Annotated in this window: 49 protein-coding genes, 1 tRNA gene and 3 pseudogenes (2 of these 53 only partly in view); 31 read left to right on the top strand and 22 right to left on the bottom strand. The window is 59.6% G+C overall.

The annotated features are described in order from the left end of the window. From CS390_RS10400 to CS390_RS10425, 6 genes are all read left to right on the top strand, one after another. A protein-coding gene (locus tag CS390_RS10400; protein ID WP_099774284.1) for an ABC transporter substrate-binding protein crosses the window boundary here: on the top strand, positions 1-1047 show its 3' portion. It extends 294 nt beyond the left edge of the window; 1047 of the gene's 1341 nt are visible here — the last part of the coding sequence; the start codon falls outside the window, past its left edge; the stop codon is at positions 1045-1047. 82 nt (positions 1048-1129) lie between these two features. Continuing rightward, positions 1130-2470: an ABC transporter substrate-binding protein gene (locus CS390_RS10405; RefSeq protein WP_099776622.1), complete on the top strand. Its 1341-nt coding sequence runs from the start codon at positions 1130-1132 to the stop codon at positions 2468-2470. A 66-nt stretch (positions 2471-2536) separates the two neighbouring features. After that, positions 2537-3313 (top strand): ABC transporter ATP-binding protein, encoded by a 777-nt coding sequence (locus CS390_RS10410; RefSeq protein ID WP_099774285.1) that lies wholly within the window; start codon positions 2537-2539, stop codon positions 3311-3313. Between the two features lie 369 nt (positions 3314-3682). Continuing rightward, on the top strand, positions 3683-5035 hold the full coding sequence (locus CS390_RS10415) for an OprD family porin (protein WP_099774286.1): 1353 nt from the start codon (positions 3683-3685) through the stop codon (positions 5033-5035). Positions 5036-5083: 48 nt separating this feature from the next. Next, the gene (locus CS390_RS10420) at positions 5084-6316 is read left to right on the top strand and encodes an SfnB family sulfur acquisition oxidoreductase (protein ID WP_099774287.1); all 1233 of its coding nucleotides are present in this window, start codon (positions 5084-5086) and stop codon (positions 6314-6316) included. A gap of 10 nt (positions 6317-6326) precedes the next feature. Beyond that, the gene (locus CS390_RS10425; protein ID WP_099774288.1) at positions 6327-6686 is read left to right on the top strand and encodes a hypothetical protein; all 360 of its coding nucleotides are present in this window, start codon (positions 6327-6329) and stop codon (positions 6684-6686) included. 380 nt (positions 6687-7066) lie between these two features. On the opposite strand, the gene CS390_RS10430 is transcribed toward CS390_RS10425, so the two are convergent. From CS390_RS10430 to CS390_RS10460, 7 genes are all read right to left on the bottom strand, one after another. Beyond that, on the bottom strand, positions 7067-8056 hold the full coding sequence (locus CS390_RS10430) for an ABC transporter permease (RefSeq protein WP_099774289.1): 990 nt from the start codon (positions 8054-8056) through the stop codon (positions 7067-7069). A gap of 1 nt (position 8057) precedes the next feature. Then, entirely contained in the window at positions 8058-9056 is a 999-nt protein-coding gene (locus CS390_RS10435; protein ID WP_099774290.1) for an ABC transporter permease, read from the bottom strand. Beyond that, the gene (locus tag CS390_RS10440) at positions 9046-10557 is read right to left on the bottom strand and encodes a sugar ABC transporter ATP-binding protein (RefSeq protein WP_099776624.1); all 1512 of its coding nucleotides are present in this window, start codon (positions 10555-10557) and stop codon (positions 9046-9048) included. Before CS390_RS10440 ends, CS390_RS10435 begins: the two co-directional genes overlap by 11 nt. 5 nt (positions 10558-10562) lie before the next feature. Next, entirely contained in the window at positions 10563-11585 is a 1023-nt protein-coding gene (locus CS390_RS10445; RefSeq protein WP_099774291.1) for a sugar ABC transporter substrate-binding protein, read from the bottom strand. Continuing rightward, positions 11582-12538, bottom strand: a complete 957-nt coding sequence (locus CS390_RS10450; RefSeq protein ID WP_099774292.1) for a sugar ABC transporter substrate-binding protein — start codon at positions 12536-12538, stop codon at positions 11582-11584. The genes CS390_RS10445 and CS390_RS10450 overlap by 4 nt, the downstream gene beginning before the upstream one ends. A gap of 314 nt (positions 12539-12852) precedes the next feature. Then, positions 12853-14349, bottom strand: a complete 1497-nt coding sequence (locus tag CS390_RS10455; protein WP_099774293.1) for an acetyl-CoA hydrolase/transferase family protein — start codon at positions 14347-14349, stop codon at positions 12853-12855. A gap of 269 nt (positions 14350-14618) precedes the next feature. After that, positions 14619-16397, bottom strand: a complete 1779-nt coding sequence (locus tag CS390_RS10460) for an acyl-CoA dehydrogenase (protein WP_099774294.1) — start codon at positions 16395-16397, stop codon at positions 14619-14621. Positions 16398-17007: 610 nt separating this feature from the next. On the opposite strand from CS390_RS10460, the gene CS390_RS10465 reads away from it, so the two are divergent. The 8 genes from CS390_RS10465 (at position 17008) to CS390_RS10500 (ending at position 25757) form a co-directional block, all read left to right on the top strand. Next, positions 17008-18027: an AraC family transcriptional regulator gene (locus CS390_RS10465; RefSeq protein ID WP_065757713.1), complete on the top strand. Its 1020-nt coding sequence runs from the start codon at positions 17008-17010 to the stop codon at positions 18025-18027. Between the two features lie 80 nt (positions 18028-18107). Next, the gene (locus CS390_RS10470) at positions 18108-18491 is read left to right on the top strand and encodes a DUF2946 domain-containing protein (RefSeq protein ID WP_099774295.1); all 384 of its coding nucleotides are present in this window, start codon (positions 18108-18110) and stop codon (positions 18489-18491) included. Between the two features lie 140 nt (positions 18492-18631). Further along, positions 18632-19015 (top strand): DUF2946 family protein, encoded by a 384-nt coding sequence (locus CS390_RS10475; RefSeq protein WP_245704287.1) that lies wholly within the window; start codon positions 18632-18634, stop codon positions 19013-19015. 114 nt (positions 19016-19129) lie between these two features. Next, positions 19130-19711, top strand: a complete 582-nt coding sequence (locus CS390_RS10480) for a putative natural product biosynthesis protein (protein ID WP_099774296.1) — start codon at positions 19130-19132, stop codon at positions 19709-19711. Positions 19712-19981: 270 nt separating this feature from the next. Further along, complete coding sequence (locus CS390_RS10485; protein ID WP_099776626.1) at positions 19982-20851, top strand: MbnP family copper-binding protein; 870 nt, start codon at positions 19982-19984, stop codon at positions 20849-20851. Then, positions 20848-21984 (top strand): methanobactin export MATE transporter MbnM, encoded by a 1137-nt coding sequence (locus tag CS390_RS10490; protein WP_256587596.1) that lies wholly within the window; start codon positions 20848-20850, stop codon positions 21982-21984. The genes CS390_RS10485 and CS390_RS10490 overlap by 4 nt, the downstream gene beginning before the upstream one ends. 302 nt (positions 21985-22286) lie before the next feature. Further along, positions 22287-24419 carry a TonB-dependent siderophore receptor gene (locus tag CS390_RS10495; protein WP_099774297.1) on the top strand — a complete coding sequence of 711 codons (2133 nt, stop codon included), beginning with the start codon at positions 22287-22289 and terminating at the stop codon, positions 24417-24419. Positions 24420-24530: 111 nt separating this feature from the next. Continuing rightward, on the top strand, positions 24531-25757 hold the full coding sequence (locus CS390_RS10500; protein ID WP_099774298.1) for an MFS transporter: 1227 nt from the start codon (positions 24531-24533) through the stop codon (positions 25755-25757). Positions 25758-25876: 119 nt separating this feature from the next. On the opposite strand, the gene CS390_RS10505 is transcribed toward CS390_RS10500, so the two are convergent. Continuing rightward, positions 25877-26776, bottom strand: coding sequence for a LysR substrate-binding domain-containing protein (locus CS390_RS10505; RefSeq protein ID WP_099774299.1), 900 nt, complete (start codon positions 26774-26776; stop codon positions 25877-25879). Positions 26777-26882: 106 nt separating this feature from the next. Between CS390_RS10505 and CS390_RS10510 the strand changes: the two genes are divergently transcribed. The 3 genes from CS390_RS10510 (at position 26883) to istB (ending at position 29428) form a co-directional block, all read left to right on the top strand. Then, entirely contained in the window at positions 26883-27029 is a 147-nt protein-coding gene (locus CS390_RS10510) for a hypothetical protein (RefSeq protein WP_177442398.1), read from the top strand. Between the two features lie 103 nt (positions 27030-27132). Further along, the gene (gene istA, locus CS390_RS10515) at positions 27133-28632 is read left to right on the top strand and encodes an IS21-like element ISPst3 family transposase (RefSeq protein ID WP_157767171.1); all 1500 of its coding nucleotides are present in this window, start codon (positions 27133-27135) and stop codon (positions 28630-28632) included. Next, positions 28625-29428, top strand: coding sequence for an IS21-like element ISPst3 family helper ATPase IstB (gene istB / locus CS390_RS10520; protein ID WP_099773209.1), 804 nt, complete (start codon positions 28625-28627; stop codon positions 29426-29428). Before istA ends, istB begins: the two co-directional genes overlap by 8 nt. A gap of 190 nt (positions 29429-29618) precedes the next feature. Here the strand turns inward: istB and CS390_RS10525 are convergent. From CS390_RS10525 to CS390_RS10535, 3 genes and pseudogenes are all read right to left on the bottom strand, one after another. Beyond that, a pseudogene (locus CS390_RS10525) lies at positions 29619-30020 on the bottom strand (transposase); the annotation flags it as partial. Positions 30021-30349: 329 nt separating this feature from the next. After that, entirely contained in the window at positions 30350-31843 is a 1494-nt protein-coding gene (locus CS390_RS10530; RefSeq protein WP_099774300.1) for a VWA domain-containing protein, read from the bottom strand. Then, on the bottom strand, positions 31831-33375 hold the full coding sequence (locus CS390_RS10535) for an AAA family ATPase (RefSeq protein WP_099774301.1): 1545 nt from the start codon (positions 33373-33375) through the stop codon (positions 31831-31833). Before CS390_RS10535 ends, CS390_RS10530 begins: the two co-directional genes overlap by 13 nt. Before the next feature lie 479 nt (positions 33376-33854). On the opposite strand from CS390_RS10535, the gene CS390_RS10540 reads away from it, so the two are divergent. Further along, a complete protein-coding gene (locus CS390_RS10540; RefSeq protein WP_099774302.1) occupies positions 33855-34616 on the top strand; it encodes a DUF2262 domain-containing protein in 762 nt (253 codons plus the stop codon). Positions 34617-34630: 14 nt separating this feature from the next. Here CS390_RS10540 and CS390_RS10545 read toward each other — a convergent pair whose 3' ends face one another. Further along, positions 34631-35344, bottom strand: coding sequence for a murein L,D-transpeptidase catalytic domain family protein (locus CS390_RS10545; protein WP_099774303.1), 714 nt, complete (start codon positions 35342-35344; stop codon positions 34631-34633). Positions 35345-35490: 146 nt separating this feature from the next. Here CS390_RS10545 and CS390_RS10550 point away from each other — a divergent pair, with 146 nt between their 5' ends. From CS390_RS10550 to folK, 4 genes are all read left to right on the top strand, one after another. Continuing rightward, complete coding sequence (locus CS390_RS10550) at positions 35491-37062, top strand: murein L,D-transpeptidase (protein WP_099774304.1); 1572 nt, start codon at positions 35491-35493, stop codon at positions 37060-37062. A 310-nt stretch (positions 37063-37372) separates the two neighbouring features. Beyond that, positions 37373-38692 carry an ammonium transporter gene (locus tag CS390_RS10555; protein ID WP_083199718.1) on the top strand — a complete coding sequence of 440 codons (1320 nt, stop codon included), beginning with the start codon at positions 37373-37375 and terminating at the stop codon, positions 38690-38692. Positions 38693-38703: 11 nt separating this feature from the next. Continuing rightward, positions 38704-39042 carry a P-II family nitrogen regulator gene (locus CS390_RS10560; protein ID WP_065757735.1) on the top strand — a complete coding sequence of 113 codons (339 nt, stop codon included), beginning with the start codon at positions 38704-38706 and terminating at the stop codon, positions 39040-39042. An 89-nt stretch (positions 39043-39131) separates the two neighbouring features. Beyond that, the gene (gene folK / locus CS390_RS10565) at positions 39132-39668 is read left to right on the top strand and encodes a 2-amino-4-hydroxy-6-hydroxymethyldihydropteridine diphosphokinase (RefSeq protein ID WP_256587597.1); all 537 of its coding nucleotides are present in this window, start codon (positions 39132-39134) and stop codon (positions 39666-39668) included. 102 nt (positions 39669-39770) lie between these two features. Here the strand turns inward: folK and purU are convergent, their stop codons facing one another. The 5 genes from purU to CS390_RS10590 form a co-directional block, all read right to left on the bottom strand. Then, a complete protein-coding gene (purU, locus tag CS390_RS10570; RefSeq protein WP_065757737.1) occupies positions 39771-40625 on the bottom strand; it encodes a formyltetrahydrofolate deformylase in 855 nt (284 codons plus the stop codon). Positions 40626-40695: 70 nt separating this feature from the next. Next, on the bottom strand, positions 40696-41826 hold the full coding sequence (locus tag CS390_RS10575) for an aminomethyltransferase family protein (RefSeq protein WP_065757738.1): 1131 nt from the start codon (positions 41824-41826) through the stop codon (positions 40696-40698). 33 nt (positions 41827-41859) lie between these two features. Further along, positions 41860-42876, bottom strand: a complete 1017-nt coding sequence (locus tag CS390_RS10580; RefSeq protein ID WP_099774305.1) for a DUF3445 domain-containing protein — start codon at positions 42874-42876, stop codon at positions 41860-41862. 20 nt (positions 42877-42896) lie between these two features. Next, positions 42897-43835 (bottom strand): PDR/VanB family oxidoreductase, encoded by a 939-nt coding sequence (locus CS390_RS10585; RefSeq protein ID WP_099774306.1) that lies wholly within the window; start codon positions 43833-43835, stop codon positions 42897-42899. Then, positions 43832-44380, bottom strand: a complete 549-nt coding sequence (locus CS390_RS10590) for a dimethylamine monooxygenase subunit DmmA family protein (protein ID WP_099774307.1) — start codon at positions 44378-44380, stop codon at positions 43832-43834. The genes CS390_RS10585 and CS390_RS10590 overlap by 4 nt, the downstream gene beginning before the upstream one ends. 362 nt (positions 44381-44742) lie before the next feature. Between CS390_RS10590 and CS390_RS10595 the strand changes: the two genes are divergently transcribed. The 3 genes from CS390_RS10595 to CS390_RS10605 are packed head-to-tail and all read left to right on the top strand — an operon-like array spanning position 44743 to position 47133. Further along, positions 44743-45723: an ATP-binding protein gene (locus tag CS390_RS10595; RefSeq protein ID WP_099774308.1), complete on the top strand. Its 981-nt coding sequence runs from the start codon at positions 44743-44745 to the stop codon at positions 45721-45723. Next, positions 45720-46406 (top strand): response regulator, encoded by a 687-nt coding sequence (locus CS390_RS10600; protein ID WP_099774309.1) that lies wholly within the window; start codon positions 45720-45722, stop codon positions 46404-46406. Before CS390_RS10595 ends, CS390_RS10600 begins: the two co-directional genes overlap by 4 nt. Further along, the gene (locus CS390_RS10605) at positions 46393-47133 is read left to right on the top strand and encodes a PAS domain-containing protein (RefSeq protein ID WP_099774310.1); all 741 of its coding nucleotides are present in this window, start codon (positions 46393-46395) and stop codon (positions 47131-47133) included. Before CS390_RS10600 ends, CS390_RS10605 begins: the two co-directional genes overlap by 14 nt. 53 nt (positions 47134-47186) lie before the next feature. Here the strand turns inward: CS390_RS10605 and CS390_RS10610 are convergent, their stop codons facing one another. After that, on the bottom strand, positions 47187-49529 hold the full coding sequence (locus CS390_RS10610; protein ID WP_099774311.1) for a DUF1989 domain-containing protein: 2343 nt from the start codon (positions 49527-49529) through the stop codon (positions 47187-47189). Between the two features lie 34 nt (positions 49530-49563). Continuing rightward, positions 49564-50931, bottom strand: a complete 1368-nt coding sequence (locus tag CS390_RS10615; protein ID WP_065757745.1) for an NAD(P)-binding domain-containing protein — start codon at positions 50929-50931, stop codon at positions 49564-49566. A 466-nt stretch (positions 50932-51397) separates the two neighbouring features. Between CS390_RS10615 and CS390_RS10620 the strand changes: the two are divergent. The 6 genes and pseudogenes from CS390_RS10620 to CS390_RS10640 form a co-directional block, all read left to right on the top strand. Next, positions 51398-51925: pseudogene (locus CS390_RS10620) on the top strand (PAS domain-containing protein); the annotation flags it as partial. 90 nt (positions 51926-52015) lie between these two features. Further along, positions 52016-52186 (top strand): annotated as a pseudogene (locus CS390_RS25650) (methyl-accepting chemotaxis protein); the annotation flags it as partial. 128 nt (positions 52187-52314) lie between these two features. Beyond that, positions 52315-52728, top strand: coding sequence for a phosphoribosyl-AMP cyclohydrolase (gene hisI / locus CS390_RS10625; protein ID WP_099774313.1), 414 nt, complete (start codon positions 52315-52317; stop codon positions 52726-52728). After that, positions 52725-54068, top strand: coding sequence for a dihydroorotase (locus CS390_RS10630; RefSeq protein WP_099774314.1), 1344 nt, complete (start codon positions 52725-52727; stop codon positions 54066-54068). The genes hisI and CS390_RS10630 overlap by 4 nt, the downstream gene beginning before the upstream one ends. A gap of 165 nt (positions 54069-54233) precedes the next feature. Beyond that, the gene (locus tag CS390_RS10635; RefSeq protein WP_099774315.1) at positions 54234-55433 is read left to right on the top strand and encodes a GGDEF domain-containing protein; all 1200 of its coding nucleotides are present in this window, start codon (positions 54234-54236) and stop codon (positions 55431-55433) included. 152 nt (positions 55434-55585) lie between these two features. Next, positions 55586-55659, top strand: a tRNA-Cys gene (locus CS390_RS10640). Positions 55660-55759: 100 nt separating this feature from the next. On the opposite strand, the gene CS390_RS10645 is transcribed toward CS390_RS10640, so the two are convergent. The 3 genes in view from CS390_RS10645 to CS390_RS10655 are tightly spaced (at most 51 nt apart) and all read right to left on the bottom strand, a layout consistent with a single transcriptional unit that may run on beyond the window. After that, complete coding sequence (locus CS390_RS10645; RefSeq protein WP_099774316.1) at positions 55760-56824, bottom strand: tyrosine-type recombinase/integrase; 1065 nt, start codon at positions 56822-56824, stop codon at positions 55760-55762. 3 nt (positions 56825-56827) lie between these two features. After that, positions 56828-57082, bottom strand: coding sequence for a DUF4224 domain-containing protein (locus CS390_RS10650; RefSeq protein WP_099774317.1), 255 nt, complete (start codon positions 57080-57082; stop codon positions 56828-56830). 51 nt (positions 57083-57133) lie between these two features. After that, positions 57134-57546, bottom strand: the 3' portion of a protein-coding gene (locus tag CS390_RS10655) for a hypothetical protein (RefSeq protein ID WP_256587598.1). 109 nt of this gene lie beyond the right edge of the window; 413 of the gene's 522 nt are visible here — the last part of the coding sequence; its start codon lies off the right edge, out of view; it ends in the stop codon at positions 57134-57136.

The following is a 57546-nucleotide window of genomic DNA, read 5'->3' on the forward strand; positions in this document are numbered from 1 at the left end:
GGCTTGAACGGCGCACCGACTGCGTTCTTCTTCACCCACAGTACGCCGGGCTCGTATGCGTTGATGGAGAAGGGCGCAGCTGACCGGATCCCGCTGATCGATGGTGCGGGCGGGCGTACCGAGTCCACCGACGGCAGCGTGTTCCCCTATGCGTTCCCGCTGTTGCTCAATTACTACGGTCAGGCATCGGTGGGTATCAACTACATTGCCCAGCGCGAAGGCGGGTTCGACAAACTCAAAGGCAAGAAGATCGTGACCGTGTACCACGACTCTGCCTATGGCCGCGAGACCCAGGCGCCGATGGCGTTGCTGGCGCAGAAGTACGGCTTTGAAAACATCCAGATCCCGGTGGCCGATCCGGGTAACGAGCAGTCCGCGCAGTGGCGCCAGGTGCGCCAGATCAAGCCGGATTGGGTGTTTCTGCGTACCTGGGGCGTATCCACTCCGGTCGGCATCAAGACCGCAGCACGCTTCGGCATTGCGGTCGATCGCATCATCGGTGACGTCTGGGCCGGTTCCGAGGCTGACGTGATTCCGGCCGGCACCGCGGCCAAGGGCTACCAGGCGCTGGCACCGTTCCCCGGTGGCGCAGAGTTCGAGATTCACAAACGCCTCAAGCAGTACATCCTCGACACCGGCAAGAGCGATCTCAAGGACCCAGCCTACTTCGGCAAGGTGTACTACAACGTCGGCTTGATCAACGCGGCCATCGCGGTCGAGGCATTGCGCACTGCGCAAACCAAGTTCGGCCATCGCCCGTTGAATGGCGAGGAAGCTCGCTGGGGCTTTGAACACTTGAACATCGATGCGGCGCGCCTCAAGGCCAGCGGCTTCGAGGGCTTGCTCCCGCCTTTGAAACTGTCGTGTGCTGATCACGAGGGCGGTGGTGCCGCCCGCGTGCAGCAATGGGACGGGGAGAAGTGGCAGTTGGTGACGGGCTGGCTGCAAGCCGACCGCGATACGCTGCGGCCGCTGATCGAGGCCAAATCCGCCGCCTACGCCAAGGAAAAGGGCATCACCCCACGTGATTGCGCGGCCGAACAGTAAGCCTGCCTGCCTCATGAAAGCACCTGCCCGCGGCACCCCTTGGGTTGCCGCGCGGCGAAAGGACGAGAGAGAACCCATGATCCTGAATGCAACCCTCAAATACAGCGCCACCGCGCTCGCCCTGGCGCTAGGCCTCTACTCGGCATTGCCACAGCCAGCACAGGCCGCCGCCACAGAACAATTCTTTCCCCTGGCCACCTACCGCGTCGGCGCTTATGCCTCCAGTGGTATTCCGGTGTGGGCCGGGATGATCGACTACCTGCGTTACATCAATGAAGTGGAAGGCGGCATCAACGGCGTCAAGTTGGTGTGGCAGGAATGCGAGACCGAATGGACGGCGGAGAAGGGCATCGAGTGCTATGAGCGCTTCAAGAACGGCCTCAATGGTGCCCCCGTGGCTCTCTATCAGCCCAACGGAGCACCCGCTGCGTACGCCCTGGCCGACAAGGCTGCCGCTGACAGGATTGCGCTGATCACACTCGGCTATGGCCGCACCGAGGCCACCGACGGTAGTGTGTTCCCGTACAACTTCCCGGCCATGTTGACCTTCTACAGCGAGGCGTCGGCATTCATCAACTACGTAGCAGCGCGCGAGGGTGGCCTGGACAAGCTCAAGGGCAAGAAGATTGCCACCGTCTATCACGACTCCGCCTACGGCCGTGAAACCCAGGGGCCGCTGCAGCTGCTGGCGGAAAAATATGGTTTCGAGAACATCCAGATCCCGGTGGCCGATCCTGGGAACGAGCAGGCTTCGCAGTGGCGTAAGGTGCGCCAACTCCAGCCGGACTGGGTATTCCTGCGTACCTGGGGCGTGTCCACGCCGGTGGCGATCAAGACGGCGGCGCGCTTCGGTTATCCGGTAGACCACATTGTCGGCGACATTTGGGCCAGCTCGAATGAGGACGTACTGCCCGCGGGCGAGGCGGGCAAAGGCTATCTGGCGCTGACACCCTACCCAGGCGGTGCCACTTTCGATATTCACCAGCGCATCAAGCAGCACATTCTCGACAAGGGCAAAAGTGACCTCAAGGACCCCAAGAGTTTTGGCAGCGTGTACTACAACTCCGGTCTGGTGAACGCGGCCATCGCGGTAGAGGCGATACGCGCCGGGCAGAAAAAATTCGGCAACTGCCCACTCAATGGTGAAGAGGGGCGCTGGGGCCTGGAGCACCTGAACCTCGACGATGCACGCCTCAAGGAGATCGGGTTTCTGGGCCTCATGCAGCCGCTCAAACTGTCGTGTGATGACCATGAGGGCGGCGGTGCAGCCAAGGTACAGCAGTGGGACGGCAAGCAGTGGAACCTGATCACCGACTGGGTTCAGGCCGACCGAACGACCTTGCGCCCGCTGATCGATGCCAAGTCTGCCGAGTACGCCAAAGAAAAAGGTGTTCAAGCACGCGATTGCGCGGCTGAGCAGTAAGTGATGCCTGCCTGCGTGCCGCGATCCTGAACGGTGCGCCCTGAACTTAGTAGAAGGTGCGTATAGATGAATACAGTAACCCGTCCTGATGTCGAGCGTGCCGAACTGCTCGCCGTCGAGGACATCGAAGTGGTCTATGACGGCGCCATCCTCGCGGTTGTCGGCGTTTCCCTGCGGATCGAGGAGGGCGGTATTGTCGCCCTGCTGGGGGCCAACGGTGCAGGTAAAAGCACCACGCTCAAGGCTATCTCCGGCCTGGTCCAGGCCGACCGGGCGCGGGTTACCCGCGGCCAGATCCACTTTCGCGGGCAGGACACCGCCGGCGTCGCGGCCAATGTGCTGGCACGCCAGGGCATTGTCCATGTGCTGGAGGGGCGTCATGTGTTTGCCCATCTCACCATCGAGGAAAACCTGCGCAGTGGCGGCTTTTTGCGCAACCCCTCCAGGCGAGAGCTGGAGCAGGACCTGGAGCGGATCTACACTTGGTTTCCGCGGTTGAAGACCAAGCGCAAGACCCAGGCGGGGCTGACCTCGGGCGGCGAACAGCAGATGCTGGCCATTGGGCGTGCGCTGATGACCCGGCCCTCCCTGGTGTTGCTTGATGAACCGTCCATGGGCCTGGCACCGATCATCGTCGAGGAAATTTTCGATATCGTTGCCCAGCTCAATGCTCAGGAAGGCGTGAGCTTTCTGGTGGCCGAACAGAACATCAATGTTGCGCTGCGTCACGCCAGTTATGCCTACATTCTGGAGAACGGCCGGGTGGTGGGTGAGGGCGCCGCCAGTGAGTTGGCCGCCCGCGAAGACATCCAGCATTTCTACCTCGGTGGCAAGGCCGACTGAGGCACGCCACGCACTCGTTTTCCTCTTCTCCCGATGGGTGCCTGTGCGCCCATCGGTGCGGTTTTCTACCGTACCCCGCAACTGATCTCTCCTTTTCCAGCCCGCATACAACATGACTTTCCGCGTGCGAATCCGCCTGCGGTGGATGGCGTTCGGCTGTGCCTGACGGTATTCGGGTGTCGACCTTCGAACGTGCTGTGTGGCACGCAACACTGATCGGTCAGTTTGCCCGTTGGTAAAATTCACGTTTCTCAGGTTTGTATTTTAAGTTATTGATATATAACGATTAATTAATTGGCATGGTTGTTGAAATAGTTGAGTGAACAGCGCCTGCACGGGCGTTACATACGCAACTACTAGGACCTTGCCATGCGTTTTGGAAACAACCATCGAACAGCTCTTTCATTGACCCTTGCCCTGGCCAGCCCGGCCTTTGCCGCCAGCGAAGAAAGCGAAGGCTTCCTTGAGGGCACTCAGGTACATGTGCTCAACCGCAACTACTTCTTCAGCCAGGACTACCGCAACGGCGATTTCGCCCGCAACCCCAATACCGGTGAACGGCAGAGCCAGCACCGCGAATGGGGGCACGGTGTGATCGCCGATTTGCAATCCGGTTTCACTCAGGGCACGGTTGGCTTTGGCCTGGATGTGCAGGGTGTATTGGGCCTCAAGCTCGATGGCGGTAATGGTGTGGTCGGCAACGGTGTGGGTGTACCTGGCATCGTTTCGCGCTCCGGTGCCAACTTCGATGGCGAGCCCAAGGATGAGTACAGCAAGGTCGGCGCGGCGCTGAAGGTGCGGGCCTTCGACACCGAAGTGCGCTACGGCGATGTGCGCCCAACCAGCCCGGTACTCTATGCCAGCGATATCCGCCTGTTGCCCCAGACCTTGCGTGGCCTGGTGTTTCGTAACACCTCCGTGGAGGGCCTGACCCTGCAGGGCGGCAAGCTTGAGTCGAGCAGCGATCGCAACGCCAGCAACCACCGTGGCGACCTCGGCACGGTGTACGCAGGGCGCTTCAAGGGCGCCAACGATGTGATCTACCTGGGCGGTGACTATGTGTTCAACGACCAACTGAGCTTCAAGTTGCACACCAGCCGACTTGACGACATCTGGAACCAGTCATTTGCCCGCTTCGATTTTGTGCAGCCGATCAACGAGGCCCTGAGCGTCAACACCGGCCTGAACTACTACCGCACCCGCGACAGCGGCAAGGCGTTGGCCGGCAAGATCGACAACGACTCCTGGAGCGCCCATGCCGGGCTGGGTTATGGCGCCCATGCCTTCAAGTTGAGCTACACGCGGATCGACGGTGACACGCCGTTCGACTATGTCTGGAACACCTACGACCTTGAGTTGGATGCCGCATCCCAGATATCGGACTTCAACAACCCCAACGAGCGTGCCTGGGAGGCGCGTTATGACTACAACTTCGTTGGCCTCGGTGTGCCGGGCCTCACCCTGACCACGCGTTACGTGCGCGGTACCGACATCGATGGCAGCCGCGCCGGGGGTGCCTACAGCTACTACAGCGGCATCAAGGATGGCAGCCACTGGGAGCGCAACGTCTGGATCAAGTATGTGGTGCAGAGCGGGCCGGCCAAGGACCTCTCATTCAACCTGATGCAGGCCACGCACCGTGTCGGCGGCGATCACGTGGCCGAGTCCAACATTGACGAAGTGCGTTTCATCGTCGAGTACCCGCTGGATTTCCGCTTGTAAGCCTGTGCTGTAGCCCTTTCTTACCTGTACCGCATGGAGTAGTCACGCATGACCGATAGACTGCATACCCGCCTGCCCGAGCAGGCCGTTTCAGCGCCTCGGCGTCCGGCTCATATTATTCGTAGTGATGCCGAAGCCATTGAGGTGGCCCAGCGCCTGGCCCAGGATTTTGCCCAAGAAGCCGTTGCGCGTGATCGCGAGCGACGTTTGCCGTGGGCGGAGCTGGACCGCTTTTCCGAGAGTGGCCTGTGGGCCATTACCGTTCCCAAGGCCTATGGTGGTGCTGGCGTGTCCTACGCCACGCTGACCGAGGTCGTGGCAACCGTTTCAGCGGCGGACTCCTCGCTGGGGCAGTTGCCGCAGAATCACTACGGTGTGATCAACAACCTGCTGTTGACCGGGAGCGAGGCACAGCAACATCACTACTTTGCCAAGGTGCTTGCCGGCTATCGGTTCGGCAATGCGTTCTCCGAAGCCAAGAGCAAAACCGTCACTGCGTTTGAAACACGCATTCATTTTGAGGGCGACACCGCGGTGCTGGAGGGCGAGAAGTTCTACTGCACCGGCGCGCTGTTCGCTCACATTGTCCCGACGGCGGCGGTGGATGAGCAGAACCGGCCGTTCATTGCGTTTGTGCCACGGGATGCGCAAGGGCTGAGCATTGTCGATAACTGGGATGGCTTTGGGCAGCGCACCACCGCCAGTGGCAAGGCATTGATCGACCGCGTACGCGTGCCGCTCAGCGCCGTGATTCCGGCCTGGAAAGCCTATGACCGACCCACCGCCGATGGGCCGGTGTCGCAGATCATTCAGGCTGCAGTGGACACCGGCATTGCCCGAGGCGCGTTTGCCGAAACCCTGCGTGTGGCGCGAGAGGCGCGCCCGTGGGTCGACAGTGGTTTGCAGCACGGATGGCAAGACCCGCTGAGCCAGGCTGCGATTGGCGACCTGGCCTGGCGCCTGCACGCTGCCGAAGCGATCCTCCAGGCGTCCGCCCAGGCCGTGGACCTTGCGCTTGCGGAGCCTACCGAAGCAAGCGTCGCCCACGCCTCGGTGGTTGTCGGCCAGGCCAAAGTCCTGTCTACCGAGATCGCCTTGTTGGCGTCGACCCGGCTGCTGGAACTGGGAGGCACGCGCAGTGTGTCTGCCAGCCAGGGGCTGGACCGTTTCTGGCGTAACGCGCGCACGCATACGCTGCACGATCCGGTGCGCTGGAAATACCACCTGATCGGCAACCAGCGCCTGAACGGCGTCAATCCACAACGTCATTCCTGGAACTGAGGACCTGCTTATGTCTCACGCTCATACACTGGCCGACCTGGGGTTCGCGCAAAATGTTCAACGTGCGCTGGTCGAACACTTGCAAGGCAGCCCGTTGAAGGACGATACCCTGACCATCGCAAGTATTGGTGACCTGGAGGTGCGTATTGCTGCCGCCGATGCGTTGCTGGCGCAGGCCGGGCGCTCGTCGGTCGAGGCCGCCACCGCACGCTTGGCTGCCGCAGAAGCGGCACAACGGGCGAGTGAACTGCAGGTCGAACTGACCGGAAGGCAAACGCCGCGCCCGTCGATTGAGGGCGATGCCGTACCGTTGTCGCAACTGCGCCGTCGCTTGGGCGACCACTACCTTAACGGTGTGGCACTGACCTGAGCAAAACACACCTGCCATCCCGAGGGATCGGCATGGCAGGTGTGTCATTCGCCTTGTGAACATATCCATTCCCTGCAGCGGCACCACCGGCTGGTTTCACCTGAGCAGGCTTGCCTGCGATGGTATCGGTGGGGTGCCCGTGAGTTCGCGGCGCCTGCATCGCGGGCAAGCCCGGCTCCTACAGGGATGGACTGTGCGATTGCTTCAGCGCAGTGTCAGCAAGTCCGAGGCGTCTGCATCGTTGACAAGCCAACGCCCACAACGATCCACACAGAACACTGCATTTCCTGTAGGAGCTGGCTTGCCTGCGATGGCGTCGGCGAAGTGCCAGCGAGACCGTGGCGTCTGCATCGTTGGCAAGCCAACTGCTACAGGGGTGGTCAGGACGGGTCCTTGAATACGCGGCGACCAAGGTAGCTGAACGACAGCACCAGCAGAATCAGTGCGCCCGTGGCCACCTGTTGCCAGTAGAAGTTCCAGCCGATCAGCAGCAGGCCATTGGCGGTGATGTTCAGGAACAGTACGCCCAGCAGTGTACCCGGTACGTTGGCCCGCCCATGGCGGTTGAGGGTGGTGCCGATAAATACGGCGCCGATTGCATTGATCAGAAAGGCGTTACCCGACATCGGTACGTAGGCATTCACTGTGCTGCTCAGCAAAATACCCGCGACTGAGCAGGCCAGGGCGCACGCGATGAACACCCGGGCGGTGATGCGCTGCACCGGCACACCGCTGTAGCGCGCGACCTCCGGTTGTTCGCCGATGGCCAGCACCTGACGGCCGAAGCGGCCTTTGGCGAGCGCTACACCGTAACCCGCCGCCAAAATCGCAACGATCAGTAGCGGCAGCGGAATGCCGAGCACGACGATGCTGGCCAGGGCAGGGCGTGCCTGTGCAGCCAGGTAGATCGGCTGGCCGCCGTCGGAGAGCAACTGCTGCACGCTGGTGCCGATAAAGAGCATACCGAGCGTCGCCAGAAATGGCGAAATACGCAGCCCGCTGATCAACACTGCGTTGAACATGCCGGTCAGGCCGCCCACCAGTATCGCGGACACGATTGCCGGCAGCAGCCCAAAGCCGGCATTGAGCGATACGACGAACGTCAGTGCAGCCAGATCCACCGCTACGCTCACCGAAAGGTCGATACCGCCAGCGCTGATTGCCAGCGTCATGCCGATGGCGACGATGGCCAGGAGGGCGAAGTTGTTGAGCAATACACTGCTGAGGTTGCCCACACTGAGAAAACCGGGTGCATTCACCGCGAAAAATACCAGCAGCACCAGGAACAAGACGGGCAAGACCAGGCGCAGCCATTGACGACTGATTGATACCGAGGCGGTGCTGGGTAGCACTGTGGTTGATTGGTTCATGTCACGACCTCCCACGCAGCAGGCTTGAACTGGCGACGACCAGCAGAATCAACACACCCTGTACACCGTTGACCCAGAAGCTGGAGATGTTCAGCAGTTGGAAACCATTGACCAGAAAACCCACCAGCAACGTGGCCAGCAATGTACCGCTGATGCTCGGGCGCAGGCGTCGGGAGAACACGCTGCCTAGAAAGGCGATGGCAACAACCGACAGCAGCATCTCCCCAGAGCCGGTGGTGCTGCCACTGAACCAGGCGGCCGAACAAAACGACGCCAGGCTCCCGCACAGACCACTGAGCAGGTAGCTGGAGAACTGATAGACCGCCACAGGCAGGCCTGCTGCGGTCGCTGCTTCCGGGTACTCGCCAACGGCATACAGGCGCAGGCCGTAACGACTGAACTGGATCAGCAGCGTCAACAGCAGCGCGGCCATGAGGAACACCCAGGCCAATGCCGGCTGCCCCAGCCAATGACCAAAACTGAGCAGCTCCAGTAGCGCTGACTCGGTTGGCAGCACGGTATTTTCCGTCAGTACCAGCTCCAGGCCGGCAATCAGGTTCATGCTGGCCAGCGTCGCCAGCAGTGGCGGCAGGCGCAGGCCGACCACCACCAGGCCGTTCAGCGCACCGATGGCCAGGCCACATGCCAAGGTCAGGGCGATGCTGCTGGCCGCACTGGCGCCCGCGTTGTTCAGCGTGGCATAGACGGCGGCCGACAGCCCGAGATTGGCCGCCAGCGACAGGTCAAGGCCGCCAGATACCACGTTGGAGCCGCCACCGATGATCACGATGGTCAGCCCGAAAGCGAGGAGGCCGAGGATTGCAGACTGCGCGAAGACATTCGAGAGGTTGGTGGGTGAAAGGAAGTTTTGCGCTGTACTGGCAAATACCAGCAAGATCGCCAGGAACGCCAGCGAGGCGCCATGGCGCAGCAGTTTCAATTGCCAGCGGTTCGAGCGTCGTGGGACCGACACGCTGGCCAGGGAGAGATCAGTGGACATAGTCGGGTTCCTGTTGATGATGTGTGCCGGACGCAAGCGCCAGTAGCGTGTCGCTGTCGAGCTCGGCGGCCTTGCGTTGCGCAATGATGGCCCCTCGGTGCATGACATAGACGCGGTCGCACAGGCCCAGCAGCTCGGGCAGATCGGACGAAAGCAGCAAGACACCGGCGCCTGGCTCCACCAGCTTTCCGATCAGACGGTAGATCTCCACTTTGGCGCCGATGTCGATACCGACGCTGGGTTCGTCCAGCAGGTAGAGGGTCGACTGCCGGCTCAGCCATTTGGCCAGCGCCACCTTCTGCTGATTACCACCGCTGAGCTGGCGCACCCTGGCCTGCGGCCCGGACGTCTTGATCAGCAGATGCTCGATCAGGGCTTGGGTTTCCTGCTGCTCGCGGCGTTCCGACAGCAGCCCAAACCGGGTGAAGCGTGAGAGGCTGGCCAGGGTGCTGTTCTCCTGAACGGACAGGTCCAGCGCCACCCCTTGCCGGCGGCGCTCTTCCGGCAGCAGGGCAATGCCTTCGCGCACGGCCTGATGAGTACTGTTCAACTCGACAAGTTGCCCGTTCAGGCGAATCTCGCCCTGTTGCGCCGGGTCCAGGCCGAACAGGCTTTTCAGCAGCTCCTTGGCGCCGGAGCCCACCAGCCCGGTGAGGCCGACGATCTCGCCACGGCGCACCAGCAGGTCGATATCGCGATAGGCATGCCGCTTCTGCAGGCCGCTCACCTGCAGTAGCGGCTCGCCCAATGCGACCGGCTGCTTGGGGTACATTTCGGCCACTTCGCGGTTGACCATCAGGCGCGTAATTTCTGCCAGCGATGTGCTGCGCGGATCGACCTCGGCGACATCACGCCCATTGCGCAACACGGTCACCCGGTCACACAGGTGTTCGATCTCTTGCAGGTAGTGAGAGATGTAGATGATCGCCAAGCCCTGATCACGCAATCGCTTGACGATGCGCAGCAATTGCTCAACCTCGCGTTGCACCAGCGCTACGCTGGGCTCATCAAATACCAGCACCTTGGGTTTGGCGATCAGTGCGCGGGTAATCTGCACCACCTGTTGCTCGGCACTGCTCAGCTCACCGATCAATGCATCCGGCGGCAATTTCAGGTCGAAATACGCGTCAAGCAGGCGTTCGGCTTCCCGCTGTTGCGCACGGCGATCGACGAAAGGGCCGCGGTGTATTTCCTGGCCGAAGAACAGCGCCTCGCTCACCGTGAAACTGGCGGGCAGCAGTCGCTCCTGGTGAATGAACTGAATGCCGAGACGTGCCACCTGGCGCGGCGTGAAGTGTGTGTATTGCTGACCGTCCACCCACAGGCTGCCGGCATCCGGGCGATGAATGCCGGCAAGCACCTTGATCAGGGTCGACTTTCCAGCACCGTTCTCACCGACCAGGCCATGCACGCTGCCACGCTGGACGCGCAGACTGGCATCGTCCAGCGCCCGCGTGACGCCGAACTGCTTGGTCAGGTTGCGAAGCTCCAGGGCAGGGATGTTGTTCAAGCATCACCCCTGAGGCGGCGAACGTCATCGACGTTGTCCGCTGTGGTCAATAGTGTCTCGACGAAGGTTTCCTTGGGCAGGTCGTGCTCACCTGCCAGGTAACGGGCGACGTTGTGTACCGCCAGGCGTCCGATCAGTGCCGGTTGTTGCGAAACCACGGCGGCGACCGGCGTATTGGGTTGTTTAAGCAGGTCCAGTACTTCCGGTGTGCCGTCGACGCCGTAGGTCTTGATCTCGGTGCGCCCTGCGTCGATCAGCGCCTGGCTGGCACCCAACTGCGGCAAATCCCAGGCCGTCCAGATCGCATCGATCTCGCCCTTGGGGTATTTGTTCAGCAGCGCGGCGACTTGACTGCGGGCGTCCTGCACGGTGTTGGGGATGACATCACGCAGCTCCGGCTCGAGGAACTCGATTTGTGGGTAGAACTTGGTCACGAGCTTTAACTGGTCGTAACGAATACCGCAGCTTGGCACCCCATAAAAGCCATTGAACACCAGCACGCGTCCCTTGCCGCGCAGGTCCGCCACCAGCTTCTTGGCCAGGATCAGGCCGGTGCTCCAGTTGTCCGCCGAGATGGTATTGATGGCGTACTGCGACGGCACCTCGATGGTGAACAGCGGAATGCCGGCCGCCGCAATACGCTTGAACCAGGGGTCGATGATGCTCAAGGTGCCCAGCGTGTGGATCACCGCATCAGGCTTCTGGGTGACCAGGTTCTGAAGCTGGGTGACCATGGCCTTGTCGTTGCGCCCCGCGTCCAGGGTGATGGGCGTTCCGCCCAGCCTTTTTACCTCTTCGACCTGCGCGGCGAACGCACGGCTATCGAAGTAGATGCTGGTGCCCACGGTACTGATGGCAATGCGTTTGCCCGCCAGTGAAGGCACCGGTGCGTCGCCGCTGGCGCTGCCACTCGGGGTGGCTGCTCGGGCCAGGGAAGAAAGACCAAGGCCGGCAGCCAGGGTAACGCCAGCGCCCAGCAGGGCGCGTCGGCCGATATCGAAATTACTTTTCTGGCTCATTGGTCACCTCGCAGTTGTTGCATTTCATCCAGGTTGTTTGCTGTGGTCAGCAGGGTGGAAACGTGGGTTTCCTTAGGCAGGTCTTTTTGCCCGGCCAGGTAACGCGCGACATTCTGTACTGCGGTTTTTCCGATCAAGACGGGTTGCTGGGCAACAACGGCGCCGATGGGCGAATCGTCTCGCTGTATCAGGTCGAGCACTTCCGGTGTGCCATCGACACCGTAGGTCTTGATCTCGGTGCGCCCGGCGTCAATCAGCGCCTGGCTGGCGCCCAGTTGCGGGATGTCCCAGGCCGACCAGATGGCCGCGATCTCACCTTTTGGGTACTTGTTGAGCAACGCCGCGACCTGCGAGCGGGCGTCTTGCACGGTGTTGGGGATGACGTCACGCAGCTCGGGCTGAATGACCTTCAGATCAGGATGGTCGGCCAGCGCCTTGATCAGTTCGTCATAGCGGATGCGGCATACGGGCACGCCATAGAAACCGTTGAACACCAGGATGTTGCCCTTGCCACCGGTATCCTTGACCAGTTGCTCCGCCAACAAACGGCCCGCTGCGTAGTTGTCCGAGGTGGTGTTGTTGATGCTGTACTGCGAGGGCGCATCGATGGTGAACAGCGGGATGCCGGCGGCCTTGATGCGCTTGAGCCAAGGGTCGATCACGCTCAGCGTACCCAGCGTCTGGATAACGGCATCAGGTTTTTGGGTGACTACGGTTTGCAGTTGCGTGACCAGGTTTTTGTCGTTTCGGCCGGCATCCAGCGTAATGGGAGTACCGCCCAGGCGTTTTACCTCGTCGACCTGAGCCTGGAACGCCTTCACGTCGAAGTAATGGCTGGTGCCGGTCATGCTGATGGCGATGCGCTTGCCTGCCAATGACGGCACGTCGTCACTGGCGTAGGTGTTGGCGCCAAACAACAACGTGGTGCTGAACAGAATTTTCAGAAATTTCATCGTATTCCTCTTCAAGGCATGTACAGCTCGACCGGCCACTCAACGATCAGTAGTGGCCGGCACATTTCTAGGCTGAGAGGAACAAGGCGAGAACCATGCCATGTTTAAAAATGCTTTTAAAACAATGACTTGGCTGTATTGAGCGGTAAGGTTGGAAGCACTGCACCGAACAAAGTGCTGAATGGCTGTTCGGGACCGAACAGCACGCAGGCGGTGATGCGCGGGTGACGGGGTTTAGCGCAGAACCGAACGGCCTGGGGGTGGCCGTTCAGTTGCAGTGCCGCGCGTTTGCGCTGCTGCGGTGTGCGAGGGCGTCAGTCGGGTTGCTGCATGCTGCCTGTCTTGTTCAAGCGTACATGCCAGCTCAACGCCTGGCTCAGGTCGTGGGGGGTATGTCCGCCCAGCAGGCAGGCGGCGCTGAAGTAGTCATCGAGGGCCGCGCGGTAGTCTGGGTGTACGCATTGATCAATAATCACCCGTGCCCGCTCTCGAGGCGCGAGGCCCCTCAAGTCAGCCAGGCCGTGCTCAGTGACCAGAATATCCACGTCGTGCTCGGTGTGGTCGACGTGGCTGACCATGGGCACTACGCGTGAAATGTTCCCGTCCTTGGCAATCGACTTGGTCACGAAGATCGACAGGCGAGCGTTGCGGGCAAAGTCCCCGGAGCCGCCGATGCCGTTCATCATTTGGGTGCCGCAGACGTGAGTGGAGTTCACGTTGCCGTAGAGATCAAACTCCAGCGCGGTGTTGATTGCGATGAGCCCCAGGCGTCGAATGACTTCCGGGTGGTTGGAGATTTCCTGGGGGCGCAGTACCAGGCGGTCAGCGTACTTTTCCAGGTTGCCGAAGACTCGCTCGCCGCATGGCCCGGACAGGGTGATGGAGCATCCCGAGGCAAATTTCAGCTTGCCGGCGTCAAGCAGGTCAAACGTGGAGTCCTGCAGGACTTCGGAGTATTGCACCAAGTCGTTGAAGGGCGCGTTGATCAGGCCACACATCACGGCATTGGCAATGGAACCCACGCCCACTTGCAGCGGCGCCAGGTTTCTGGGCAGGCGGCCCATTTCCACCTCGTGCTCGAAGAACCGCACCAGGTGGTCGGCGATGGCCTGCGTGTCATTGTCAGGCGGCAACATGGTCACGGTCGCCTCGGGCGAGTTGCAGATGACGATGGCGGCGATGCGTGACGGATCGATGTCGATTGCCTGGCTACCGATGCGCTCGTTTGAGTGGCGAATGGGGATCGGGCCACGGTGAGGGCGATCTTGAGGCAGGTAGATGTCATGCAACCCCTCGAAATGCGGATTGCTCGCCAGGTTGAGTTCGACGATTACCTGCTTGGCCGCCAGGGCCAGGCTTGCCGAGTTGCCCACCGAGGACGTAGGTACGATATGCCCTTGCTCGGTGATGGACACCGCTTCGACGACCGCAATATCCGGGGTGGGCAGGAAACCATCGCGCACCTGCTCGACCACTTCCGAGAGGTGTTGGTCGATGAACATGACGCGCCCTTCGTTGATGGCTTTGCGCAGTACGGCATCGCCTTGAAAGGGCATCCGCCGTGCCAGCAGGCCGGCTTCGGCCATTTTTCCATCCAGCCCTCCGCCAAGGCTGGCGCCGGTAATCAGGTTGATTTTCAGTGGCATGCTCTTGGCCTGCTCGATCAATGCCAAGGGGACCGCTTTGGCGTCTCCCGCACCGCCAAAGCCACTCATGCCGATGGTCATGCCGTCTTTGATGAGCCGTGCTGCCTGCGTCGCACTCATGATTTTGTCGTGCAGGGAAGCCAGTCGAATACGCGAAGCGTGCATGGGGAAAACCTCAAATAGGGGAGAAATGGACGGGCTACCGGGCATCAAACGCCCAGTGGGTACGCGCGTCATTACTCAGCTGGGCCGTTGCGAAGCGCTGCTCGCCTGATTGTTCTTGGGGGTGGGCAGAAGGGGAGGCCGACACGATCAAGGCGGGTATCGCTATGTTTTGGGGCAAACGTGTGTTGCAAACGTGCGGTGACCGTTAAAGGCCACCGCAGTGGTTCGCAGTGCCAGTCGTTACTGGGGGCTAGTCAATGAACGCGCAGTCAAAATTGTTCGTCGTCCAGGGCCATGATGCTTCTGCTGCCGCTGCCAATGGCGGTCAGCAGGGCATGCACGCGCGGCAGCAGCTGTTCGGCATAGAAGTCGGCAGTGACCTGCTTGGCTTTCAGGAACTGAGGATCGCCGCTGCCGGCGTCGAGCAGGGCTTGTGCGCTCAAGGCCGAGCGAGCCATCAGCCAACCGCCGCAGAGGTAGCCGAACAGCATCATGAAGTTCACGCTGATGCTACCTGCCAGGTGCGCGTCGTTTTTCGCATTGTCGAGGAGAATGCGCAGGGCCTGCCGGCCAGCGCCCAAGGCACCTTCCAGTGCTGCAGCCTGATTGGCGAGGTGCGTCGAGCGTTGCAGCACAGCGACGGTTTCGCCGATATCGTCCAGCAAACGGCTGATCAACTGGCCTTCGTTGAGCAGTGTCTTGCGCCCGACCAGGTCAAGTGCCTGGATGCCGGTGGTGCCTTCATAGATGGTCAGGATACGGGCGTCACGATAATGCTGGGCGGCGCCGGTTTCTTCGATGAAGCCCATGCCACCGTGAATCTGCACGCCGAGGGAGGTCACTTCTTGCGCCATCTCGGTCAGCCACCCCTTGACGATGGGGGTGAGCAGGTCGACGCGACCTTGATGCAGCTTTGCCGCGTCTGCGTCAGGTGCGTAGGTGGTCCGGTCCACTTCGGCGGCAGCCACCAGTGCCAGGGCTCGCATTGCCTCGATGGACGCCTTCATCTGAAGCAGCATGCGCCGTACATCCGGGAAGTGGATGATCGAGAAGCGGCTACCGTCCTTGCGCGTGCCTTGCAGGCGGTCCTTGGCGTACTGCAAGGCGTGTTGGTAGGCGCGTTCGGAGATGGCCAGGCCTTGCAGGCCAACGCTTTGTCGAGCGTGGTTCATCATGGTGAACATGCACGCCAGCCCTTGGTGTGGTTCGCCCACCAGGTAACCGATGGCGCCACCGTTATCGCCAAAGCTCATGACACAGGTCGGGCTGCCGTGGATGCCCAGCTTGTGCTCCAGCGCGATGCAGCGGGCATCGTTGAGTACGCCTGGCTTGCCTTGGGCATCAAGCAGGAATTTAGGCACGACGAACAGCGAAATGCCTTTTACGCCGGCCGGTGCATCTGGCAGCCGGGCCAGTACCAGATGGACGATGTTCTCCGTCATCTGGTGGTCGCCCCAAGTGATGAAGATTTTCTGCCCGCTGATCAGGTAATGGTCGCCCTGAGGGATAGCACGGCTCTTGATCGCGGCCAGGTCTGAACCGGCATCCGGCTCGGTGAGGTTCATGGTGCCGGTCCATTCGCCACTGACCAACGGGGCAAGGTAGGCATCACGCAAGGCGGGCGAGCCGTGGTGGGCGATGGCCTCGATTGCACCTTGCGTCAGCATCGGGCAGAGGGCGAAGGCCATGTTGGCCGAATGCCAGATTTCATTGACGGCAGTGCCGATCACATTTGGCAGGTTTTGGCCGCCCCAGATTTCCGCTGCAGTCAACGAAGGCCAGCCGCCGGCCTGGAACTGCTGATAAGCATCGGCGAAACCGGGAGTTTCCTGAACGCCGTGCTCGCCCAGACGTGCGCCCTGGGTGTCGCCAATCCTGTTGAGCGGTGCCAATACGCCAGAGCCCAGACGACCGGCTTCGGCCAGAATCGCGGACACCAGTTCATCGTTGATGTCATCCCGATGTGCCGATGCACACAAGGCTTCAAATTCGACCAGTTGCTGCAGGACGAACTCGCTGTCGCGATAGGGGTGGGTGTAATCACTCATTAAGACATCCTCTTTAAAACGATGTGTCAGGCCGACCGTGCTGTTCACGCTGCAGGGGCCAAACGTCGTGGTCGTGTCATGGGTATTGGGTGTTGGAAGCGTCAGGCCTTGCGTTGAACTGCGCCCGATAATCGACCAAATTGGCCAGATGCGATGGGGCGCTCGCCCCAACCGTCATGGGCTTGCTGGCATTGGCCACAGCCGGCGCCCGGTGCATGAAGCCGCACTAATGGGGGCAGTGTGAGCCGGTAATTCTGTAGGGCAGAGGGCGCATATCGGCCGCGCTTCAGGCCGTTGGCGTGCACGCTGGGCGCAACGGATGTCGCCTGGCGCAGGTACATCAATGCGTTTAGCCTGCAGTTCTTGCGCGGACGAGTAGCTGTCCCTGGCGTTGTAACCGCGTTTACTGCTTGCACGTGCACGGACGGGTTCCTTGGGAATTGTCGGAAATGGCAGCGTTTTACCCGCATCAGTCAGGCCTCTGCTGACGGTCGCTACCTTCCATTGGAAGGGCCCTTGGCGACAATAACGAAACCAGTCGAAAAATAGACATAAACGGACAGCGGTATAGCGGTAGACTTCGCCGATGTGATGCAGGGATTTGTCTTCGATGGGTATAGAGCGCTATTCCATTTCCATTCATTTCGCCCGAATGCTCATGAACGCCGGGCGCCGCCTTCAGCTTGACGAGGCGGTGCTGCTCAATGAGGCGGGCCTTAATCGACGCATGTTGGAAAATGCCCATCTGCGGATCACGCCTGATCAATTCAGTCGCTTGATGCGAGCGGTCTGGCGTTTGGCCGATGACGAGTTTCTGGGCATGGGCGCGCAGCGGTGTCGGCAGGGCGTGTTCGCCATCATGGCCAAGCAGGTCGTTCATTCACGTAACCTGCACTCGGTGTATTACAAGCTGAGCCACTTCTACAATGTGGTGAATGACTCCTTGCACCTCGCGCTTGATGTCGTCGGTGATGAAGCGGTTTTTTCGATGAGGCTCAAGGATCCGGCTCAAGACCCGGACTACCTGCTCAGAGGTTTTCTACTGCTGTTGTGGCATCGTTTTCCAAGCTGGTTGATTGGCCAGCGGATTTCGCTGAAGCATGTTGCGTTTGACCATCCGGCCCCCAAACACCTGACAGAGTACCGCTTGATGTTTCCCTGTCCGGCGAAGTTCGACCAGCCGGTGACCTGCCTGGTGTTCGATGCGGCGGCACTCAAGGCGCCGCTGGTGCAAACACCCGAGGCCCTCAGGGTTCATTTGAAGCGAGCGCCATTCGACTGGTTCACTCGGCCGGCCTATTACCCCGTCTATACACGGCGGGTGCTGGATTACCTGGAGCGCTCGGAAAATCTGGCTGAAGCCACCATTCAGCATGCGGCACTCGCGTTACACCTCACCGACAGAACACTGAGGCGAAAGCTCGCGGCTGAGGGAAGCCAGTTTCAACGGCTCAAGGATGGTGTGCGTCGGGACATGGCGATCCATTACTTGAGCCAGACGTCGATGTCGATCAGTCTTGTTTCCCAAGCGCTGGGTTTTTCTGAGCCTTCCGCATTCACTCGGGCGTTCCGGCAATGGACAGGGGAGCTGCCGAAGACCTACAGGGATGTCGCTCGTGATAGAAAATAGTCGGCAATGGTTTTCTGGCCAGTCTGTTCGACCCAAGTCGCGCTTCAGCCTTCTTGCGGTTCGATGGTAAAGTCGCCGCCATGAAACTCGCCCGCTCAGACCGCTCACTCATTGCCTGGATGCTGTACTTCAGCGTTCTGTTCAATGTGTTTGCCTGCGGTTTGGGGCACGGGCAGGTGATGGGGCTGGAACTCAATGGCTTGGATGGACAGTTCTGTGCCTCCCTCGGTGGCAAGGCCCCCAGCCCGAGCACCGACCTCAGTAACCCTTCGGCCAGCGGCTGGGGCGCCAGTTTTTCGTGTCCGATTTGCTCTGCGCTAAGCCTTGGCATCGCCATGCTGTTCTGCCTCGGCTGGTTGCTACGGCTGGGGCAAACACAACGTCCCGGCCGTGAGCAACGCTGCAAGGCGCCCCCGCGTTATTCCTGGCCCTCGGCCAATCCTCGCGCATCCCCTCTGATTTAACGCTCGCAGGCGGACGGCCTTATTGGCCGGTGACCGCTGCAGGCCTTCGTCCGCTGTTCGCCTTGCTGTCGCCCATGCGCCACAGCGTGGGGGCGGGTGTTTGATTGTCATCATCCTTAGGGTGTTGCATGCAGGGTGGAATGAGTAACGCCAGTCAGCAGAACGTCTGGGTCGCGGCGTTTCTGGCGATTGTGCTGAAGGCCATGGCGCTGCCGATGGCCGGTGCTTTTGGCGCGTTGAGCATTGAGCAGTTGCTGACGGGCAGCTTTTGCTCGGCGGGCAGCGTGCAGCAGGCCACGCTTGTGCTCGACAAACAGCAGCCATCCTCTGCGGGCAAGGCTGACCACGTCCATTGTTGCTGTTCTCAGACGCTTGAAGCCTTATTCATTCCGCCAGCGTCGATGGCGCTGATCGGTGTTATCGCGACGTCACCGCGGCCGTTCACGCAGTCATTGTTCTGGTTATCGCCCCGTGCCCGCTGGCCGTCGATCAACCCCCGAGCGTCTCCTGCTCGTCACGCATGACCGGCATTTTCTGCACACCCGAATCGGGTGTGCCCATGGTTAATGGTGACAGGGTAAGGAGCGCAACATGGCGCGTGGTATTGAAGGTTTGAATCGCCCATTGGGGAGGCTCATATGCGAGCGCTAGCGGTTCCGTCAGGCGCCTCGCGATTGGTCAGCAAGGCTTCCCGACTGGGGAAAAAAGGGGATTTTCTGCTGCCGTTTCCCGACTACCCCAGCAACGCACGCAGCTTCGTGCACCTGGATGCCCGTTTGCTGCCGTACTGGCACACGTTGTTCGATGTGTGCCCGGCGCTGCTTAAGCTCGACCCTCCGGATGGTCTGAATATCTTTCGTGGTTTCATGACCTGGGCGTACCGCAATCATCCGCCACTGAACTGGACGTATTACCTGAGCGTATGTCGCTGGCTGCTTGGCTCCAGCTACCGGGCACGGATCAACGATGCGCACATCGAGTCGTTCATGAGTGCTGCGGCGGCGCGTTGGATCACTACCGATGACAGCCTGGCGCGCGGGCTGGTCTTGGCCTGGCAAGGTTCAGCGCAAATGCTGTTCGACTGGAAGGTGGCCCCTCGTCCGATGCTCGCGCCCGATGTGGAGCAGGAAGAACTCCCTCCCGTGCCGTGGGACTTTGCCTGGTGCCCACTGACAGGTAAGGGCGGCACGGGGTTTCGCAGGTGGTTGCCGGTACCCTGAGTAGCGCTTGCCGGATACGTCGGTGGCGAGCCAGCCTGTCGGCTTTGTGCGACAGGCTGCCGCATCCCTGGCAGCCGCCCATAAAGCGGCTTGCCTGGGAGGCCCTGGCATGGCTTGGCCGTGGCGGGATGTCGCAGGTCAGCGCCAAGGCAGCCTCATGCTAGAGTCCTGGACGACGCGTTGATTGCTCTTGGCAGGGTACGCCGCGGCACTGAATGTCAGGGGGCTGTAATGACCCTGGCATTTTTTATGTTCCAGGAGCCACACCTGATGCGTTCATTAACGTTGAGTGTTGTTTTCGTCGTGCTGGCGTGGCTGGCAGGCTGCGCGGGCAACAAGCCGGAAACTGCAGATGTACAACCCGTGACCATTGGTTTTTCACTGCTGGCTGCTGGGCGGCCAGTGCACTGCGGGGCGATGTTCGGGCCTTTGGGGCACGATCAAAAACGCGTGTGGTTACATGATGCACGCTTCTATGTCCAAGACGTTGCATTGATCGATGAAACCGGGCGCCAAGTACCGCTGCGATTAAGCCTCAATGAGTGGCAAAACGCTCAGGTTGCCTTGCTCGACTTTGAGGACGGTACTGGCCATTGCAGTGGCGGTACGCCCGGCACCAACACCACGGTTGTGGGCACGGTACCTGCCGGGCACTACACCGGGCTGGTCTTTACAGTGGGCGTGCCAGAGGCCCTCAATCACACCAGCACTGAACTGCAAGGCCCGCCGCTGGACCTGGCCGCCATGGGCTGGAGTTGGCAGGTCGGGCGCAAGTTCGCCAAGATCGAGGTCGATCCCGAAGGAGGGGTGACCAGGGCCGATGGCTCGAAGGCCGCCACCTGGTATCTACACCTGGGCTCGACCGGTTGCACGGGCAACCCGGTTACCGGGGAGACCGTGTCTTGCCCGCATGGCAACCGTGTTTTATTACGCATGAAGGGCTTTGAGCCGAGTAAAAAGGTGGTCACACTGGACCTGGCCACCCTGTTTCAAGGCAGCCAGCTGTCCAGGGATGAGGGTGGGGCCGTGGGTTGCATGAGTGGCCCCGACGATCCTGAATGCGTGGCGGTACTCGAACACCTGGGCGTGCCGCGGGAGTCAGGAGCACTATCTGCCTTCAGGGCACAGCCCAAGCCATGAGTGCGCGCCGGTTGGCGATGTGTCTGGGCGTGCTTGTCGGCAGCAGCGCAGCGCTGCCGGTGATGGCGCAAACGTGGTCATGGAACCTGCCTTCCCATGTGCCGGAGCCTCGGGTACCTGCAGATAATCCGATGTCGACGGCCAAAGTCGAGTTGGGGCGGTGGTTGTTCTTCGACACCCGCTTGTCTGCCGACGGCAGCCGCTCATGCGCCTCTTGCCACCATCCCGATCGGGCCTTTACCGATGGCCGTGCGCGCTCGGAGGGCATGGCCGGGCAGTTGACCCACCGAAATGCGCCCAGCCTGGCCAACAGTGCCTGGAATGCCACCTACAACTGGGCTGCGCCTGCGATCGTGTCGCTGGAGCGACAGATGGAAATACCGCTGTTTGGCGATGATCCGATCGAGATGGGTGTCAATGACAACAATCGCGCACAGATCCTTCAGCGCCTGCGTGACGATCCGCTGTACCTGCCCCTGTTCCGGCAGGCCTTTCCAGAGCAGGCAGCACCGCTGAGCATGGCCTCGATCATCAAGGCGATTTCAGCGTTCCAGCGCAGCATTGTCTCGGCGGACAGCCGCTACGACCGTTATCTGCAGGGTAAGCAGGCCCTGAGCGCCGCAGAGCAACGTGGCATGACGCTGTTTTTCGGTGAACGAGCGGAATGCCATCACTGTCATGGCAGCTTCAATTTCAACGATCAGGTGGTACATGCCAGGAGCCGTGTGGTGGAAACGCCGTTTCACAACACCGGGCTCTACAACATCGACACCGCCGGTGGTTTCCCTTTTCCCAACCGCGGCCTGTACGAAAGCACCGGCAAGCCCGAGGACATGGGCGCCTTTCGTGCGCCTGGCTTGCGCAACGTAGCCGTCACCGGGCCTTACATGCACGATGGCAGCATCGCTAGCCTGGAGGAGGTGATCGACTTTTATTCTGCGGGCGGTAGGGTGATTCGTTTTGGCCCCAATCAGGGAGATGGACGGCTCAATCGGCACAAGAGCGGCCTGATAGCCAGGCTCGACCTCAGCGATGAGGAAAAAGGGGATCTACTCGCGTTTCTGAAGGCCCTGACGGATGAAACGCTGCTTAAAGACCCGCGCTTTTCCGACCCCTGGAAGCACAAGCACTGAGCCGTCATTGCCTGCGCAGGTTGCACTCAGCAGGACGTCCGGCCCGCGACAGTACGACGCAGCTCGTTTACGCACGGCTGCCGTGAGCGGTCAATAAACGTGAGGGCAGCAAGCCGTCCGCGCGTGCTGGCCAACACGGCCAAGCCGTGCGGCGGGCTGTCGCAGTTTTAGCAGCAAGCCCTGAGGCACTAGAGTCGCGCCGTCCGTTGACAGGGTAGTCGCAGGCGCCATCCAGAGCGCTTTATCAGGGCTTTGTGGAGCATGTCGGACGGCTGCCGCCAGATTATCGAGCGAGCACCTTCATGGTTTTAAAACAACGTCCTGGCCCTGCGCCACTGGGCTGGTCCCTGGTATTGATCAGCGTGTTCAGCAACGCTGCCGAGCAACCACTGGCCTTGCCGGAAACCACCGTCGTCGGCCAACGTGAGCCCGGCTATAAAGCCGAAACCGTCAGTGGATTCAATAAAACCCCGCTCAGCCCACGAGAGGTTCCTCAGTCGCTCAGTGTGGTGACGCGTCAGCAGATGGACGACCAGGGCATGGTCAGTGTCCCCGACGCCATGCAGCAAGTGACCGGCGTCACCCTCATCGCCAATGACACCTTGAGCTACCAGTATTTGTCCCGTGGTTATGCGTTGGGCGTGATGTACGACGGTGTGCCTTCCTACAACGGTATGACCCCTTCCAACCAGTTCGACTTGCCGCTGTACGAGCGCATCGAAGTGCTCCGGGGGCCTTCCGGCCTGCTGCAGGGCGCGGGTGAGCCTGGCGGTGTGGTCAATCTGGTCAAGAAACGGCCCCTGGATCATTTCGCTGCCAACTGGGCACTCTCTGCCGGTTCCTGGGATACCTACCGCCGTGAGGGCGATATCAGCGGGCCGCTGAATGACAGCGGTAGCGTGCGCGGTCGCTTGGTGCTGTCGAGCGAGGATCGCCAGTACTTCTACGATCGAACCAGCAGTGACAAATGGTTGGGGATGGCCGCCCTTGCTTACGACCTGAATCCGCAGACCACACTGGACGTTTCCTATAGCACCCAAGAGCAGCAGGTGCAGGCGCCCTGGTCTGGGTTACCGGCGTATGACCTGGTGGATGCCAAGGGGCACTACAGGTTGTTGGATGTGTCACGCTCAACCTTCCATGCCCCTGACTGGGGACGGCTGAGTTACGACACCCATGAGTGGTCGGCCAGCCTTGAACATCGCTTCGACAACGAATGGGTACTCAAGGGCGCGTTCAACCGGCGGGAACAGTACCAGAACTACAAGTACGCCTATGCCTCATCGGGCCTGGCGCCACTGACCGATACCCTCCGCTACAGCAGCATGCAAGGCGCCTACAACTACACCCGCGAAGGCATGGACGTGTTCTTGAGCGGGCCGTTCGCGTTGCTGGGGCGTACCCACAACCTGCTGCTGGGGGCCAACGCTGAGGTGTACAACAGCCGTGGCCGCTCGGGGCGTGGTGTGGGGGGGAGCACAACCTTTGACGGGCTTGACGACCTGCCCGAACCGACGATTGCGTACACCTCGGGCAGAGAGAGTGAAACCGAACAGTACGGTCTCTATTCGCGGCTGAACATTAGCCTTGCCGATCCGTTGACGCTGGTGCTGGGGGCTCGCACCACGACCTTCAGCAGCCGTACCCGCGACGTTGCGCCATCCAATGCCTCGGACTGGCGAGACGGCGCTGAAGCCGATCAGCAGATCAGCCCTTACGGCGGTGTGCTGTACGAGTTGAACCCGAACATCACCTTGTACGCCAGCTATACCGACATTTTCGTACCGCAGACCCAACTGAAGGCGGATGGCAGCGTGCTCAAGCCGCGTGAAGGGCGCCAGTATGAAGTCGGCAGCAAAACCGAATGGCTGGAAGGGCGCCTGGGGCTGTCGTTGGCCTGGTTCAATTTGCGCGACGAGAACCGTGCCTACGCCGATCCGGCTTATCCAAACGACAACTACTACCTGAACGCCGGCGAAGTAGAGAGCGAGGGCTGGGAGCTGGAAGTGAGTGGCAAGCCCGCCGCTGGGCTCGACCTGTCGGCAGGCTATACCCGCCTGGAGACGCGCTACCTGCAAGCCCGGGAGAACCAGGGGCGAACCTACTCGATCCAGACGCCCAAGGACCAGCTCAAGCTGTGGAGCAACTACCGCTTTGACGAGCAGAGCGCCATGGCGGGATTCAGTGTCGGCCTTGGGGTACTGGCCAATGGTGCCACACAGAGTTCACGTGGCTGGCGCGACGAACTGGTGAACAGTGGTTATGCCGTGGTCAACGGCCGTATCGGTTACCAATTGGACAAACAACACAGCGTCGATCTGCACATCAACAACCTGTTGGACCGCACCTACTACGCCTCAGTCGGTACCCCCAACATCTACAACTTCTATGGTGAGCCGCGCAGTTTTACGCTGACCCTGAGAGGGGCGTACTGAGTGTGTGACGCAGGTTGATCTCGACGGGCTGTAAACCCCTTGGTCGCGATGTATCCTTCATCCAGGACTGTATGAGGTGATCAGCGTGCAACCCGCGGGGATTTCTACACGATGAATGCGCTCAACGACGAAGGACCGTCTTTGCCTGTAGTGCAATCTACTAATGCCACGGTGCGTCGCCGCTCGTTGATTGCGGGTTGTGGCGCCCACGCTGTCCATGATGGCCTGACCGACGTTATCTATGTGCTGTTGCCGATCTGGCAGGCGCAGTTTTCCTTGAGCTATGCCCAGATCGGCCTGTTGCGTGGTGCCTACTCGGGGATGATGGCCGGTTTCCAGTTATTGGCAAGCCGTGCCGCGAGGCGCTGGGGGAGAGCACGCCTGTTGGTGGCCGGTACCGCACTTGCGGGGCTGGCCTATGTGTTGGCAGGGCAGGCTGGTGGGTTGAGCCTGCTGTTGATGGCGCTGTTGCTGGGGGGATTGGGTGCGAGCACTCAACACCCACTGGCGTCTTCGTTGATTACGGACACTCACGAGGCGGACGGGGGCGTCAAGCAAGCGTTGTCGCAGTACAACTTCGCTGGGGACATCGGTAAAACGCTGCTGCCGGGCGTTGTCGGCCTGCTGCTGATGCTGATCAGTTGGCGCGCCAGCGTCACCCTGATGGGCCTGCTCGGCCTGATGGCTGCGGGCCTGCTGTGGTGGCTGATTCCGGCGCAGGCGCAGCCCGCGTCGGCTCAGGGTAAAGCCTTCGCGGCAAACGCCGGGCGGGGTTCTGTCGGCGGGTTGCGTGCCCTGGTCCTGACCGGCACGCTGGACAGCGCGGTGCGGATGGGGTTCCTCACCTTCTTGCCGTTCCTGCTGCAAGCCAAAGGGGCCGGGACGGCAGGCATAGGGTTGGCGCTGATGATGTTGTTCGTCGGTGGGGCGTTCGGCAAGTTGCTGTGCGGCTACCTGGGCGTACGCATTGGCATGATGAAGACCGTATGGCTGACCGAGTTCTCTACCGCTGCGCTGATCATCTTGGCGGTGTACCTGCCGTTTTACGGCCTGATGGCGACCCTGCCGCTGCTGGGGCTGGTGCTGAACGGTACGTCGTCGGTGCTCTATGGCACCGTGCCGGACCTGGCCGGCCCAGGCAAGCGCGAACAGGCCTTCGCCGTGTTCTACACCGGCACGATTGGTGGCGGTGCGCTGGCGCCAGTGGTGTTTGGTCATCTGGGCGATATCACGGGGGTGCCCTTCGCCGTGATCATCGTGGCCACCACCTTGTTGCTGACGCTGCCGTTGTCCTGGTACGTGCAGAAAGGCCTGGACGCAGAACCTGTCGTGGCCTGAAAAGCGGGCAGGGCGAGCGCCACTGCCCGTTTTACCGTTAGCGCATTTCCGGCCTTGAGCGGTCGGCCTCCATACCACCGAGCAATGCCTGCGCCAGCCCTTGAGCCATCGTTGTTTCGTTATTGATCCGCCAGCAATTCCATCATTCGAGTGATGTCTTTGCGGCCCACCTTTGAGGCCGGTATAAACGCACAATAGGGGTGGCCAAGTGGGAGCGACACCGACGACAAGCTGATCAAACGCCCCGCATCCAGGTCAGCTCGAGCAATAAGTCTATGCCCTAGAGCAATACCAAGGCCCAGGCGCGCCAGCGAAACCGACAAGCTGGACAGGCCACATCGTACGCCCTGCTTCGGGTCGGGGTAGTGGTTGCTGGATATCAGCGAAAACCAATCGTGCCAGGTGGGGCCTGACGCATAGCTGGCACCCCAGTGGGTATGGATGAACAAGTTCTGGGGGATCTGCGAGAGGTCAAACTCGTCATTACCATGAGCCGACCAAAATTCAGGTGTACAGACCGGGACCACCTCATCGCGTACCAGGTGTATGGCCGTCACGCCAGGGTAATGGTAATCGCCATAACTGACTCGAATGTCAATGTCATGACGAATCAGGTCTATCGGATCGTCTTCAACCCGGATATCTACCGCCAACTGCGGATAAGACTCTAGGAGTGTTGAAAGCTTTGGTGCGAGCCAGGACTCTGCCAATGAAAAGGGAACACTGACAACCAGTCGTCGTGAGTGTAAGTCCCCCTCCAAGATACGTGTTGTCATGGCGGCGATGTCGTTCAACGCACGGGAGGTCTGCGGATAGATGGCATGCCCGGCGTCTGTCAGCGTGATGCGGTTTCCGGTTCGCACAAAAAGTTTGCGCTCCAGGAAGTCTTCAAGGTGTTTGACTTGCTGGCTAACTGCAGCCGCGGATACGCCCAGTTCTTCAGCTGCCAATACGAAGCTGCCCATTCGTGCCGCAACCTCAAAAGCTTTGACGGCATTCAGCGGTGGTAGACGGCCCATGTTGCTCCCCTAGCAAAAGATTTTCTAATGGTAAGTTAACAATTACTGCCGTTGTGAGAAAGTTTTTCTCGCGGTACGTTCATGCCTCACTTACTAGGAGGTACCTATGCGAGACATTCTAGATTTGGAGCGCTATCCGCTGGATCAGGAAGGTAGCCCCGAATGGCAGGCGATGGTCGATCGAGCCGCTGTTGAGTTGCAAGAAACGGGGATGTTCAATCTGACGCAGCTGATGAAGCCGTGTTGCCGCTGACCGAAAACTGACCCAGTAGAGGCTGTTCTGCCGACTGAAAACTGACCCAGGTGTTCAACTGCTTCTGCTCAATTTTTGAGCAGGAGAACACAGGGTGATCAGTATGGAAATGATGGGCAAAATTCGGCGGATGTATTTCCGCGACAAGCTGTCGCTGCATGAGATAGCCAAGCGCACCGGGCTGGCGCGCAACACGATTCGCAAGTGGGTCAGAGCACCTGAGGCCAAGCAGCCGGTGTACCAACGCCGCGCGATCTTTAACAAACTCAGCCCTTTTCACGTCACGCTAGAGCAGGCGCTAAAAGCCGATTCGCTGCGCCCCAAGCAACAGCGGCGCAGTGCCAAGGCGCTGTTGGCGCAAATCAAAGCCGATGGTTATGACGGTGGCTACAGCCAGCTCACCGCGTTTATCCGTGCCTGGCGAGGGGGACAGGGCAAGGCGTCGCAGGCCTTTGTGCCGCTGACCTTTGCTCTTGGCGAGGCGTTTCAGTTTGACTGGAGCGAGGAAGGCTTGCTGGTCGGCGGCATTTACCGGCGTATGCAGGTGGCACATCTGAAGCTGTGTGCCAGCCGTGCGTTCTGGCTTGTGGCGTATCCGAGCCAGGGCCATGAGATGTTATTTGACGCCCATACACGCTCGTTCGGCGCCTTGGGCGGCGTGCCGCGCCGGGGCATCTACGACAACATGAAGACCGCCGTCGACAAGGTCAATAAGGGCAAAGGCCGGGCGGTGAATGCACGCTTTGCGGTGATGTGCGCGCATTACCTGTTCGATCCGGACTTCTGCAACGTCGCCGCTGGTTGGGAAAAGGGCATCGTTGAAAAGAACGTGCAAGACAGCCGCAGGCGTATCTGGCTAGACGCCCAGGACTGCCAGTTTCACTCCTTCGAGGAACTCAATGCCTGGCTGGGCCAGCGCTGCCGCGCGCTTTGGAACGAGCTGACGCACCCTCAATACAGCGGTCTGAGTGTGGCCGAAGTGCTGGAGTTGGAGCGCGCTGAACTGATGCCTGTGCCAGCGCCATTCGACGGTTACGTCGAGCGGCCTGCGCGGGTCTCCAGCACCTGCCTGGTCAGCGTCGGGCGCAACCGCTACTCGGTGCCGTGTGAGTACGCGGGTAAGTGGGTCAGCAGCCGTTTGTATCCGACGCGAATCGAGGTGGTGGCTGACGACGCGCTGATCGCCAGCCATGTCCGCTTGCTGGATCGCGACCAGGTCAGCTATGACTGGCAGCACTACCTCCCGCTGATCGAACGCAAGCCCGGTGCGCTGCGCAACGGCGCGCCCTTTGCTGATCTGCCGGCGCCGCTGCGTCAGCTTAAGCACGGTCTGGGGCGTCATGCCGGCGGTGACCGGATCATGGCGCAAGTTCTGGCTGCCGTACCGGTCGCCGGGCTCGATGCCGTGCTGGTAGCCGTTGAGCTGGTACTGGAGAGTGGCAGCCTGAGCGCCGAACACATCCTCAATGTCGTGGCACGGCTGACAGCATCCGAACCACCACCCAGCGTCGAAACCCACTTGTCGCTCAAGGAAGCCCCCGTCGCTAACACGGCGCGCTACGACCGCCTGCGTGGCCAGGTCGAGGAGGTCGGTCATGCGTGATTTGATGGCGGAACTCAAGGAGCTGCGCCTGCACGGCATGGCCACGGCCTGGGCGGAGTTAACTGCACAGGGTGAGTCGAACACAGCCTCGTCCAAGTGGCTGCTCGAACACCTGCTGGAACAAGAGCACACAGATCGCGCCATGCGCTCGGTGAGCCACCAGATGAACATGGCCAAGCTGCCGATGCACCGCGATCTGGCCAGCTTCGATTTCAACGCCTCTAGCGCCGACGCACGCCTGATCAGCGAGCTGGCCAGCCTGGCCTTTACCGACACCGCGCAGAACGTGGTGCTGATCGGTGGGCCAGGCACCGGTAAAACCCACCTAGCCACCGCGCTGGCCGTGTCCGGCATCACCCGGCATGGCAAGCGCGTGCGCTTCTACTCCACGGTCGATCTGGTCAATCTGCTGGAGCGCGAAAAACACGACGGCAAAGCCGGGCGGATCGCCCAGGCACTGCTGCGCATGGATCTGGTCATCCTCGACGAACTGGGTTATCTGCCGTTCAGCCAGGCTGGCGGTGCGTTGCTGTTTCACCTGCTGTCCAAGCTGTACGAACACACCAGCGTGGTGATCACCACCAACCTGAGCTTCGCCGAATGGTCGAGCGTGTTCGGCGACGCCAAGATGACCACCGCCCTGCTGGATCGGCTGACCCACCACTGCCACATCGTCGAAACCGGTAACGAGTCCTATCGCCTGCAACACAGTAGCTTGGCGGCCCAGGCCAAGATCAAATCACGGGAGCGAAAGCGTAAGGACGGCCAGGAACCGGAGGACGATGAGTCGTTCTGATTTCATGGTGACGACGGCCTGCTGCATGGCTGCATGTGGCAGGTCTTCAACAGCTGAACTGGGACAGCGAGGGAGTGGGTTCAAAAGCAGCTGCGCTGGTAGACTTATCCACAGTTGCTGGTAACAAAATCAGCAATCCGCCCTGGGTCAAATTTCAATCGGCAGGGTGGGTCAATTTTCCATCAGCGCCAACACCCAACTGCTGGCAGAGCAAAACGAACTGGCGGCAGACGCCGCGAATGGCCTTGCTGTTATCTTTTCGGAAGTTGGCGATGGTCTTGAAATCGGGCATCAATCGCCCGGTTAACCACATGAGTTCGACGTTGCGCTGAGCTTCTCGCTCAAGACGCCGGCTCGATTGAATGCGGTTTAGATAGCCGTAGATATAGATCTTCAGCAGGATCGAAGGGTGGTAAGCCGGTCTTCCGGTTTCGGCTGGAATGACGCCATCAAAACCTAGCGTGGCTAGGTCGAGTTCATCGACGAAAACGTCAACCACCCGAACCGGATTGGTATCGCTGACGTAGTCGTCGAGGCTTTCGGGAAGTAAGGTGCTTTGACCTCGGTGTTCACCCTGGATAAACCGTTTCATGGGCGTCCCATACGCTGAGATTCTCGGAAATCATAGCAAGGGTTTACCGGTGCGTTTTTACACACTCTGGGCCAACAGCGGACGGTGGATACGCCTAGAAAAACGGTGCGATTCACTGAATCGGGGGGCATTGCTATGAGTGATGGGCGGCAGCTTCCGTAAATGTCTTTGAGGCAAGCCCCCGGATGCATGTGTCAGCTTGATTCTGCCCTGGGTGCACATGGTTATTTCTGGCCGATTGCTGCCTGCCGCGATCGGTTGAAACCGACCCAAAAACGACAGTCAGATGTAACTACCAAATTAGGTTCGACTCAGGACGTTTCAACGTACTAATTCTCCAAACCATCAGCCAACCGTTGCTGGAAACCAACCAATCCATGAATTTTGCTGCTGTGCGGGTCATAGACCCATTCATGGTCGAACAGGCTGGTTAAACGTTGACTCATAAAGCAATCGCCAACCACTAAGGAATAGAAGCGGTGGCCATGCTTGCGCTGCTGTTCAATTTGCTGACATATCTGCCCTGGCAAGCTAGCCATGATGAAGTCTGAAATCATCAATAGGTCAGCACGCTCATAGGTCTCGTTTTGTATCACACCTAGCGCATGATTCAATGCTGGAATGGCATCCGTTCCGCCGTGGAAGGACATACCCAGAAACTTGATCAAGGCCTCCATGCCAAAGTCGTCTCCAAGATCCAGCGTCTCGATACCTGTGGAGAAATTTATCAAATAGCACGCACGTTTCTGCTGCTTGGCCTTGCCTGCGATAAACAGCGCCACGGCTTTGGCAACCGTCTCAGGCATACCGCTCATAGAGCCACTGGTATCGACACAAATCACCATTGGCCCTTGTTTAGCCACCTCTTCAACGCTGCGTAGCTCTTCTCTTTGGTGATGTTGTTGAGCGCACTGAATACCCTGCATGTCAAAACACATCAGGCGTGACTCGACGTACTTGAGATCGAAAAGAATGGAAGTTTCGGGGTCAGCCAGCAGAGCCAGTTCGCTGGGCAGCACATGCTCGATATCACGCCCCAAACGAATACCAATGATCTCTTCCTGCGAATTGATATCCGGTAATCCAACGTCCTGCTTATAATGCACCTGGGTTCGTTCGATGCGTTCTGAAACCTCCAACTGACGCAGTTTGCCTAGCAGATCACATAGCGACCTAACGCCAGGATCATTGGCCAAGTATTTGGCCCAACGTTGAAAGCGCTCTATCTCCTGTGCAGACAGGTTGACCTTGGACAGATCAAGGAAAATACCAGGGTCCAACCCCAGTATTTCCAACTGCTGGTGAAGCTGTTGCAGTAACTGCAGAAATGCTTCGAGCTCCTCCATGAACTGCCGGCGCAGTACGGATATACGCTCAAGCTCCCACTCTGCACGTGCCTTATCCAAGGCTTTTTGCCATTCATCACGCAAAAGACGAGCGCTGACAGTGCTATCTGTCTGGCGTTTTTCCGCAATCTTCTCAGTGTCCGTCACAGCCGCCAATTCACGCTGCCAAAAAGATTGATTGTCGGGCAGCTTGGCTGCATGGCACAGAGCAACATAGTCCTTAACAGCCGCTGCCAGTTCTGCACTCAAAACAGGAGGAGACTGGTTCCGGGTTTGCCAGTTCGATAGCTGTTGCTCATATGACGCAAAGGGAAAATCTGCTTTCAGTTCAGCAGCCGAAGCCGACTGCCATAGTCGAACTCTCTCGGCAACATGGCCTGCAATCGAACCAGAGCTATCCAGCAGTGATGCATATGACTGCCTCAATGAGGTGATAGCTATCTTGGCTTCGACGGCTATTTGATCTAGCGACGGCATAGTTCTTCCAGTCGCTCACAGTCCTTGATCCGAAGTTGTAACCCATCAATTTGTTCGGAAATACCAGTAATTGCTAGGCTGGTTTTATCGCCAGGTACAAATGGGGATGCCAGCTTTGACTTATGGTTTTTGGCTTTTTCCTCAACATTTTTAAGCGCGTCGAGTAACTTTTGACGAATTCCGGCGACAGATTTAGTTAGCGAGGATCTTAAGCGATTGTTAACGTCTTCTTTTTCGCATCCCTTGTGAAAAATTATTTTGGGAGTGAACTGCATTTTTTTATATTCATTGCGACTATACCTGCTGTTTAGGCTGACAAGGCACGAGCCTTGCCCATCAAATCCGCAGATCATATCTGAGATTTCATTGCCTTGATCGTCGACAGGGTGAAACTCTATTTTTTCTTTATACATTTCTTTGCTTATAAGAAATTTGCGATTTTCCTCTCTTGCTCCGCTGCGATGAATGTTGGATATAAATTCTAGCTCTCCGACAAAATACTCATTTCCTCCAATATTTTTTGTTGCATAAACATCTGCTGAGTAATAAAGCTCATTTTTTATTTCTATATCGAGTGCATCTTTCTCTTTATCAAGTCCAGCCAGATCTATACCGCAGTCAAAGCCGCAAGCCTTCACCGCTTCTGCGACAATATCCCAGACAGCCTGACGATTTTCGTCATGCGTCCACAGGCAGTGTTGCAGCAGCAAAGCATCGCTGTGGTTGGTTTCCCGGCGGTCGTTAAAAAAGGCTGCAGCCTTCATCAGCATTGCCGCGCGCTGCCAGCGGCGGTCGGACACATAAACCTTGAGCGTTTCGTACTGCTGCACTAACTGCCCGCGGATCAAATGAATGATGGTCAGCGTCTCTGCCGAAAGCTTGACCTCGTGCAATTGCGCCATCCACTCCGACCACTCAGTCGGCGTAACCCGCAGAGCCGATGGAATGTCGATTTTGGCTGCGGTTGGTTTGCTATTCAGTAACTGATCAAAGTGTTGACCTTCACGAATAGGCCCCACCATCAGCCGTAGAATAAAACGGTCGTACAAGGCTTCCAGGCCCTGATTGGCGCCTGGTGTTTCGTTTGATGCAGCAATCAGTGCCTTGAGTGGGGCTTTCTCATTGGCTTCACCGTTGCGAAATACATGCTCGTTAATCAATGTCAGCAGGGTGTTCAAAATAGCGGGGCTGGATTTCCAGATTTCATCCAAGAAGGCGAAATCGGCTTTAGGCAGGTAATTGTCTGTTTTACGAATGTAGTGATCTTCTTTCAGCGCCTTGATGGACACAGGACCAAAAACCTCTTCGGGTGTACTGAAGCGGTTCATCAGATACTCGAAATAAATCGGCTGCTCAAAGGCGCAAGCTATACGGCGAGAAATCAGACTCTTGGCGGTACCTGGTGGCCCGTATAGAAAAGTGTTCTGCCCACAGAGCGCCCCCAGCAGGGACACCGCGATGATCTCTTCACGCTCAAACATGCCTTCGCTAACTGTGATGACCAAATCCCGAATACGCTTTTGAAAACCCACATCCAACTCCTTGAGTTCGCTCGGCAGCCATCATGGCCACCAATGGTCTAGTCCGGCTGCCATTCTGACGGAAATGAATTTATGTTTCAGTCACCGCGCGTGTTAGTAGTGATAGGTTAGGATCTCATGACCGTCAGCGACGGTTATTAGAGTAGTCATCTTTTAAAATTTATTGCAAAGCTCTATGGCTGCTTTTGGTTGTGGATTCTTGCCCGTCATGAGAAGTCGAAAACGACCCGAAGCAACCGCTCATGGCATCTACGAAATCAGGTACGATGTAGTGATTTGTAACTTATTGAAATTGTTAGCTTTTAAAATTGGATGGGTACAGCGGGCTCAAGGGGGCCAGCGCACCCGAATGCCCCCCCTCGCGCAACCGCCAGAACACGAGAAATAGGCACTCTCGTGCGAAGCGTGCGCACAGTAGCGGATATGTGGACAATAAGGCGGCCCCAACTACAGACAAAGGAAACGCGCGCATGTTGAACACGGATGAACCGGTTATCGGGCTGGTCGATGCCTTTGGTTCGGGGGCGGGTTGTATTGGTAACACTGAGCAATGGACGCTGGTGTTCTACCTGGCCGCCTGGAAAAGCCAGGACGGTACCCTGACGCAGCAGCGGCAGCGTTGTGAGATGCCGGTAGAAAAGAGTGCAGTCGAACATTGGATGCGTCAGGTCCGTGCCTTCAGTCAGCATACCCTCCATGTGCAGGGGGAGACGGCGAGCGGCGCGGTCCTGGTGCGCAGTATCACGCCTTGTCAGGCCGCCGATGCCGAGCTGAAACGCGTTGCGGACGACCTGCAAATTCCTGTGCGGTTGGATACCCCGGAATTTGGCGTGCTTGAGCGGGAAAAGTGCTCCGATCAGTTTGAGGGGACGGCGCTCTGGAACGGTTCAGAGATCAACCTGCTGTTGCGTTGTGCCGACCCTGAGAGCCCTCAGGCTGTCATCTCGCTGGCTGCGGGCCTGTTTCAGGCACAGCAGCAGTGGCATCGTCGTATCAGCGATTTTGCGTTGAGCCAATTGTTGCCGCTGAAGAACGAACACTGGCTTGGCGAGGATGAAGCGCAATGCACTGCTGCGGACTTCCTGTCACGCATGAAGCTGCTGACCATCGAGATCGACGACGCCGGGGATTTCACCTTTTGGCATGAGGACGGTGAGTTGTTCTTCGGCCATGCCATCGAGGTGCGCGGCAATCTGGTCGATGGGCCGACGGACGCCGATATTCCTGGCTAGTGTGCCGCTGCGTTTCAGCCCCCGCTGGCGGTCAGGATGCTTGCCACCTGCCGTGGTTGGCAGTTGAGGTAGGCCGAGGATTTCAGCCAGCGTTGGTCGGGGTACCAGGAGAACATGAACTGGCCGCCCTTGAGTTTGTCGATAACCTGGCGCGCCACTTGTGGTCGAACAGCCGGGCAGCCCTGGCTGCGGCCGATACGGCCCTGGCGCTTGCTCCACAAGGGGTTCACATAGTCGGCGGCATGAATCACGATGGCACGGTCCCGCGCCTGGTCGTTGAAGCCCGGCTCCAGGCCGTCCATGCGTAGCGAGTAACCGTGGGTGCCCTCATAGCTTTCCTGGGTGCGGAACAGCCCTAGGCTGGACTGGTAGCTGCCTAGGCGATTGGAAAACTGGGTGGCGAAATTTTCCCCGGACTTTTGTCCATGGGCGACCAGGTCGCGCAGCACCACAGTCTTCTTGTTCAGGTCGAAGATCCAGAGCCGGCGTGCCGTGGAGGGTTGGGAGTAGTCGATCACGGCCAGGTGTCGCGCTTGCCGGGCGCCGTTATTGACGGCACATTGCATGGCGCTCAGGGCGCCTTTTAGCGCTTGGGGATTGAGTTCTGGAGCGGCCTGCGAGAGGCTGTCATACAAAGCAGGGTTGTTTGTGTTGGCGGCGAACGTTGGCGTGCAGATCACGCCCAAGGTTGCTGTTGCCAGAAAAAGTCGGCACAAAAAGGTCAGCATGTGTGAAGAGTCTCCCTTGCCACTTTGACTCCTGACATCGTGTCGTCCACCTCGGCAGCCTAGCTTGTACACTGGCCCGATTGTTTGTCGTATCTGCTGCAAAGGTTGACCGTCAACCGTGACGGCCATGGATTGGAGTAAAGCAGTTGTTCAAAAAGTCCGCATGTTACTTGAGCATTTGCTTGCTCGCTGCGCCATTGGTCGCGTTTGCCGAAGTGGCGCCCGCCGAGAATCAAAGCCCGCTGCAATTAGCGCTCACCCAATTGGCGGTCGCGTGCCCGGGCCTGGCCAAGCACGTGGACACGCCGACGCAGGCGCTGCTGCAGGCCTTCTATCAGCAGCAACAGGGCCTTGCGCTGTGGTCGGTCAACGGGCGCGTGGCGGCCTTGCAGGCTGAGTTGCAGCGCTTGGCCGACGATGGCCTGGACCCGGCCAACTACGCGTTGCCGGCTGGCAATGGGGCGGGCGACGCGCTGTGTGCTGATATCCAGATCAGCCAACAGTACCTGCAGGCTCTACAGGATCTGCACTATGGCCGTTTGCAGCAGGCGCGTTTCGAGCCCCTGTGGCATGCCAACGAGGTACAACGCGACCGACAGGCCGAGGTGCTGGCGCTCGCCGGTCCGGGGCTGCAGAACATTGCCGGGGCCTTTACCCAGGCCCGCCCGAGCCTGGAGCAGTATCAATACCTGCGTCATGTGTATGCCCAGCAGCGCCAGCAGCCGTTGCCCCACTGGCAGTCGCTTGCCAGCGGCCCGTTGCTGCGCCCGGACATGCAGGATGAGCGGGTGCCGCAGCTTGCACAGCGGTTGTTGAACGAGGGCTATTTGAGCAGCCTCCCGGTTACCGTCGATTCGCACTACAGTGCCACGCTGGTCAATGCGGTGAAAAATTTCCAGCTCAGCCATTCGCTGCAAGCGGACGGGGTGATCGGGCCGGGAACCTTGAACGAGTTGAACGTCAGCCCGGCGGCGCGGCGCGAGCAGTTGCGCATCAACCTTGAACGCTTTCGCTGGCTGGCCCAGGAAATGGAGCCTACCAGCCTGTTGGTCAATGTCGCGGCGGCCCAGTTGATCGTCTATCAGAACGGGGTACCGGTATGGCAGACGCGCACGCAGGTGGGCCGTGCCGAGCGCCAGACCCCGCTGCTGAAGTCCCAGGTAACGCGGCTGACCCTGAACCCGACCTGGACGGTGCCGCCAACCATTCTGCGTGAAGACAAGCTCCCGGAAATCCGTCGGGATCAGGCCTTCCTGAGCCGCCAGAACTTGCAGGTGCTGGACAGCGATGGGCAGCTATTGGCGCCGGAGGATATCGATTGGGAGAATCCCGGCAACATCCTCTTGCGTCAGGGTGCGGGGCCGAGGAACCCGCTCGGGCAGATGGCGATTCGTTTCCCTAACCCGTTTTCGGTGTACCTGCACGACACGCCCAGCCAGGCGCTGTTCAACAAAGGGCCTCGCGCGTTCAGCTCGGGTTGTGTGCGGGTCGAGCACGCGTTGCAGTTGCGCGATCTGTTGTTGAGCCCGCCCGAGCGTGCCCGCACGGACCAACTGTTGAGCACCGGGCTTACCCATGAGTTCCGCCTGGCAACGCCAGTACCGATTGTGCTCACTTACTGGACGGCTCAGGCCGACAGCCAGGGCAAGGTGTCCTATGCCCCGGATATCTACGGGCACGATGCCGCATTAATGGCCGCGCTGGCGGCGAAGCGCTGACGCGGCTGGGCAAAACGCCCGATTTTGTTCTGTTCACGGCCATGATGCACCAGCGCGTAGCGGCGAGTACCTTCCGCTACGCGCGCTCTCATCCCTGTACCTCGATTCCTTCGGTGTCCCTGTCGATCCATGCGGTTTTTTGTTACCTCCTTGGAGGTAATGGCAGGCAGTTTGGCAGATAGATTGCTTTTACCTTCGGGAATGAAATTTTCTTTTTGGGAAATTTTGTTGACGAACCTGAGGCTAGGGGCGGGCGATTGATCGCACGCCACTTATGAGAGCAATGCTGCATCACTGTTGAGGAATACACATGAACGGTTCTTTCAGAGGTGGCCGATTGGCGGCGGTCGCTGCGCTCACGTCAGTGACGCTCCCTACGTGGGCGGCGGATCAGCCGCTTGCGCTTAACAGCGGTGACACCGCCTTTGTGACGACGTGCGCGTTGGTGGTGTTGTTGATGACCTTGCCTGGCTTGGCGTTGTTCTATGGTGGCCTGGCACGTAGCAAGAATGTGCTCTCGATTCTGATGCAGGTGTTTTCAGTTGCATCGTTGATGTCGGTGCTGTTTGCGATTTACGGCTATTCCCTGACGTTCACGTCAGGTGGCGAATGGCAAGCGGTTATTGGTGGGCTCGATAAACTGTTTCTCAAGGGCGTAGGCCCCGACGCACTTCAAGGCACCATTCCTGAGTTGCTGTACTTCTTGTTCATGCTGCTGTTCGCGGCCATTACCCCGGCGATCATCTGCGGCGGTTTCGCTGAGCGGATGAAATTTTCGGCGGTCATGGTGTTCATGGCCATCTGGTTGACGATCAATTACCTCCCCATGGCGCATATGGCATGGGGAGGCGGTTGGGTGTTCGACCTGGGTGTTCAGGACTTCGCGGGCGGTAACGTGGTGCACGTCAATGTCGGCATTGCATCGCTGATCGGCGCCTTCCTGCTGGGGCGCCGTCGCGGCTACGGAACCTCGGCGCTGGCGCCGCATAACATGACCATGACCATGACCGGTGGCTCGATGCTGTGGGTGGGCTGGCTGGGTTTCTGTGGCGGTTGTGCATTGGTGGCCAATGGTTTTGCCATGCTGGTGATGGTCAACACCATGCTCGCCAGCGCGGCAGGGGCGTTGGCGTGGTTGTTCGTCGAGTGGAAGCATCGTGGCAAGCCGAGCATGCTGGGGGCGTTGTCCGGGGCTATTGCCGGCCTTGTCGCGATCACCCCGGCCTGCGGTTTCGTAGGCCCAATGGGGTCTATCCTGCTGGGTTTGATCGTTGCGCCGATCTGCTTGTGGGCCGTGGAAAAACTCAAGCCGATCCTGGGGCTGGACGACGCATTCGATGTGTTTGGCGTGCATGGCGTTGGCGGTATCGTCGGCGGTTTGCTGACCCCGGTGTTCGCCATGACCTCTCTGGGCGGGCTGGGTTTCAGCGGGGAGCGCGGCGTGCTGGATCAGTTGTTGGTCAATGGTGGCGTCTTGGCGTTCAGCATCCTGTTCTCGGCGGTGTCGAGCTTTATCGCCTTCAAGGTGGCCGCCGTGCTATGCCGTGGCCTTCGTGTCGACGAAGAACATGAAGTGGACGGTCTGGACCTGTCGTCTCATGGTGAAGTGGGCTACAAGTACTCGAATTAAGGAGCGCACTCATGAAAGTGATCACTGCGATCATCAGGCCTTTCAAACTCGACGATGTACGTGAGGCCTTGGCCGAAGTGGGGGTGACAGGGTTGACGGTGACCGAGGTCAAGGGCTTCGGTCGGCAGAAGGGGCACTCCGAAATCTATCGGGGCTCTGAATACGTTGTCGACCTGATTCCCAAGATCAAGCTTGAAGCGATTGTCACCGATGCGCTGTGCGAGGCAGCGCTGGAAGCCATCATCAACGCTGCACGCACGGGCAAGATCGGGGATGGCAAGCTGTTCGTCACCGAGGCGTCACAGGTTGTCCGGATTCGTACCGCAGAGGTTGGCGCCGACGCGGTCTGAGCCTCGAGGGTGGGCGAAAGGGGCGACCTGTGGATGCAGGTCGCCCCTTTGCATCACGGTTGATGGTCGGTGTTTTTCAGGGTGTTGTTATGACCGCTCTACAGATTCGCACCGTCGGGGTCACGGACATCCAGGTCCATGACATCTACCTGGGCCTGGGTAGCAACCTACGCCGGCAATGGCATTTGAGTCAGGCGTGCATCGCGTTGCGGGCGTCGCTGGGGCCATTGCGTTGTTCTCCGGTCTTTGAAAGCAGCGCGGTCGGGCTAGAAGCACCGGCCTTTTTCAATATGGTCGTGCAGGCGCAGACCACCCGTTCCCTGGCCTCCCTGGTTGCTGAGCTCAAGGCGCTGGAGGCGCATTTCGGCCGCTGCCGGCAGACCCCGGAGCAGGTCAGCCTGGACATTGATCTGTTGATGTATGGCGAGCAGGTTGGACAGTTCGGTGACCTTGAGTTGCCACGGCCAGAGATCCTGGAGCAGGCCTTTGTGCTTAAACCCCTGGCCCAGCTGGCGCCAACCTGCCGGCATCCGCGCAATGGGCAGACGTTCAGCGAGTTGTGGAACGGCTTTGTCGTAAACGCGCCGCTGACCGCGGTTGAGCTGAGTTTGCCGTCGCTGGGCTGAGGGCGGTATCGGTGAAGGGGCAGGTGAGGGCGCCTGCTGCGCAAGAGCCACCGACATCTCTGCCGGTGGCCCGCGTCTGTGGCAACGGCTGGCGAGTGGGGCTCAGCTGAAGATGACGGTCTTGTCGCCGTTAATGAACACCCGGTGCTGCAAGTGGTACTTCAGTGCTTTGGAGAGTGCAATGGTCTCGGTATCCCGGCCGATTGCCACCAACTGCTCGGCCTGGTGGGCGTGGTCAACACGCTGTACTTCCTGCTCGATGATCGGGCCCTCGTCGAGGTCGCTGGTCACGTAGTGGGCGGTGGCGCCGATCAGTTTAACGCCACGTGCGTAGGCCTGGTGGTAGGGTTTGGCACCCTTGAAGCCGGGCAGGAAGGAGTGGTGGATGTTGATTGCGCGGCCAGACAGCTTGCGGCAGAGGTCGTCGGACAGAATTTGCATGTAGCGCGCAAGCACCACCAGGTCGGTTCCGGTTTCCTCGACGATTTTCATCAGTTCGGCTTCCTGCTGGGCCTTGTTGTCTTTGTTCACCGGCAGGTAGATGAAGCGGATACCCTCGCGTTCGGCCATGTGCCGCAGATCGAGGTGGTTGGAGACAACAGCGGTGATCTCCATGTGGAGCTCGCCTTTGTGATGGCGGTACAGCAGGTCCACCAGGCAATGGTCGAACTTGCTGACCATGATCAGCACTTTGGGCGGCTGGCTGGAGGAAAACAGTTCCCACTGCATCTCCAGTGGCGTGGCAACGTCAACGAAACCGCTGCGCACACGGTCGATGTCGGGCTCGCAACCGTCGTTGAAGCGGAACACCGCGCGCATGAAAAAGCGCGAGGTGACTTCGTCGTCAAACTGCGAGAGTTCGCTGATGTAGCACTGTTGGTTCGCAAGGAAGGTGGTGACGGCGGCGACGATACCCGAGCGTGCCGGGCAACTGATTTTCAAGACGAACTGGTTCATGGCGGGGTGATCCAATGGAGGGAATGGGTGACAGCACACGGGGCGCGCGGCTGCGGCCCCGTGTGTCGGGTTAGCCTTTGGCGGTACGTTTTTTCTTCTCGGGGTCGTCGAACGGCATTTCATGGGCGATGGCGCTGGCTTCCAGGCTGCCTTTGACCACCAGTGGCGTGCCATGCACGGCGATGGCGGTGTCCATTCGGGCGATGGCCAGGGAACGTTGTGTCAGGCGTGAGTACATAGGGCAGGTGATAACGCCGACCTGCTTGCCGTCCTGCCATAAGGTATCGCCTGGTTCGGCGGCGAGTGGGGCGTCTATCAGTACGCCGAAGATCTTGAAACGCTCCTGACCTTGCAGGCGATAGTGCTCGTGGGCGCCGCGAAAGTCCTGCTTGCCTGGCGAGACGGTGAAGTCCAGGCCCAGCTCCCAGAGCGTGTCCCCGGCTTTTTCCTGCGCAAACGGGTACATCTCGGAATTGTCATAGGGGAAGAACAGCAGGTAGCTTTCGGTGCGCAGCCAATCCAGGGCGAGGAACGCACAGGGGATGATGCCCAGAGGATGGCCTTTCTCCAGAATGGTGTCCCAGATCAAGGGGGCATCGGCGGCCTTGCAGAAGATCTCATAGCCGCGTTCGCCGGTGTAGCCGGTGCGCGAGATCATCACCGGGCGACCGAAGAGTGTGGTCTGGACATGGTGGAAGTAGGGCAGGTCGCGAATGCCCGGCACGTGTTCGGCAAGGAAGTCCACCGCCAAGGGGCCTTGCAGCGAGAGGTCGTGGAGGTCGTCATCGAACAGCACGGCGACCTGGCGCCCCGCCGCCTGGCGAACCAGCATCTCATGGCCGTTGCCTGCCCCGTGCACGACCATGAAGGCGTTAGGGCCCGTGCGATAGATCACGCAGTCATCGGCGAACTTCCCGTCTTCGTTGAGCATGCAGGCATACACCGACTTGCCCGGGTAGACCTTGCTGATATCCCGAGTGGTGGCGTAGCTGAGCAGGCTTTCGGCGTGAGGCCCGACGTAGTGGACTTTCTTCAGCCCCGAGACATCCATCAGGCCAGCCTTGGTACGGATCGCCTCGTGATGGTCGGCCAGGTCCGAGGCGTAGGTCCAGGCGGTGCCCATGCCGTTCCAGTCTTCGAGCGCGGAGCCCAGGGCCAGGTGTCGGTCGCGCAGTGCGCTGATGCGCCATGAATGAGCCATTGATCGTTTCCTTCTAACGGGTCGTTGAGAGAGTCAGGCGTGTGGGTCGAACTGGCTGAGCCACTCCAGCAATGGCTGGCGGTAGCGGGTCATGCCCTTGTAGTCGGCGATGGGGGCGGGCAAGTCGCGTAGCACGCGATGCAGGCGCTTGGCCCAGGCGGGGTTGGTGACGAGTTCGTTGAGGCTGATCAGGTAGGTACGAATACTGAACATCAGCCCGTTGCTGCGCGGCAGGCGCGCCATGAATTGCAGCTCGACCCGCAGGTGCACCAAGGCCCCGGCGTTTTCTGCGGTGACGGTGCTGCGGTCGTGGCCCCATTCATGGAAGGTTTCCGGCGAAGTGTCCATGCGCGGATTGATCGTCAGCGTCCAGTTCAAGCGGCGTACCGGCTTGTCCACTTGAATGTTCAGCAGGTATTTCAAGGCACGGTCAAACACGCCCAGTTCATGCGCCATGGGCACTGGGGTGTGCCATTGCTTGAAACTCATGCCGGCGTCGAAGGCCAGTGACCAGTCCGCCGGGCTTGTGACCATGCCCGCATCCATGAACAGGTCGTTGTCGCGCTGGTCGAGCAGGGCGATATCCCCCTGAACCTGGCGGGTAATGAACTCCAGTGGTTCGCAGGGCAGTGTGTCGGGATCACCAAAGGTAAAGTGCTGATCGATACCCAGAACGTGGTTCTGCCAATGCCATTGGTCACCGGTACGGGTGAGGCTGAATAGCGTCGGGTAGTCGTTGCTCAGGTGTTCCATGAACATCTGCAGCGCGTCCCAGGAAGCCGTCTGCATATGTGGCATGACCAGATAGCGGCGCGGGTCTTGCTGCACTACCCGCGCCCGCTCGGCCATCTCGGAGCGGTAGTGCTCGTCAATGTCGAACCAGTGCTCGAACACCGAGCCCGGCTCGCGGGGCGTGGCCGGTTCGATGTTGACCGAGTACATGTACTGGTCTTCCGGGAATGGGAACGGAAAACGTGCGATCGCTTGGGCACTGTTGCTAAAGGTGAAGTCGTCGCGGTACGTCTCGATGGGTTTGAGGGTCGGTGTCATGGCCAGGCTCCAGGCAAAAGTCAGAGGTCGAGCACCAGCGAGCTGCCACAGCCGCGGGACACACACGGCATCAGGCGGTCAGCGCGCTCGGTAGCGGCAAGGAAGTGGTCGCGGTGGGTTACATCGCCCGTCACGTAGCGGGTCACGCATTGCCCGCAAACCCCGCCACGGCAGAGGTTGGGAATTTCGACAGCATTGGCCTCGAGGGCTTCGAGCAGGCTTTCGTCAGCGCCGACCTCGATACGCCGTCCGCTCTGTGCCAATTCAACGCTGAACGGTACGCCGGGTTCGGCGCTGCTGAAGGCTTCCCAGTGAATACGTCCGTCCGGCCAGCCCAAGGCACTGGCCTGTTCCCGGACGCTGGCCAGCAGTCGCTGCGGCCCGCAGATGTACAGGTGGCTGCCCAGTGGTTGGTTGCTCAGGATCGGTGCCAGGTTCAGTGGCCGCTCAAGGCTGTCGTAGGCATGCAGCCTGTCGCCCAGGCGCGTGGCCAGCGGCTGCACATAGGCATCGGTGAGGCCGCTGCGATAGGCGTAGTGCAGCTCAAATGAGGCGCCTTCGCATAACAGGTGCTCGCTGTAGGCCAGAAACGGTGTGATGCCGATACCCCCGGCGATCAGGATGTGATGACGACCCAGGGTATGAATGGGGAACAGGTTGGCGGGGCGAGAGACGTTCAGCACGTCGCCCACCTTCAGGGTTTCGTGCAGGTACCTTGAACCGCCGCGTGAGTGTTCCTGCAAGCGCACGGCAATGCGATAGGCCGTGCGGCCTGCAGGTGCGTTCAGCAGTGAGTAGGCATTGCGCAGGGTGCGTTGTGCCAGCGGAACATGTACCTGGATATGGCTGCCTGCCGAGTAAGGGGGCAGGGCGGTGTCGACGGCTTCAAAGGTGATCTCGCGAATCACCGGGGTGATGTTGATGGCAGCCTGCACGCGTACCTGGATAACGTCATTCATGCTGGCAACTCCGAGTAGGGTGCGTCTGCATTCAGGCAAACGCCCAGGTAGGCACCCAAGCGTCGTGAGAAATGCCCACGCACCTCCAAGGCAACAGCGCAGGCCGGGCATTTCACCGCGTCGGCCAGCGGGTGGCTGTGCACGCTGGAGCAGTGCACACAGTAAACAAGGCGTTGCACAGTTTCGGTTGGGGCGCAGAGGCTGATTTCGTCGTTCGACAAACCGTGCGTGATGGCCTGTGCATGGATCGCCCAGATGAAGGCTTCGCTGCCGAGCACATGCAGTTGCACACCCACATGCAGGCGTGCAAAGCGCTGCTCCAGGACCTGCTGCAGGCTCTGCAGCGAAGGGCTGTCCGCGGCTCCCAGAACAAGGCAGTCGACCTGTCGGGTTTGCACCAGGCGGCTGACCAGTGCCTGTGTGCGCGGCAAGTCACTGCCGTCGCTGATCACAAGGTGGCACTGGGCATCGGGATTGATTGCCATGGGCGGGTAGTAAGGGACGCTTTTGAATGGAGCATGGGGGCTTGCCGTTGAGTTGGCCATGTGCGCTCTCTGCTGGGTGGATCACCCTGGCAAGCCTGAAGGACTGGCCAGGCGGGATAGGCTCATCAGTGGCAGGGTCAAGTCGTAAGGTCGCGTGCAACGCTTTGATGCAATCGAGGCCTTCAGGCCTTCTGTTGGTGCGCGCTGTTTCGCCTCGGGCAGCGCCTGCGCCTTGCACGGGTGGCTCAGGGCGCTCTTTCCTGTTGGTGGATATAGTTTCCTACAGGGAATTACCTGGCAATTCGCTCATTGGGAGTACCTCTTAAGGGGTAATGCAAAGGGGTACGGAACTTGCTCATTGATTCATCCTGCAATGACACCGCTGTCGGCATGCAGGAGGAAGGTCTTTGACGGATTGTCCAATGAGCGAGTACGCGGCTATCGACCAGAAGGCGTTGGCGTTACTGCAAACCGAGTTGCTGTTTGCCCTGCTGGGTGAAGAGGACGTCAATCTGCTGCTCGAGGGCTTTGTTGCCCAAGCCTCCAGCCTGCTTGTGGGCGCGAGCCTGCACCTGGACCTGCACATGCCGGCCGCGCCCGAAGACGAACGTGCGGTCAACGTTCACGTGCCCGGCCAAGAGGGGCATGGACGGTTGACGATGAGTGTCGTGGAGGCCGCTCCCGAGGGTGCGCGGACGCTGCTGCTGGAGCTTGCCCGCTTTATTGAGCGCGTGTTGCTGAATGCATTCAAAGGCTCCCTGCTATCACCCGGCCAACGTGCAGTACCGCAGTCGATGATTGCCCGGGAATTGCATGATGGGGTCGCCCAGGAGCTGGCCTATCTGTCACTGCAGACCGCTCGGCTGCAGCGTCGTATACAGCAGCCAGACAAGGCCTTGGCCATCGTCGAGGTGCTCAAGGGCGGGCTGTCGAGGTTACAGCGGCAAGTCCGCGAACTGATCAGTGAAGCGCGGCTGACCATGAACGGCAAAACCCTGCGTGAGTCTCTCGGCGAATCCGTCGAGGAGCTCTCACGGCGCAGCAACATGGTGTTTCATCTGGACAACCGATTGCCCGATGGGCTGTTGTCGGGCGACGTCGAACTGCAACTGCTGCAAATTGTTCGCGAGGCACTGGTCAACGCGCTGCGCCATGCGCGGGCGCGCAATGTCTGGATCAGCCTTGTCCGTGACAATGCCGCCGGGGTGTTGATGCATGTCGAGGACGATGGCATCGGGCTGCAACCGGCTTCACGTGAGGTTGGGCATTTTGGCATGTCCATCATGCAGGAACGGGCGGCGCTGATCGGCGCCGGGTTTGAGGTCGGGGCACGCCAGGGTGGAGGCACTCGCCTGGCGCTGGTGCTCCCAGCTGAGGCATTTTCCTTGAGGAGTCACCCATGAATCACACATCGATCGTCTTGATTGATGACCATCCCTTGTTCCGCCGTGGCCTTTCGGAAATGTTCGCCGACAGCGGCGACCATGAAGTGGTCGGGCAGGCGGCAGAAGGGCTGCTGGGGATCGACCTGGTGCTGGGGCTCAAGCCCGATTGCGTCTTGCTCGACCTGCACATGCCTGGCATGACGGGGCTGCAGGTGCTTGAGGAGTTGAACCGGCTCAAGTGTGAATGTCAGGTGATCGTGCTGACGGCCTCGCTTGACCGGGTGGAACTGGTCACCGCGTTGCGCCTCGGGGCTCAGGGCTTCTTGCTTAAAGACACCGATCCCGAGGTTTTGCTCGACTATGTCCGCTGTTGTGGCCGAGGCTCGGCGGTGCTCAACGAGAGCCTGGTGGCCTTGCTCGCGGATGCTTCCGGCACAGCCGTCAGCGATGCCGCAAGCGCGGCCCATGGCCAGTTCGCGGGCCTCACCGAGCGGGAGAAGCAAACCCTCAACCTGCTTGCCCATGGGTTGAGCAACAAACTCATTGCCCGTGACCTGCGGATCAGCGAGGGGACGGTGAAGGTGTACGTGAAGAACCTGATGCGCAAATTGCAGATGCGTTCGCGCCTTGAGTTGGCGGCCTGGGTTCACCAGAACTGTGCCACCCAGTTTGTCGGAGGGAGGACCAATGCCGTTCACTGAGTTCGCGAGCGTGGCCAACCTGCTGGATGACTTTCCTGTCGCACTGGTGGTGCTCGATGGCGAGGCACGGATCATCGGGCACAACGCCCACTGGTCACAGCGTATGACGCCGACGGTCGGCAGCCTGCTCAGCGATGCGGTTCACCATGAAGACCAAGCGCTGTGGCAGGCCTTCATCGCCCGTTGGCAAACGCCAGAACCCGTAGCGCAATCCCTTGAGCTGCGGCTGATCGATCAGGGCAACGGGGTGCTCTGGTGTGAGGTGTATTGCCGGTTCAAGGCCGGCTGTGCCCTGTTGTCGTTTCAAGACCGCACCTCTCGGCGTCAGCAGGAAATTCAATTGCTGGCCAGCCATCGCAGTGCCAGCGACCTGTTGCACAACTTGCCGTTCATGATTTATCGCGGCCGGATCAATCGTGAGTGGAGCATGGAATTCGTCAGTCGAGGGTGTGAGCAACTGACCGGTTTCAGCGCGCAAGCTATCGAGGACCGGGACGCCGGCGGCTATGGTCGGCTGATCTTGCCGGAGTACGCTGATTACATCTGGTATGGCGTACAAACCGCATTGCTCCGGCGCGAACCGTATTCGCTGACGTATCAGATCCGTTGCGCCGATGGCACGGTCAAGTGGGTGCAGGAAGAGGGCACGGGCATTTTCACCGATGGCGGCGAGGTGCTGGGTATCGAAGGCGCGATCTTTGAGGTGCGGCCAGTCGCCGCTGGCTAGCCAGCGGCGATGGACCTTGTGGCGTCGGTAGGTGTTCCGGTGAGCGTGCCGGGTCAGGCACGCACGCGGCTCTTGTCCGGGTCATAGAAGATCGGCGCACAGACCGTAGCGTCGATGCGTTTTTGCAAACCATCGACTTTACCCACCTGCAGCGCTTGGCCAGGCTCCGCGTAGGCCACATCCACCCGACACAGGGCAATATTGCTGGCCAGCAATGGCGAGCGACAGGCGCTGGTGATAACACCGACCTGCGCGCGCCCGTGGTACACGCCATCACCATGATGAGCCACTTCATTGCCTTGCAGTGTCAGCCCGACCAGTTTGTGCGTGGGATGCGCACTGCGCCGCAGCAAGGCCTCACGGCCAATAAAGTCATCGGTCTTGCTCTTGAGTGGCACACTGAAACCGATACCGGCCTCGAACGGATCGGTTTGGTCGGTGAACTCGTAGCCCGCAAAAATCAGCCCAGCCTCGATGCGCAGCATGTCCAGGGCCTCCAGCCCCAGGGGCACGATCCCCAGGGGTTGGCCCAGGGCCCAGATACGGTCCCAGATCTGTTCCGCATCCTGCGGTGCGCACCATACTTCGTAGCCCAGTTCGCCGGTGTAGCCGGTACGGGAAACCATGACCGGGCAGCCGTCGAAACCGTCCAGTCGTCCTACCAGAAAGCGGAACCAGCCCAACGTGTCCAGCCCGGGTTGAGTGGCGGGTGTCCAGATCATCTGTTTAAGCAGCTCACGGCTCAGCGGGCCTTGCACCGACAGGTTGTGGATCTTCTCGCTGGCGGACTTGACCCAGACTTTCATGCCGAGCTTTTGCGCCTGTTCACGTAGCCATACCCCGGCGTACTCTTCGCCGCAGATCCAGCGGAAGTTGTCCGGGCCAAGGCGCAGCAATGTGCCGTCGTCGAGCATGCCGCCATGCTCATGGCACATGGCCGAGTAGACCACTTGGCCCACCGCCAGGCGCCTGATGTCGCGGGTCAGGCAGTACTGCAGCAACGCCTCGGCGTCGGGGCCCAGGATCTCGAATTTGCGCAGTGCGGTCAGGTCCATGACGGCAACGCGCTCACGGCAGCCGTAGTACTCGTCGATTGCCCCAAAACCATCGAAGCGCAGCGGCAGCCAACAGTTGCGGTAATTGGTAAAGCTGCCGGTCAAGGCGCTGGTGCGGGAGTGGAATGCTGTCTCTTGGGTCAGCACTGGGTCGGCATCCGCCGTTTTTCGATTGGCCATGGCGATAGAGAATCGTTCCTTGTCGGCGTAGACACGAATATGGATATCGGTCGGGTTCCAGCCGTTGGCCGGGTCGATGTCATCGGGGCAGGAGGAACTGGCACAGATCAGGTCGTTCATGGCCCGCATCAGGACGTAGTCACCCGGCCGCGACCAGGGCTCATCCATGACCATCTGTTGATGGGCGTCGATGGCCGTATTGAAAAAGAAGTTGATCGCCGGCCAGCCGCTGCGAGCCTGTACACCATGAGCCTGCAGGGCACGGCTGAGGTTGTCGCTGCAGTTGTCATGGGCAAAATAGCCATGGCTTTCGTAGTAGCGTGCGGTGCAGGCCAGGGCAAAGGCGTCGTGACGGCCAACCGTATCGCGTACAACCTCGAGCATGGGCCGCATCTGCCGATCGAAGAACTTGGCGAACAACCCAGGGGCTGGATAGGCATTGCCGTTCAGGGTGCGGGTAACGGTCTGGTCGAGGTCGAACTCCAGGCCCTTGTCCAAGTCTCGACGGTTCAGGGCAACGAAGTCCGAGGACTGGCGCCCGGCGACATCGATGACCTGGATGTACTGCCCCTTGCTCACGGCATAGCTGCGGGCGCTACCGGCAGGCAAGGTGAATTCGTCCACCAGGTCGGCCAGCGGTTCTGGTAGCGTGGGCACATGGACCAACGAGGGATTGGCACGATGCACCCGTATCCGCAGTTCACTGGGCGTTTGCTGGGCGTCCACTGACGTTGCGTGAGCCGGCGCGGCAATGATCAGCAGCAGTGGCTCGCCAAGGGTGAACTGGCGACTGTAGCCTGCCGCCGAGTCGATGCTCCACAGCATCCCTGCGCCAGGCAGGCGCTGGGTGTCGAAGCCACGTTTGGTGAGTGCCTGCAGTATGCGCTGTACCTGTCGGCTATTGCCTGCCAGCGCCTGTTGGATAAAGCCGAAACCGCTGCCAGCGATCAGCCCCAGGCTCGCCAACGCTGGGTTGATCCTGGTGCTGAAGGCCATGACTTCGCAGGGCTGGAGGCCCTCGACATCAGTTATCTGCAGGGTATCGCCCGGGCCCAGCTCGACCAGTGTCAGGCCGCCGCCGTTGACCCGGTAGTGCTCGGTCGCCGCTGTCTGTTTGAGCAGCCCGGGTTCCCATGGTCGTGAAATACGCGGTGCTTGCATGCCGCTTCTCCTGTGTCCTGAGTACCTGGGCGGCTTAGCTGGCGGATTTGACGGTAACGTGTGGCTCGCTGAGGTAGGCCTCCATTGAGTCGTCCAGCGCCTCGAGCCAGGGGGTATGGTGGGGCGGTGACTGGGTGCCGGTCATCAGCGAGCGATAGGACTTATCACGGTAGCCCATGATGTTGGTCGCTTTGTCGTGCTTCCATTGCAGGAAGGTTTCGTTCACTGCCGGGATATCGAAGCTTGGGTAGTCCGTTGCGTCCACCAGTTGCTGGATGTACGCCCCCTGGTACTCGAACATTTGCTGGTTGGTTTGCAGCTCGGCTTCGCGTGCTTGCCATTGCAGGCAGTCGGCGTTGCGGGTGGCTGCGTCAGGCAAGGCGATACGCTGCAGGATCACATCGCGCGCATACCAGGCTTGAGCATCAAACATGTTGAAGGAGTACCACTGGTCCTGCATCCCGAGGTAGATCAGCTTCGGGTTGGGTTCCCAGAAGATCCCCTTGTAGAGATTGCGCGGCCAAAGGCGGTTGTCGGTTTTCAGACTCAGCGATTCAGGCAGGAACGGGAAGTGGTGCTTGTACCCGGTGCACAGAATCACCGCGTCGATCGGCTTGCTGGTGCCGTCGATAAAGTAGGCCCGGTCGTTCTCCAGGCGTTGTAGCAGGGGCTTTTCTTCCCAGTTCGATGGCCAGTTGTAGCCCATGGGCGAGGTACGATAGCAACTGGTGATACTGCGGGCGCCATACTTGTAGCACTGCGAGCCAATGTCCTCGGCAGAGTAGCTGCTACCGACAATCAAGAGGTTCTTGTCTTTGAATTCCAGTGCTTCGCGGAAGTCATGGGCATGCAGAATACGCCCGGCAAACTGTTCAAAACCTGGGAAGTAGGGGACTATTGGCGTCGAGAAGTGCCCACAGGCATTGATCACGTAATCAAATTCTTCCAGGGTCTCGGTATCGTTCTGGTAGTCATGGGCCAGAACGGAGAAGCGCTGAGTGTGCTCATCGAAGCTGACCTGACGCACCACCGTGTTGAAGCGGATGTAATCGCGTACGCCGGCTTTCTCGACGCGGCCCTTGATGTAGTCCCAGAGGACTTCACGGGGAGGGTAAGAGGCGATCGGTCGGCCAAAATGCTCTTCAAAGGTGTAGTCGGCAAACTCCAGGCACTCTTTCGGCCCGTTCGACCAGAGGTAGCGGTACATACTGCCGTGGACCGGCTCGCCGTTTTCATCCAGGCCGGTGCGCCAGGTGTAGTTCCACATGCCGCCCCAGTCTTGTTGCTTTTCGAAGCAGACCAGTTCGGGAATGGCAGCGCCTTTGTCCCGAGCCGATTGAAACGCCCGAAGTTGTGCCATGCCGCAGGGGCCTGCACCAATAATTGCAACGCGTGAGTTCATGGGTGTGCCTCTTAGTCCGAATTGACATCAGCGTGTTCCGCATCAGTGATGCGATAATTCCTGTCCGGAAAAATACTTGCCCAAAAGGAATCTCTGCTCAATCCGGAAAAAGAGGTATGCCTAAAGAGGTAGCTTGATAGAAACCACTGGCGATATACCCACAAAGAGGTATCTGTGTGGCGCGAAGCCCCTTGTTATAGTCCGACAGGCGTTTGCTCCCACGCACTCGCCAGAACAACGCGAGCGAGCGTAGTGTTCACTGTCAGGAGAAGTCGCCATGTGGTTCAGACATTCCGCAACCGCGCTGGCCGTTGAACTTACCCGCATGATGAAGTGCCTGTTGGTCGAACAACCGGCAGATATCAGTCAGGCCGTGGGGTTGAAGCGTCAACCTGAATTGCTTGCCGTTTTTCAGGCATTGAGCGAGCAATGGCACGCTCATCTGCAGTGGCAGCGTCAGGCTGCCATGGTGCCGACGGCGCCTTGCAGCGCCGAGGACTATCAGCGTTTGCTCGCGCAATTGGCCGATGTCGAGCATCAGCGTCTTGAACTTGAGGCCGAGTTGGCGCATTGCCGCGAAGAACGGGCGGCAACGGCCGAGTTGCAAAATCGTCGGGTAGAAGATGAGCAGGCGTGGGCGCTTACCAGGCAGGCGCTGACAGAGGGGTGTTGGGACCTCACGGTCGTTAATGGTGATGCTGATCATCTGAAGAACATAATCCGGTGGTCTGACCAGTTTCGCCAGCTTATCGGCTACAGCCCTGAAGAGTTCGCAGATGGTTGGGACAGTTTTTTTGCCGTTGCGCAGCCGCAGGACCTGAAAAATGTCATGCGGGTGTTTGCTGAGTGCACGGCCAAAAACTCGGCTCAGTCTACCTACACCGTTGAATACCGCATGCGTCACAAAACCCGCGGTGAAACCTGGTACCGCGAGCGTGGTTGTTGCCTGCGCGATGCTCAAGGTGTGTTGCTCAGGGTAGTGGGTGCGGTACGTGACATCAGTGATGAGAAGGCTGCTGAAGCACTGCGTACCCGTGAGCAAGACACGATAAGGAACACCTATGGAGAAATCGCCAAGGTGGCAGGTGCGATCAAGGGGATTGCCGAACAGACCAACCTGTTGGCACTGAACGCGGCCATCGAAGCCGCCCGTGCTGGTGAGCAGGGGCGTGGTTTTTCTGTGGTGGCCGATGAGGTTCGCAACCTGGCCAAGCGTACCCAGGAGTCGGTGCAGCAGATTCAGACGATGCTCAAACGAGACGAGTGAACCGCCATCACCTGCGCATGGGCTAGACAGTCGTCATACGCAGTGATGCGGTGTAGAGGCACTTGGAATGTTAATGTTATAAGATAACATTTGTTTCCGGAATCAGGTGCCTCAGCATGTCGCTTCTCGCGTTGGAGAAGGCCCCGGCGGGCTTTCGTTACCCCCTTTCACAAGCACTCGATGCCCTTCCCTGGAATGAGCAGGGCTTGATTGCGGCCATTGCACAGCAGCATGACATGGGCCAGGTACTGATGCTGGCCTGGATGAACCGTACGGCATTGGAGCAAACCCTGGCCACCGGGCGGGTGAGTTACTGGTCGCGTAGTCGGCATCAGCTGTGGCGCAAGGGCGATACGTCCGGGCATGTCCAGCAATTGATCGAAGCGCGTCTGGACTGCGATGGCGATGCCATCCTGCTGCAGGTGGAACAGCACGGGCCTGCCTGCCATACCGGGCGCCCAAGCTGTTTTTACAATGTGATTTGCGGTCAGCAGATCGAGGTACAGGGTGCGCCGGGAGGTAAGCCGTGAGCAGTGTGCTGATCCGTAATGCCCGCTTGGTCAATGAAGGGCGCATCGTCGACGCTGACCTGCTGGTTGCCCATGGTCGTATCGAAAAGATCGCGGGCAGCATTCAGGGGCGCAACGCCAGCGTGGAAATCGATGCCGCCGGGCAATGGTTGCTGCCCGGCATGATCGACGACCAGGTGCATTTTCGCGAACCTGGCGCACCGCACAAGGCCAGCATCGCCAGCGAGTCACGCGCCGCCGTGGCCGGTGGTATCACCAGCTACATGGACATGCCCAATACCCACCCGGCAACGCTGGACCTGAACGCGCTGGCCGACAAGAAGTCCCGCGCTGCGCGCAGTTCGGTGGCCAACTACGGCTTTCACTTTGGCGTCAGCAAGGACAACCTTGAGACGGTAGCCCGCCTTGACCCGCGCGAGGTGGCGGGGGTGAAGGTGTTCATGGGCGCGTCTACCGGCGACATGCTGGTCGATGACCCGTTGCTGCTGGAGCGGCTGTTCGCCTGTGTGCCGACCGTGCTGTTGGCCCATTGCGAGCACACGCCGTCGATTCTTGCCAATGAAGCACAGTTTCGCGCGCGCTACGGTGACCTTATCAGCCCCGCGCTGCACCCGCAGATTCGCAATGTCGAGGCCTGTTTTCGCTCATCAAGCCTGGCGGTGGAGCTGGCGCGGCGTTTTGGTACGCGGCTGCACGTGCTGCACCTGAGCAGCGCCCGTGAGCTGGCACTGTTCGAGGACAAACCGCAGGCTGAAAAGCACATCAGCGCCGAAGTCTGTGTGCATCACCTGGTGTTCGACGACCGTGACTATCCAGCGTTGGGCAACCGCATCAAGTGCAACCCCGCGATCAAGTCCCAGGCGGACCGCGATGCCTTGCGCCAGGCCTTGTTGGGCAATCGCCTGGACGTGATCGGCACCGACCATGCCCCGCACACCCTTGAGGAGAAAAGCGTGCCTTACAGTCAGGCACCGTCCGGCCTGCCTTTGGTGCAGCACGCGTTGCCAGCGCTGCTGGAACTGGTTGAGCAAGGCCTATTGCCGCTGACACGTCTGGTGGAAAAGACCAGCCATGCCGTCGCTGAGTTGTTCGCGATTTCGGAGCGGGGTTACCTGCGCGAAGGCTACTGGGCGGACTTGGTGCTGATCGAGCGCCTGGCGCAGCCGCGCGCCGTCGACCTCGATCCGTTGCTTGCCCATTGCCAATGGACGCCGTTCAGCGGTCGAGCATTTCATCACCGAGTGGCCACCACCCTGGTTTCGGGACAGTTGGCCTGGCACCAGGGCCGCCTGTTCGATGATTGCCAGGGCCTGCCGCTGTCTTTCACCCCTCGCCGGTAAATGCCCCTGAGAGGCGTGGATAGAGGCTATGCCTGAGGCTGCTCACTGGCGGCCAGCCTTCGACCCTGAGTAGCATGACGCCGGCAAGACTTGCCAGCATGGCGGTGTAAGCGCAAGCTCTGGCGCTTATGCGGTATCCCCACCTCAAGGACGCAGTGAGCTGCCATGGTCGCGCATACGCCAACGTTGTTTGCCTCCGTTGCCCTTGTGGCAACCATCATGGCGTTCTGCTTGATTCTCGTGGCCCAGTACAACCAGCGTGACGGTGTATTGACCACCGGGGTCGGCTTGCTTGCCCATGCGGCTGCCTATGTTTGCTACACCCTCTATGGGCACGGCCCTTTGTGGCTCACCTATGGTGCTGCCAACACCTTGTTGTCGATTGCGCTGGGTTACTACGCCATCAGCATCTTCCGGATTCGTGACCTGACGGTGCCCTGGCTTCGCGTGTTCAGCCTGCCGCTAGTCATGCTGGTGTCGATGGCGCTGCTGATCGACACCCTGGAACTGCGCATGTTGGCGGCATCGCTGGTGCTGATCCTGCAATGCCTGTTGATTGTTTGTCTGGCCTACCGGTACAGCGAGCCCGGGGGCAGGGCGCAGGTGTTGCTGATTATCGGCGGGAGCATCAGCCTGATCGGCCTGGGCATGCGTGTGGTGGCGATCCTGCTCGGCGGCGCAGCCGAGATGCAATATAACGTCAGCAACCTGACACAAACCATTTCCGTGAGTATCGGGACGGCGACGGTGATGATGTACTCACTCGGCCTGGTGTTGCTGTCGAAGGAGCGCAGCGAGTCGAAGCTGCAGCACATGGCCCATCGTGATGTCTTGACCGGCATGCTCAATCGACGGGCGATCCTGGAGCGGTTTTCGGACGAACTGGAGCGCGCGTATCTGACCAGGGCCAGCCTGGCGGTGGCGATGATCGACATCGACCACTTCAAGCAGATCAATGATATTCACGGTCACCTTGTTGGTGACTCGGTGCTTGTCCATTGTGCGCAGCACTTGAAGAAACGTCTGCGTCATGCCGACATCATTGGCCGTTACGGCGGCGAGGAATTCCTCGTGCTGCTGCCGTCCACCGATGCCGAGGGTGCGCTGGCCGTTCTCGACGCACTGCGTATGTCATTGGCGAGGGCACCGGCGGTGGTCGATGGGCTGAGTATCCCGGTGTGCTTCAGTGCCGGCGTGTGGTGCGGCACTCCCGAGCCAGGCGACAGCACGGCGAACCTGATTGCCAGGGCCGATGTCGCCCTCTATGAGGCCAAAGCCTCCGGCCGAAACACGGTGCGGTTGGCACCTGCTGCAGCGCAAGCCTCGGAAGGCTATGCCCGTGACAGTGTTCAGGCACCCGGTTAGCGCGCTTAGAAGAAAAAATGTGAACAAGGGGTTGCCAAGGTCAAAAAACGAGTACATAATCCCGCTCACTCCACAGGGAGTCAGCAAAAACTCTTTAGATAACAAAGAGTTGAAGCGAGTTTGAAGCAGCGATAGCAGCTTCGGACATTTGAGGCCGAGTAGCAAAGTGGTTATGCTCCGGATTGCAAATCCGTCTACGCCGGTTCGATTCCGACCTCGGCCTCCATATTCAAAAGCCCCGCAGATTAAGGTCTGCGGGGCTTTTTCGTTGTGGGCTGGAACGCAAAGTGTTCCGCAACTTTTGCCATGTGTTCCGCAACTCAGCCCTACCGAGTAGGGCTGACGATCTCTCCGACGCGCCTGTAAACGTCTTTTGTGATCTTCTCTTTCGAGTGCCCCAGCAGCCTGCTGGCATGGCTGATGTCCTCAATTTCAGAAGCCGCTTTCGGGCGTATGTCCTTGAACATGAACTTGCGGATCCGGTCGGCTAGCTCTCGATCTCCGGCGTGTTCGATCTGTGCTGCTGCGCGTTCACGGGCCTCACTGAATCGGTTTCTCAGCATTTCCCAGCTCATGCGCAAGCCTGACTGATTGGTGATCAGGCGCGAACTCTTGATGCCGGCTAGTGCTCGCCGCTCCAGCAGATCGTCAATGAACCGTCCCAGGCCGGAAGGTTGGTCCCCGTCGGTTAACCGAATACGAAGCCGCTTGTCTGTTTTGTTTTGTCCGACGAACAAGTACTCGTCGGTCAGGTCGGCAGTCGATACCTTGAGCGTGTCGGCGGGGCGTTGACCTGTCAGGTAGGCAAGGTCCATGGCGTCCTTCAGCTCTTGAACGGCTTCACTGTAAACGGCGTCCCATACCTGGTCAGTAGCGTAGTAGTCGCGCACCTTTTCCTTGTTTCGACGGACCTTAAGGCAGGGGTTCCTGTCTGCAAAACCCCATTCAACGGCAATCGTAAAGACGTGCGAAAGCAATGCGATCTCTCGGTTCGCCCTTGTCTTGGCAGAGCGGGCATCGCGATACTGGGCAACCACTGGTGGCGTAATCGACTCGATTGGGGCCTCATCAAACGCCTTTCGTAGGTTCTTCAGCTCGTAGCCATTGTCTTTTTGGGTGCGGGGTTTCTTGGTCGGAATGATTTCTCGCTCGTAGCGATCAAACAGTTCCCGCATCAAGCTCATGACCTTCGGCATGGCTTTCTGCTCGAGCCGTGCCCACTCAAGCTTGGCCTCAGCCAAGTCCTGTCCCAGAGGTATTTCGACCCGCCTGCCTTCTGCATCCCGGCCGCAGTAGTAGTAAGCCACCCATAGCTTCCCACTCTTTCTCTTTCTGGCCCGCCGGATCATTCGCTCCGGCAGGTCTCGATTTTCCTTTTTTCTCTTGCGCATTCGTTATCCCACCCGCGACAGGTCTAATGTCCAGGTGTCCGCCACAGCATTGGTTGCTGAAGGCTTTACACCGGCAAGCTTCAGGCGGGCGTACACCCTGCCTATAATCGGGCGTCTTGCTCTGTTCAACGCGTACTGCCAGCCGTTGTTTGTTAGCCAGGTGATCTGTTTTGACGGCTTCTGGTACCCAGTAATTGCGGCCACTTCTTCTTCACTAAGGGTCTCAGCCTGAACAGTGTCTCCCTGCCACTTACTCATCGTCTGGTCCCTCAAAGAAGTGCTTAGCAGCGTGCAGGGTCGGCATATTCATCACTGTTCTCCCTGCAGGCTTTTCAGTAGCGACTGCAGTTGCTTGAACTTGGCCAATCGTTCGGCATTGCCTTCGCGCTCAGCCTCAACGGAAAGTGCAACTTCCTCGATGCGTGCTGCCAGTCTTTTCAAGCGCTGGCTGAAATCTTCAGCAACCGAAATCACTTCGTGAGACAGACTGGCCAGCACATCAAGCGCACCAGCTTCGGATTTCTTTGTGGCTGATACGACCTTCAGTGCTTCTTTTGGCATGTCCTGTTCCTTCTTTCTTGATGGTGCTGTTTTCGGCGTGACGCGCTGGAAATGCCCGCTGATCGGCTCACGGACTAGGCCGGCTTCTTTCAGTTCGCCAAGGCACCTGCGCACAGCTCGGTTATCTGCGGCTGTGCCGGTGGTCCGTAACAAGTGATAGA

This window comes from Pseudomonas sp. HLS-6, assembly GCF_002753995.1.
Taxonomy (GTDB): domain Bacteria; phylum Pseudomonadota; class Gammaproteobacteria; order Pseudomonadales; family Pseudomonadaceae; genus Aquipseudomonas; species Aquipseudomonas defluvii.

Excerpts from the sequence above, each read along its gene's own strand:
- CS390_RS10410 (WP_099774285.1), top strand. The coding sequence starts at position 2,537 with ATGAATACAGTAACCCGTCCTGATGTCGAGCGTGCCGAACTGCTCGCC.
- CS390_RS10415 (WP_099774286.1), top strand. The coding sequence starts at position 3,683 with ATGCGTTTTGGAAACAACCATCGAACAGCTCTTTCATTGACCCTTGCC.
- CS390_RS10420 (WP_099774287.1), top strand. The coding sequence starts at position 5,084 with ATGACCGATAGACTGCATACCCGCCTGCCCGAGCAGGCCGTTTCAGCG.
- CS390_RS10425 (WP_099774288.1), top strand. The coding sequence starts at position 6,327 with ATGTCTCACGCTCATACACTGGCCGACCTGGGGTTCGCGCAAAATGTT.
- CS390_RS10430 (WP_099774289.1), bottom strand. The coding sequence starts at position 8,056 with ATGAACCAATCAACCACAGTGCTACCCAGCACCGCCTCGGTATCAATC.
- CS390_RS10435 (WP_099774290.1), bottom strand. The coding sequence starts at position 9,056 with ATGTCCACTGATCTCTCCCTGGCCAGCGTGTCGGTCCCACGACGCTCG.
- CS390_RS10445 (WP_099774291.1), bottom strand. The coding sequence starts at position 11,585 with ATGAGCCAGAAAAGTAATTTCGATATCGGCCGACGCGCCCTGCTGGGC.
- CS390_RS10450 (WP_099774292.1), bottom strand. The coding sequence starts at position 12,538 with ATGAAATTTCTGAAAATTCTGTTCAGCACCACGTTGTTGTTTGGCGCC.
- CS390_RS10455 (WP_099774293.1), bottom strand. The coding sequence starts at position 14,349 with ATGCACGCTTCGCGTATTCGACTGGCTTCCCTGCACGACAAAATCATG.
- CS390_RS10460 (WP_099774294.1), bottom strand. The coding sequence starts at position 16,397 with ATGAGTGATTACACCCACCCCTATCGCGACAGCGAGTTCGTCCTGCAG.
- CS390_RS10465 (WP_065757713.1), top strand. The coding sequence starts at position 17,008 with ATGGGTATAGAGCGCTATTCCATTTCCATTCATTTCGCCCGAATGCTC.
- CS390_RS10470 (WP_099774295.1), top strand. The coding sequence starts at position 18,108 with ATGAAACTCGCCCGCTCAGACCGCTCACTCATTGCCTGGATGCTGTAC.
- CS390_RS10475 (WP_245704287.1), top strand. The coding sequence starts at position 18,632 with ATGAGTAACGCCAGTCAGCAGAACGTCTGGGTCGCGGCGTTTCTGGCG.
- CS390_RS10480 (WP_099774296.1), top strand. The coding sequence starts at position 19,130 with ATGCGAGCGCTAGCGGTTCCGTCAGGCGCCTCGCGATTGGTCAGCAAG.
- CS390_RS10485 (WP_099776626.1), top strand. The coding sequence starts at position 19,982 with ATGCGTTCATTAACGTTGAGTGTTGTTTTCGTCGTGCTGGCGTGGCTG.
- CS390_RS10490 (WP_256587596.1), top strand. The coding sequence starts at position 20,848 with ATGAGTGCGCGCCGGTTGGCGATGTGTCTGGGCGTGCTTGTCGGCAGC.
- CS390_RS10495 (WP_099774297.1), top strand. The coding sequence starts at position 22,287 with ATGGTTTTAAAACAACGTCCTGGCCCTGCGCCACTGGGCTGGTCCCTG.
- CS390_RS10500 (WP_099774298.1), top strand. The coding sequence starts at position 24,531 with ATGAATGCGCTCAACGACGAAGGACCGTCTTTGCCTGTAGTGCAATCT.
- CS390_RS10505 (WP_099774299.1), bottom strand. The coding sequence starts at position 26,776 with ATGGGCCGTCTACCACCGCTGAATGCCGTCAAAGCTTTTGAGGTTGCG.
- CS390_RS10510 (WP_177442398.1), top strand. The coding sequence starts at position 26,883 with ATGCGAGACATTCTAGATTTGGAGCGCTATCCGCTGGATCAGGAAGGT.
- istA (WP_157767171.1), top strand. The coding sequence starts at position 27,133 with ATGGAAATGATGGGCAAAATTCGGCGGATGTATTTCCGCGACAAGCTG.
- istB (WP_099773209.1), top strand. The coding sequence starts at position 28,625 with ATGCGTGATTTGATGGCGGAACTCAAGGAGCTGCGCCTGCACGGCATG.
- CS390_RS10530 (WP_099774300.1), bottom strand. The coding sequence starts at position 31,843 with ATGCCGTCGCTAGATCAAATAGCCGTCGAAGCCAAGATAGCTATCACC.
- CS390_RS10540 (WP_099774302.1), top strand. The coding sequence starts at position 33,855 with ATGTTGAACACGGATGAACCGGTTATCGGGCTGGTCGATGCCTTTGGT.
- CS390_RS10545 (WP_099774303.1), bottom strand. The coding sequence starts at position 35,344 with ATGCTGACCTTTTTGTGCCGACTTTTTCTGGCAACAGCAACCTTGGGC.
- CS390_RS10555 (WP_083199718.1), top strand. The coding sequence starts at position 37,373 with ATGAACGGTTCTTTCAGAGGTGGCCGATTGGCGGCGGTCGCTGCGCTC.
- CS390_RS10560 (WP_065757735.1), top strand. The coding sequence starts at position 38,704 with ATGAAAGTGATCACTGCGATCATCAGGCCTTTCAAACTCGACGATGTA.
- folK (WP_256587597.1), top strand. The coding sequence starts at position 39,132 with ATGACCGCTCTACAGATTCGCACCGTCGGGGTCACGGACATCCAGGTC.
- purU (WP_065757737.1), bottom strand. The coding sequence starts at position 40,625 with ATGAACCAGTTCGTCTTGAAAATCAGTTGCCCGGCACGCTCGGGTATC.
- CS390_RS10575 (WP_065757738.1), bottom strand. The coding sequence starts at position 41,826 with ATGGCTCATTCATGGCGCATCAGCGCACTGCGCGACCGACACCTGGCC.
- CS390_RS10580 (WP_099774305.1), bottom strand. The coding sequence starts at position 42,876 with ATGACACCGACCCTCAAACCCATCGAGACGTACCGCGACGACTTCACC.
- CS390_RS10585 (WP_099774306.1), bottom strand. The coding sequence starts at position 43,835 with ATGAATGACGTTATCCAGGTACGCGTGCAGGCTGCCATCAACATCACC.
- CS390_RS10590 (WP_099774307.1), bottom strand. The coding sequence starts at position 44,380 with ATGGCCAACTCAACGGCAAGCCCCCATGCTCCATTCAAAAGCGTCCCT.
- CS390_RS10595 (WP_099774308.1), top strand. The coding sequence starts at position 44,743 with ATGAGCGAGTACGCGGCTATCGACCAGAAGGCGTTGGCGTTACTGCAA.
- CS390_RS10600 (WP_099774309.1), top strand. The coding sequence starts at position 45,720 with ATGAATCACACATCGATCGTCTTGATTGATGACCATCCCTTGTTCCGC.
- CS390_RS10605 (WP_099774310.1), top strand. The coding sequence starts at position 46,393 with ATGCCGTTCACTGAGTTCGCGAGCGTGGCCAACCTGCTGGATGACTTT.
- CS390_RS10610 (WP_099774311.1), bottom strand. The coding sequence starts at position 49,529 with ATGCAAGCACCGCGTATTTCACGACCATGGGAACCCGGGCTGCTCAAA.
- CS390_RS10615 (WP_065757745.1), bottom strand. The coding sequence starts at position 50,931 with ATGAACTCACGCGTTGCAATTATTGGTGCAGGCCCCTGCGGCATGGCA.
- hisI (WP_099774313.1), top strand. The coding sequence starts at position 52,315 with ATGTCGCTTCTCGCGTTGGAGAAGGCCCCGGCGGGCTTTCGTTACCCC.
- CS390_RS10635 (WP_099774315.1), top strand. The coding sequence starts at position 54,234 with ATGGTCGCGCATACGCCAACGTTGTTTGCCTCCGTTGCCCTTGTGGCA.
- CS390_RS10645 (WP_099774316.1), bottom strand. The coding sequence starts at position 56,824 with ATGCGCAAGAGAAAAAAGGAAAATCGAGACCTGCCGGAGCGAATGATC.
- CS390_RS10650 (WP_099774317.1), bottom strand. The coding sequence starts at position 57,082 with ATGAGTAAGTGGCAGGGAGACACTGTTCAGGCTGAGACCCTTAGTGAA.